Below are 57,671 nucleotides of genomic sequence, written 5' to 3'. Positions count from 1 at the left end.
GGTACCATGATTTGTGCTTTAACGTAAGGTTCTTCAATGTTGGCAATCTTGGTTGGGTCTGGGAACTCTGACGGGTTGGCCACATCAATCATTTCACCGTCTGTTATATTGACATGGTAAACTACCGACGGAGCTGTCATGATAAGGTCAATGTTAAATTCACGCTCAATTCGTTCTTGGATAACATCCATGTGCAAAAGTCCCAAGAATCCACAACGGAAACCAAATCCGAGTGCCTGTGATGTTTCAGGTTCAAACTGCAAGCTGGCATCGTTTAGCTGGAGTTTTTCTAAAGCTTCACGCAAGTCATTATACTTATTGGAATCAATCGGATAGATACCGGCAAAGACCATTGGGTTCATCTGCTTGTAGCCCGCTAGTGGCTCACTGGCAGGATTTTCAGCCAAGGTCACCGTATCACCGACACGAGTATCTGCAACCGTCTTGATAGAAGCAGCGATATAACCAACGTCACCAGTCGCTAGGTAATCACGACCGATTGCTTTTGGTGTGAAGATACCGACTTCCGTCACATCGAAGGTCTTGCCATTGCTCATCATCTGAATAGTATCGCCAGGTTTTACCACACCGTTGACGATACGAACTTGCAAGATAACGCCACGATAGGGATCGTAAACCGAATCAAAAATCAAGGCTTGCAATGGAGCTTCGACATCACCAGTCGGTGCTGGAACCTTCTCGACAATCTGCTCCAAGATTTCCTCGATACCAATACCTGCCTTGGCTGATGTTGGCACTGCTTCTGAGGCATCCAAACCAATCACATCTTCGATTTCCTGACGAACACGCTCAGGGTCTGCTGCTGGTAGGTCAATCTTGTTAATGATTGGCAAGATTTCCAAATCATTGTCCAAGGCTAGATAAACATTGGCCAAGGTTTGAGCTTCAATCCCTTGGGCTGCATCCACCACTAAGATTGCGCCCTCACAGGCAGCTAGGGAACGCGATACTTCATAGGTAAAGTCCACGTGTCCAGGCGTGTCAATCAAGTGGAAAATGTAGGTTTCCCCATCTTTAGCCTTGTAATTGAGCTGAACAGCGTTCAATTTGATGGTAATGCCACGCTCCCGCTCCAAGTCCATGCTGTCGAGCAACTGGGCCTGCATTTCACGGCTAGAAACTGTTTCTGTTTTTTCAAGAATACGGTCAGCCAGAGTTGATTTCCCATGGTCAATATGGGCAATAATGGAGAAATTACGAATTTTCTCCTGTCGTTTTTTCAAATCTTCTAAGTTCATGTTTCTTCCTCTACAAGGGTATTACTCCTCATTATATCAGATTTAGTGATAATTTTCCATAAGAAAAACACCTAGAAAACTAGGTGTCTGCTCTGCTATTTTCCCAGCCAAAGACCGATCTCGCGTTCGGCTGCTTCTGCACTATCTGAGCCATGAACGACATTTGCCACAATCCCCTCAACGGGCGCTGTCGCAAAATCTCCACGAATAGTCCCAGGTAGGGCGTTGACTGGATTGGTAGCTCCCATCATATCTCGCCAAGATTTGATAATTTCTGGCCCTTCTATAATGCCAGCTATCATCGGCCCGCTCGTCATATATTGTACTAATTGCGGGAAGAAAGGTTTATCTGTCAAATGTTCATAATGTTGACTGATTAGCTCTTCTGTCGCTGTAACCATTTTTAAATCTTGGATTTGAAATCCCCTGCGTTCGATACGTGAAAGAATTTGTCCTGCAAGTCCACGCTTAAGAGCATCTGGTTTGATGATGAAGAAAGTACGTTCCATGATTTTTCTCCTGAACTGTTTATTAGATGTTACTTAAGATAGCATCCCATGCCTGATCGTATCCGTGACGAGTTTCGGAAGAAAAGATAACGAATTGATCATTTTTATCAAAATCCAATCTCTTTTTAATCATCGATTCGTGCTTATTCCACTTTCCTCGTGGGATTTTATCAGCCTTCGTTGCCACAATAATAACAGGAATTTCATAATATTTCAAGAAATCATACATTTGAACATCATCTGCTGATGGCTCATGACGCATGTCTACTAAACTCACCACAACACGTAGATTTTCTCGTGTTGTCAAATACTCTTCAATCATTTTGCCCCACTTAGCGCGCTCTGTTTTGGACACTTTAGCATAGCCATAACCTGGAACATCTACAAATCGAATTTTATCATCTATATTATAAAAATTGAGTTGTTGAGTCTTTCCTGGTTTTCCTGACGTACGTGCAAGATTTTTTCTTCCTAGAAGAGTATTGATAAATGAGGACTTTCCAACGTTAGATCGCCCGGCAAGGGCAATTTCTGGAATGTCATCGCCCGGATACTGGGCTTTTGAAACAGCACTGAGCAAAATCTCAGCATTATGTGTGTTGATTTCCATTTTATACCTTTCATAAATAAGGGTAGAAAACAATCAGTTTCCACCCTTTATTTTTTTATGCAGTTTCTAGTAAAGGCTTTTCTTTACCGTCTACTGCTGCTTTTGTTACACGAACGCGTTTAACGTTATCTTGGCCTGGCACCTCAAACATGACATCCAACATCGTTTCTTCAATGATGGAGCGAAGTCCACGAGCACCAGTCTTACGTTCAATTGCCTTTTCTGCAATTGCTAACAAGGCGTCCTCATCAAAGTCAAGCTCCACGTCATCATAAGACAAGAGTGTCTGGTATTGTTTTACAAGAGCATTCTTCGGTTCCGTCAAAATGCGTACCAAATCCTCTGTTGTCAATTGGTCCAAAGCTGCAAATACAGGCAAGCGACCAATCAACTCTGGAATGATACCGAATTTTTGAATATCGTCTGCAATGATATGTTGCATGTATGATTCTTTTTCATCAATAGCACGATTATTATGACCAAAACCGATGATTTTTTCACCGAGACGCTGTTTGACGATTTCTTCGATACCATCAAATGCACCGCCAACGATAAACAGGATATTTTTGGTGTCCACGTGAATCATTTCTTGGTTTGGATGTTTGCGTCCGCCTTGTGGTGGTACGCTGGCCACAGTTCCCTCGATAATTTTTAGGAGAGCTTGCTGGACACCTTCACCAGATACATCGCGGGTAATGGACACATTTTCACCTTTTTTGGCAATCTTATCAATTTCATCCACATAGATAATTCCTCTTTCTGCACGGTCGATGTTAAAGTCTGCAGCCTGCAAAAGTTTGAGAAGGATATTTTCTACGTCTTCACCAACATAACCCGCCTCAGTAAGAGCGGTCGCATCAGCAATAGCAAACGGGACATTCAAACTTTTAGCCAAGGTCTGAGCTAGGAAGGTTTTTCCTGAACCAGTCGGGCCAATCATGAGGATATTTGATTTTTGCAAATCAACATCGTTCTCATCACGGCTATCTTGGAAATTGATACGTTTGTAGTGGTTGTAAACGGCTACTGCTAAAGCACGTTTTGCACGATCCTGTCCGATGACGTAGTTGTTCAGGATATTGAGTAATTCTTGTGGCTTTGGCGTATCGGCCAAGTCTGTCAAAACTTCTTCTGCCAGTTCCTCACGAATGATTTCCTGTGCTAGTTCCACGCATTCATTACAAATGAAGACATTGTTCCCAGCGATAATTTTTTTAACTTCTTCTTGATTTTTTCCGCAAAATGAGCAATAGATTAGCTCATGTGTATGCTTAACAGCCATGTGTTTCCTCTTTCATATCTCTTATCTAAATAAAAATCCATAAATAGCATGAATACTATTGACCAGATTGGTAAAAGCATTCAGTAAAAATAAAATTGCTAAACCAAAACGTTTCTTCCGAAAGGCTTGAATCGCACAAAGAACACAAATCCCACAGAGAAATGCTGTAAATAAACCGAATAAACTTCTCTCCATGCCTAACCATCTCTTCTTTCATAGGTTTTTATTGTAAAATCATACGGGTTTTTCTCGTCTTTTGGACGTAAATTGGCGCTTTGTAGCTGAAATTTCTCCATAGGAAATGCTTTCGGAAAATACACATCGCCATTAAATTGACCGTGAATATCTGTCACTATTAATGTTTCAATGTAAGGTGCAAAGGCAGTAAAAATTTGTCCCCCACCAATCACAAATAGTGTCTGCTCCTGTTTGTTATACCAATCTAGGACATCTTCCACACTGTGTAAAATGGTAACACGTTCACTCTCTAGTTGATAGGTTTTATCCGTTGTCAAAACGATGGTGTGACGATTGGGAAGAGCACGTTTACCCATGCCGTCGAAGGTTATACGTCCCATCACCATCGTGTGACCTGTTGTCGTTTCTTTGAAATGAGCAAAGTCAGCTGGTAATGACCAAGGAAGTCTATCACCTTTTCCAATCAATCCATTTTCATCTTGAGCCCAAATGGCAACAATCTTTTTAGTCATTTTCTCTCACTTTCCGTCCTATCATTCTATCAAAAAAACATGAAAAATGCACTTACCAAGTAGGTCTAGTGCAAATTTTTATCATGCTGAAACTATCACCGACTCCTCAGAGATAGGGGAGATTCCGAGATTCGTAGAATGTGAATCTCACTGGTGCTGGAAAGCCCCCTCATCTTAAATCGCCAAGTCAAATTTGAGTTGCGGTTTAACTGGCTCATAGTCCACCAACTCAAAATCTTCTGCTTTAATATCAAAAAAGTTTGTTCCGTCTGGGACGTTCAAGACCAAACGAGGCTCTACTTCAGATGGTGTACGACGGAGCAATTCTTCAGCTTGTTCAAACTGATTATCATAGATGTGAAGATTGTTGATGAAATAGAAAAACTTCCCAACCTTCCAGCCAAAATGTTTAGCAACCATCATCTGAAGGGCTACATACTGCATCGCGTTGATATGATGGGCTACTAGCATATCATTTGACCGCTGAGTTAGAGTTGCATCCAGGTAAATCTCCCCATCCACTCGTCGAACGTCAAACATAGTCTGAAAGGCACACGGTAAGAGACCTGCAGATTGGTCAAACGCTTCATAATCCCACAATGAAATCACATTGCGGCGATTCCATGGATTTTCCTCCAATTGCTTGAGGATTTTTGAAATAATGTCATGTTTTTTCACAATAGCACCGTAACGTTCACCGATTGTACCAGTTCCCTCAACTTCCCAGTCATTCCAATACTGGACACCGTATTTTTCCTGTAAAACCGACAAATCATTGGTCTGGTCTTGGTAAATCCAGAGAATTTCTTTGATGGCCGACTTAATTGGAATAGGTCTAAGTGTTGTAATAGGAAACTCGCCCTTAGACAAATCATATTCAGCAAAGGCGCCTGTAACGTACTTGGAATTAGCTACATTTCCATCCTTGTAACGAGGGCGAGCATTTTCCGAAAAAACGCCCTCTTCCATAATCTTACGAATGTTTTCTTTAAAAATACTATCTGCTTTTGTCATAATTTTAGTATAGCAAATTCTAGCAAAAAACTCCAGTTTTGAACTGGAGTTGTCATTTATAGAGCAGGGGGTAGAGGTTGAGCTGGAACAAACCAGCGAGGGTAGTTACTAGACTGAACAATATAAAATACAAGGCTAGCAAGAGAACACTCAACAATATCTGACGAACATTCTTCGTATAAATAGCCGTTGGTAAGCTAGCTAGACCGAAAAAGGGAATGATGAAAAATGCTAGTTTGAAATTCACGTTTACAATATCAAACCATTGGCCTATTGGTAAAAATAGCATGACGATGAGAAAAATTGCGATACCATACAAAACTAGATTTAATCTTTTTAGTAAAGTCAGGTTCATAACCACTCCTTCTAGGGGCCAAATATAAAGTAGCCAATACCGAATATCAGAGGAAATGAGATCATTAAGAAGATACTAATCAAACCAGTCCACAATTTTTTATAGTAGATAGATAGTATGAGAATTAGAGTCCCCAGTAGAGGGAGTATCAACATAGTTGCTACGTTTCCCCAGCTAGACGGGAAAAACCAGTCACGAATCCAGTTATCAAGGAAAAAGGCAGATAACAAAATCAATAAACCAAGAATGGTCAGATAGTTGATTATTTTAGACATGTTTACCTGTTTCATAAGGTGACACTCCTTTCTCTTTACACTTTCATTGTACGCTTAAATACTACATTTTTCAATATATGTATATAAAGAAATTGTGACGGCGGATTTAAAAAAGCAGAGTTCCCTCTGCTTTTAACGATTATTTCAAGACGAGTGATGCTGCGCCCAATACACCTGCATCATTACCACGTGTTGCCAAGACAATTTGTGTACTTTCCTTGATTTGTGGGAAGCTATTTTCAGCAAAGACCTTGCGAACACCATCCAATAAGAACTCTCCTGCAGCTGATACACCGCCACCTAGAACGATGTAGGCAGGATTGAGGACTGCAGCAATGTTGGCACAAGCAACACCTAGGTATTCTGAGAAGTGACGGTAGACAATCAAAGCCAAATCATCGCCTTCTTTTGCCAAATCAAAGACATCCTTAGCCGTTACATCTTGGCCATCGTCAATCATTTGTTTCAGTTTTGCATCGCCAGCGTATTGATCAGCATAGCGACGGCTGAGATTGACAATACCTGTTGCTGAAGCAACTGTTTCTAGACAACCTTTCTTACCACAAGTACATGCAAATGGCTCATCAAAGTCAACTGTGATATGGCCCAATTCACCACCAGCACCTTTGACCCCACGAATCAAGTTTCCAGCAGCGATGACACCACCGCCGACACCTGTACCAAGCGTCATAAAGACAACGTTTGGATTGTTGTTTCCAGCACCAACCCATTGCTCACCAAGGGCTGCAACGTTGGCATCATTGTCGATAAAGAATGGCAAACCAAGGGCAGATTCAAACTGCTCTTTAACCAATTGCAAGGTTTTCCAGTTGAGGTTATAGGCACCGATAACAGTACCAGCTTCGCTATCAACGACACCTGGAGACCCCATACCAACACCCAAGAAGTCATCCTTTGTCAAACCATGTGTTTTAAATCGATGCTTGATACTGTCAATAATATCAGGAACAATGTGACTTCCATCATCTAAAATATTTGTCTTGATAGACCATTTTTCTTGAATTTCTCCCTCAGTAGTCAAAATGGCCAATTTAACAGATGTACCACCCAAGTCAATACCGATAATTTTTTTAGACATAATCATCACCTCAAATGTATTTTCTTTATTATAACACAATGCAAAGGTTTGCGTAAAGCCTTTGCATGAATTTGTACGGATAAAAAATACCCTATCTGAAAAGATAGAGCAAAATTAAAAATTGAATATGTAAGATAAACCTTCCAATGGAAAAGAGCATAACTGTCGTAAAATTACTACCTTCTTTCGTTCCATTATAGAGAAAAAGAGTAGAAATAAAGGTAAATCCTAGAGCAAATCCAACCATCTGAAGATCATGATAAGACTGACTATAAAAATAAAGCGTGACAGCCAGCAAGAGCATGGATAAGACCGTTAACACCAAGCGCAATGTATTCATTTTTTTGGTCTTTAGATAGCTAAACAGAGCCGCTCCCAAGGTCACCAAGAGATAGATGACCATATATGACATGACAAGAATTTTCATCTAGCCCTCCAACTCGCTCAGATACTCATACCGCTCATATTTTTCCAAGAGCAGGTCGTTTTTCTCATCCAATTCCTTCTGCAAATCGGACAATTTTGTAAAATCACTACCACAGGTCAGCATTTCCGCCTCGATTTCCGCAATCCGCTCCTCCAAGCCAGCAATATCCTCTTCGATGGTTGCCCATTCCTGTTTCTCAAAATAGGACATCCGCTTCTTGTTCTCTTTGACCTTTTCGCTTTTCTCCTTTGGTTTTTCCAAGGAAATGGCAGAGCTGGAAGCCAGAAAGGCCTTCTCATCCAGATAGTCTGTGTAGTTGCCAAAGAAGGTCTCAATATCGCTATCTTCGAAAGCCAAGATTTTATTGGCTACCTTGTCTAGGAAATAGCGGTCGTGACTAACGGTAATGACTGGACCAGTAAAGCCCTGCAAGAAATGTTCCAAGACTGTCAGAGTCGCTATGTCCAAGTCGTTGGTCGGCTCATCTAGTAAGAGAACATTGGGCCGTTGCAAAAGAATCTTAAGCAAATAAAGTCGCTTCTTCTCCCCACCTGATAACTTTTCAATCAGGGTACCGTGGGTATTACGTGGGAAGAGGAATTGCTCCAAGAGTTCTGCGATAGAAACCATACCAGATGTCGTCTGAGCTTCTTCTGCCACTTCCTGCAAGAAATTGATGACCCGCTTGCTTTCGTCCAAGCCCTTGATGGTCTGAGAAAAATACCCGATACGGATGGTTTCTCCAATATCTACTTTACCGCTGTCTGCCTGCAAATCACCTGCGATTAGATTGAGTAATGTAGATTTTCCTTTGCCATTATCACCAACAATACCGATGCGGTCCTTGTTTTGAATGAGTAGGTTAAAGTCTTTTAAAATGGGCTTGTCAGAATAGGAAAAGCTGACATTTTCAAAGTTAATGACTTTTTTACCGATACGAGAGGTTTCAAAATTGATTTCCAGTTCGCTATCGTCTATCTTGTTGGCTAAATCGCCTTTGAGGTCATGGAAACGATTGATACGGGCCTGCTGCTTGGTAGCACGAGCTTGAGGTTGTCTGCGCATCCAAGCCAACTCCTGCTTGTAGAGTTGCTCTTTCTTATGGCGAAGGGCGGCATCTCGCTCGTCCTGTTCCGCTTTTAAGCGAACATAATCCTGGTAATTTCCCTGATATTCGGTCAAGCTGGCGCGGTCCAATTCAAAAATCCGTGTGGCTACATTGTCCAAGAAATAGCGATCGTGGGTAATAAAGAGAACAGACTTTTTAGTATTTTTCAAAAAAGTCGTCAACCACTCAATGGTATCAATGTCCAGGTGGTTGGTCGGTTCATCCAGCAAGAGCAAGTCAGCATTGCCAAGGAGGACTTGGGCCAATTGCACTCGTCTACGTAGACCACCTGATAACTCAGCAACAGTTTTGTTGAGGTCTGTTAGACCTAGTTTTGAAAGAACTGTTTTAACCTGGCTTTCAATCTCCCAAGCATTGAGAGAATCCATCTCTGCCATGACTTTCTCCAGTCTTGCTTGACTGGCTTCATCGTAATGAGATAAGAGCAGCTCGTATTCACGAATCAGCTGGGTTTCACGAAGGTCAGAAGAAAGAACGGTGTCTAAAACCGTCTTACTTTCATCAAAATCAGGTTCCTGGGTCAGATAGGCAATTTTATAGGCATTTTTAGTGCGAAAAGGCGACACGTCTCCATCAAAACCGATGCGACCTGACAGAACATCCAACAAAGTCGTCTTTCCTGTACCATTGACCCCGATAATCCCGATTCGGTCGCCCTGATGAATGATGAAAGACAGATCAGCAAAGACCGTTTTATCTCCGACAGATTTAGTCAGGTGTTCAACGATAAAATCACTCATTCTCTAAAATTCCTTTCACAAATGTCATAATCGCTTGCTCTTCGTTTTCCAGCTGTCCTTCCACAATCTGGAATTCCACCTCTTTGAGTAGTTCTCCTAATACTGGACCTGGTTTGAGGTCAAATGCCTTCATCAGATGACCACCATTGACAACAATTTCATGCTTGTCATGGATAGTCAAGGCTTGGTCAATCTTGTCAATTACTGCAAAATCTGTAACAAGACCTTGTGCTTGACGGAGTTCCTCTACCAAGTACAAGAATTCTTTGCTATATTTGAAACAGATTTGCTTGGTAACAGGTCCTGCTTGGCGAAGCTGATAAATCTCTACCAACTTGATTACGCTTCGTTGGAAATCATTGCTGGTTTTCCATTTTTTCAGGAAGGATTTGATGTTATCAATACCTAGGCAGACAAAGAGCATGGCCCAAGCTTGTTCAGAAGTCGAAAAGCGAAATTCCTCTGTCAGGCTTGTTAGCATGGTCTCTAATTCATCACTTTTTCTAGCTAAATCAGGCAAGAAATCATAAGCCTTGGAATCAATCATAGCGCGCAAGCCTTTTCGCCAAAAATCCGCCATCAAGAGTTTATCAAACTCGATAAAGCTACGCTCCACGGAGATTTTTTCCAAGAGCGGTGCGGTTGCAACCATAGCTGTAAAGGTCGTCGGCTCAATCTCAAAGTCCAAGGTCGCCGCAAAGCGAAATCCACGCATGATACGGAGGGCATCTTCATTGAAACGCTCAGCCGGGATGCCTACAGCTCGTAGGGTGCGGTTTTCTAAGTCAGTCATCCCATCAAAGAGGTCGACAATCTGTGCCTCCTCATCAAGGGCAAAGGCATTGACCGTGAAGTCGCGACGTTTGAGATCTTCTTCTAAGGAACGCACAAAAGAAACCTGGCTTGGTCTGCGGAAGTCGACATACTCCTCCTCTGTCCGAAAGGTGGTAATTTCATACTCTTTTTTGCCTTCTAAGACTAACACCGTACCGTGTTCAATTCCGACATCAATAGTCCGTGAAAAGATTTGTTTCGTTTCCTGAGGGTAGCTTGATGTCGCAATATCGACATCATGAATAGGTCTACCGAGAATGGCATCACGAACGGAACCGCCAACGAAATAAGCCTCGAAGCCAGCGGCTTTAATTTTCTCTAAAATCGGCAAAGCCTCCTGAAACTCAGAAGGCAGATTGTTTAATTTCATAATAAGTGTTCCAAACCATAAACGAGTTGTGAGCGTTTGACTACCTCTTTAATGCCGAGGTTGACACCGCCCATAAAGGAAATGCGATCGTAAGAGTCATGACGGATGGTCAAGCCTTCTCCCTGTGCCCCAAAAATCACTTCTTGGTGTGCAACAAGACCTGGCAAGCGTACTGAATGGATACGGAAGCCGTCAAATTCTGCCCCACGAGCTCCAGCAATCATTTCTTCTTCATCCGCTGCACCTTGACTCTGTGACTGACGGACTTGGGAAATGAGTTCAGCCGTTTTGACAGCTGTTCCGCTCGGTGCATCCTTCTTCTTGTCATGGTGTAGTTCGATGATTTCAAGATTTGGGAAATACTTGGCTGCCTGTGCTGCAAATTGCATGAGCAAGATAGCGCCAATAGCAAAGTTAGGAGCAATCAAGCCACCCAACCCCTTCTCAGCAGACAAGGCAGTTAATTCTTCAATTTCTTCTGGAGTAAATCCAGTCGTTCCAACCACAGGTGCGAATCCATTTTCCAAGGCAAAGCGGGTGTTTTCATAGGCAAATTTTGGCGTTGTAAAATCCACCCATACATCAGCTTCTAGGCTGGCAACTTCTTCTTTGGTCTTGAAAACAGGAACACCATCTACTTCTGTTTCTGTCGCAAAGGGATCCACCAAGGCAGCCAGACTAAGTTCTGCGTCACCTTTGACCATCTCAACAGCCGTTGAACCCATTTTTCCTTTAAATCCTGCGATAATTACCTTAATTGTCATGCAAACTCCTATTCAATAATGGGAGAAATACCAAAGGCTACAGCTCCTTCTCCCAAGTGCGTACCGATGACCGAACCAAATGACACGATTGGTAAATCGCTACCGACACCTGCTTCTTCCAACTGCTGTTTAAAGTTTTCAGCCTTCTGAGGTGCGTTGGCGTGAATAATAGCAATCTGATATTGTCCTTCTTTGGTTTGTTCTTGGAGGATTTCCAAGAGTCGCTTAATGGCTTTCTTCTCCGTCCGAACTTTTTCGTACACTTCAATCTTACCCTCACCTGTAAAATACAGAATCGGTTTGATGCTCAAAAGATTGCCAAGCAAGGCTGCACCATTGGACAAGCGACCACCTTTTACCAAATGATTGAGGTCATCAACCATGATGAAGGCTGTAGTCTTGCCAATTTCTTGGTCCAATTTCCCAGTAATCTCTTCAAAACTAAGTCCTGCATCAGCCCATTTAAGGACATTCTCCACCATCATTCCCAAAGGTGCTGAGGTGATTTTTGTATCAGGAAAGGCAACTGTCAGACCGTCAAATTCATCAGCCAAATATTGAATATTTTGATAAAAACCTGAAATACCTGATGACAAGAATAAGCCAAGTGCGTGTGTATAACCTTTCTCTGTTAATTTAGCCAGAATTTCTTCTAGTTCCATCAAACTCGGTTGACTTGTTTTAGGTAATTCTTTCGATGAAGCCATTTTTTGATAAAACTCTTCAACCGTCAAATTTTGCCCTTCGATATAATTTTCCCCATCGATGCTGACTGGAATGCTTAGGACAAACAGGTCATCCCGCTCAATACTTTGAACATTCAAAACAGCCGATGAGTCAGTTATAACTGCTAATTTCATATTAAAACTCCAAATTCACTCCTGGTGCATCAAAGGCGATTTCAGTAACCTCATAAGTCATTCGTTTTAAAATGTCCAAAAGAGGCTCTACCAAAACCCGTTTTTCTTCATCAGTAAATTCAGTTGGCTCTTCTACCAATCGATTTGGTAAGTGAACGGCCTGACTCATGGCACCTGAAATTACAAAATGATCTAGTACAATCATAAAGCGCAAAATGGTAATCATAGATGTTCGATTTTCCGCACGATTTTGCTCAATCAATTGAAAGTCAACTTTCAATTTTGTTTCCGGAATTCCGTTCTCTTTCTCCCACGCGTGATTGCGGGCATCAAAATGATACTGATTGACAAATTCTTTATCGCGAATGATTTCCATTTCAAGACTCCTCTAATAACAATAATACTCACATTATACCATAATCCTCGTGAAATAGCTAAAAAACCTTGCCAGAAGCAAGGTTTCAATCAAAATTATTTAGCTTTACGAAGTGCTCCGTAAAGGATACCTGATACAACCGCACCAATCAAAACATAGGCGATGTAAAGCAATGGATTAGATGTCAAAGCGATAACGAAGATACCACCGTGAGGAGCCATCAATTGGATGCCTGACAAACCGACCAAGGCACCTGCAAGGGCAGAACCAGCGATAAAGCTTGGGATTGCACGAGCTGGGTCAGCAGCACCAAACGGAATCGCACCTTCAGTGATGAATGAAAGACCCATAACGATGTTTGTCAAACCTGAGTTACGCTCTTCTTGTGTGAATTTGTCTTTGAAAAGAAGGGTTGCAACGAATACTGCCAACGGTGGAACCATACCACCTGCCATTACCGCTGCCATGGCAACAGAACCACCATCTGCAACAGTTGCTGCAAGTGTACCTGTACCGAAGACATAAGCTGCCTTGTTGACTGGACCACCCATATCGACTGCCATCATACCACCGAGGACAAGGCCGAGGAGAATAGCAGAGCTACCTTCAAGACCTGCAAGGAAGTTGTTCATACCTGTGTTGATAGCTGCCATTGGGATGTTGACGAAGAACATCAAGAAACCAGTGATTGCTGTTCCCAACAGTGGCAAGAGCAAGATAGCGTTCAAACCTTGGAGTGATTTTGGCATGTTACGCAATGCGTTACGAAGAACAAGCACGACACCACCAGCAAGGAAACCGCCGACAAGAGCACCCAAGAAACCAGATGATACACCTGCAAGAGCAAGCGTTTCTTCACCACCAGCTGCGTAAGGAATTTTACCGAACGCAAGACCGCTACTAGCGATTGCACCAGCTACGAAACCTGCAACCAAACCTGGTTTTTCAGCAATTGAGTAAGCAATGTAACCTGCAAGAAGTGGCAACATGAAGCCGAAGGCTGCTCCACCTATCTTCATGAACATAGCTGCGATTTCATGGTATGAACCAAGACTACCAAGGCTGTCTTGCGGCACACCTAGAGCTCCATCGAATAGGAAGGCAAGGGCAATCAAGATACCGCCACCGATAACGAATGGCAACATTTGAGAAACACCGCTCATCAAGTGTTTATAGAACGCTTTACCAAGACTGAGTTTTTCTGAAGATTCCACAGTAGCTACTCCTTCTGACGCTGTGTAAGCTGATGCTTTACCCTCCAAGATAAGGTTAATTAATTCTTCTGGTTGTTTGATTCCAGCTGCAACTGGACGAGATACCAAAGGTTTGCTATTGAAACGAGGCATATCGACAGCCTTATCTGCTGCAATGATAACACCAGCTGCATTCTTGATGTCTTCAGCAGTCAGTTTGTTTCCAACACCTGAAGCACCGTTGGTTTCAACCTTGATGTCAACACCCATTTCAGCAGCTTGCTTCTTAAGAGCTTCTTCTGCCATGTAAGTGTGGGCAATACCTGTTGTACAAGCTGTAACTGCAACGATAAATGGACGGTCACCACTTGGTGCTGGAACCACTTCTTCAGCTGCCTTGTCTGCCGCTTCCGCTGCGTCAAAGACTGCAAGCACTTCTTCTGGACTAGATACGCCACGAAGTTTGTCAGCAAATCCAGCCTTCATCAAGTATTTAGACAATTCAGCAAGGGCAGCCAAGTGAGTATCGTTAGCACCTTCTGGAGCTGCAATCATAAAGAACAAGTCAGTTGGTTGACCGTCAAGACTTGCGTAGTCAACGCCCTTGTTTGATTTAGCAAAGAGAACAGTTGCCTCTTTCACCGCAGCATTCTTAGCGTGTGGCATTGCGATACCATCACCAAGTCCTGTTGTCGTTTGTGCTTCACGGTTCATGATACCTGTTTTGAATACCTCAAAATCCGTTACATAACCTTTATCAACCAAACTGGCAATCATTTCATCGATAACTGCTTCCTTGTTTGTCGCTTGCAAATCAAGCAACATGACATCTTTTCTCAAAACGTCTTGAATTTTCATAGTCTTTCTACCTCAACTTTTTCATAAGTTTCCTTAATAAATTCGATACTTGCCAAATCGTCTGAAAAGGCTGTTGCCGTACCGCAAGCAACTCCCCATTTTAGGGCTTCGATTGGGTCTTGTGAGCGAACGTATTCGCCAGTAAATCCTGCCACCATGGAATCTCCAGCTCCGACAGAATTTTTCACTGTTCCCTTGATTGGTTTGGCAAAGTAAGTAGCTGCTGGAGTGACCAACAAAGCCCCATCCCCTGCCATGGAAATGATAACATTCTGAGCTCCCATATCTAAGATTTTCTTAGCGTAGGTCTCGATGTCTGCAATGCCATTCAACTCGACGTTGAAGATTGCTTCAAGTTCATGGTTGTTTGGCTTGACCAAGAGTGGCTGGTGTGCTAATGAGTCTAGAAGTGTTTGGCCTTCAAAGTCACAGACAACTTGCGCTCCTGCTTTTTTCGCCACGGGAATCAGCCTATTGTAGACTTCATTTCCAAGACTAGCTGGAGCAGACCCCGCAAAGACAACGGTGTCTCCCTTGGTCAATCCTGCTAAGACCATTTCTAATTCGGCCAACTGTGTATCTGTCACAATCGGACCCAAACCGTTGATTTCTGTTTCTTGGTCAGCTTTGATTTTCACGTTAATACGTGTATCTTGATCAACCTGAACAAAATCAGTATCAATTCCTTCGGCAATCAATCCATCTTTGATGAACTGACCTGTGAATCCCCCAAGGAAACCCGTTGCTGTATTCGGATAGCCCAAGCGCTTCAAAACACGGCTAACGTTAATTCCCTTACCGCCGGCATACTTATCGTCGCTCTCCATACGATTGACACTGCCCGTCTCGACATGTTCTAAACGAACGATATAGTCAATCGCTGGATTGAGCGTAACTGTATAAATCATACCTCGATTACCCTCGTTTTCTCTTTTATGATGTCCAACAAACTGCTTTCTGAAGATTGGCAGATAATGTTGGATTTTTCGATTGCCGCAACTTTAACAAAGGAGAATTGACCAATTTTAGAAGCATCTGCCAAAACATAGCTTTCTTTGGCATTGTCTATGATAGTGCGTTTGATGGTCGCTTCTTCAATATCTGGCGTTGTAAAATAGTTTTTATCAATACCATTCATCCCCAGAAATGCCTTATCAAAATTGAGCTGTCGAATTTGTTCCAAAGCCATAGCACCTACTGAAGCATCGGTTGATTGCTTGACATAACCACCTATAATAATGGTCTTTATCTTGCGTTCAACCAACTTGACAGCATGGTGAATGGAATTGGTCACGACTGTTAGATTATCCTGTTGGAGATAGTCAATCAAGACACCGGTTGTCGTCCCTGCATCTACAAAAATCACATCGCCGTCCATGATTAACTGTGCTGCTCTTTCAGCAATCATCCGTTTTTCTTGAACGTTTTTGACAGATTTTTCCAGAATGGATTCTTCCAGTTGCAAATTAGCAGGTGCTTCAGCACCACCGTGTACACGACGAAGCTTACCTTCGTTTTCCAACTCGTCCAAATCCCTACGTACAGTAGACTCAGATGTATCAAGAACTTCAATTAATTCCTCTAGCCGAACAAACTGTTGAGAGTGTATTCGCTCCAATATAATCTGTTTTCGTTCTGATTTGAGAATGTCCAACACCTCCTGCAATCGTTTACAAAAATCATTATACACGATTTTCTGCCATTGTCAATCATTTTCTATCATTTTCTTTCAAAAAAACAAAAAAACTAGCAGAATCTACGCTTCCACTAGCTTCTCAATCATTTTTTTCATCATGTCCATTTCTTCTGGACGGCCAATAGATAGGCGGATATGCCCCTCTAATTTACCTGTTGGATAATATTTGAAATTCCAATCCTGTGCCAAGGCTTGCTGATAAAATTCTTCTGCCCACGGTGCTTTAAACGTTACAAAACTAGCCTGACTAGGAAGAACTTGACAGTTATCTAACCCTTGCAAGAATAAAATCATTTCTTCTCGCAAATTCTGAATTACTCCCACTATTTCTAAAACTTTGTCTGTATAATTCAATGCAACGGCTGCCATTTTTGCAGTCAAGTTTGACAAGCTGAACGGGGGAATGACCTTGTCCAATTCATAAATTAACTCTTCGCTTCCTACCGCAAAGCCAACTCGTAAACCTGCAAGTCCAAAAGCCTTTGATAAGGTCCGTAAAACTAAAACATTGTCAAATTGTTGCAGACGACTGATGAAACTTTCGACATTTGCAAATTCAATGTAAGCCTCATCTACAACGAGTAGTCCTTTAAAAGAAATAGCCAATTTCTCCAAATCTTCTAGCGAATAAGCTACTGAAGAGGGATTGTTAGGATTGGAAAGCATGATTATCTTTGCCTTCACCTCCTCCGCACGCGCCAACAAATTCTCAACTGGCAAAACCAAGGTCTCATCTTTCTCTTCCAAGTCAATGGCTTCAAAACGGCTACCATGCATGTGATTATAGTTTTCATACATGAAGAAGTCTGGATTGACAGTCAAAAAAGTATCATCCTTTTCCATAAAGGTGGAAACAATCATGTGAATAAGGTGATCAGAGCCCGCACCTACTGTTACTTGTTTGGGATTCACTCCAAGATAGGCTGCATATTTCTCAATCAACTCTGAGTAAGTATTGTCACCGTAAAAGCTCAATTGACCAACTTCTAAGCTCTCTAAGGTCTTTTGCGGTAAAAAGGACCAGTCAATAATACGATTTTCATTATTGCCCAAGTCGTATTTGGCAATTTTTCCTAACTTATAGGGTTGGTAATGTTCAAATACCTTGCGTTTCATCATTTCTCCTTCTAGCAAGAAAAACACAGTCTAATCAACTGTGTCTTCTGCTTTGATTTTTTCAAAAATAGTTAACTCTTCAGCTGTAAAGTTGTAATTTTCCAACAAGTCTGGACGACGTTGATAGGTTTTGCGTAGACTCTCTTCCAAACGCCATTTACGAATATTTTCATGGTGACCGCTCATTAATACATCTGGAACTACCATTCCACGATACTCGTATGGTCGGGTGTATTGAGGATATTCCAATAGCCCTGATGAAAAACTATCATCCGTATGACTGACTTCCTTGCCAATAACCTCTGGAATCAGGCGAACGGTAGCATCAATCATGGTCATAGCTGCCAACTCTCCACCTGTCAGGACATAATCTCCGAGAGAAATTTCATCTGTTACTAAGGTCTTAATCCGCTCATCATATCCTTCATAGTGACCGCAAATGAAAATCAGCTGCTCTTCCTGTGCCAATTCTTCGGCATAGGCCTGATTGAAAGTACGCCCAGCGGGATCCAATAGGATAACACGTGGCTTGGTTTGTTCAATGCTATCCATAGTATCAAAAATTGGCTGGGCACGGAGCAACATGCCTTGTCCTCCACCATAGGGTTCATCGTCCACATGGCGAGCCTTTTCAGCATTCTCTCGGAAATTGTGGTAGTTGATTTCTAGCAAACCCTTGTCACGCGCCTTACCCACAATAGAGTGTTCTAGAGGTGCAAACATCTCAGGGAAGAGGGTCAAAATATCAATTCTCATCGTCTAGGCCCTCGAGCAATTCCACATCGACACGGTTATTTGGAATATCAATGTTCAAGACAACAGGCGGAATATAGGGTAAAAGCAGGTCCTTCTTCCCTTTTCGTTTCACCACCCAGACATCATTGGCACCTGGCTGCAAGATTTCCTTGATTTGTCCGATCAGAGTATCATTCTCATAGACATCCAAGCCGATAATTTCATGGTAATAAAACTCACCATCTTCAAGGTCAGTCAAGTTTTCCTCGGCAATTTTCAAACTAAAGCCCTTGTACTTTTCAATATCGTTGATATGGTACATGCCCTTAAACTTGACAATATCAACGTTCTTAGCCTTACGGTGACTAGCAATTTCCACTTCCATGACAAACTGATCCTTGTCATCAAAAAGTGCCAGCTTTGCCCCTTTTTTAAAACGTTCTTCAGCAAAATCGGTCACAGACAAAACACGCATTTCCCCTTGTAGGCCTTGCGTGTTAACAATCTTTCCTACGTTAAAATAATTCATAATTTCTCCATTTGATTTTCTATCCTTTTATTTTAACATGAGCAAGATATTTTCACAAGAGAGAAAAAGCCGGATGCCTCCGACTTTCATAGTTAATTTATTTCACGGACAAATGAGAATGAGCTATTTTGATCAAGCGCAAATTAAGAGCTATTCCACAGACAAAAATCCCTAAAATAAGACCAATCCAATAGGCTTCTGGACCCATTTGGAAAAATCTTTCAAGCAAGAAAGCGACTGGGAAAGTCATGGACCAATAGGCAACCAAACCAAGTACAAATGGAACAGTCGTATCCTTGTAACCACGTAATATCCCCTGAATAGGTGCGGTAAAGGCATCTGCTAACTGAAACATGAGGGCAAAGCTTAGAAAATGCGAGGTCAGACGGATAAAATCTGCGTCATTGCCGTAGAGGAAAGCGACTTTGGAACGGAAAAAATAGAGAAAAGTAAGTGTCAATCCTGCAAAACCAAGTGCAACCAGGCGTCCTAGACGGCTGTAGGCTTTCACATCCTGTGGTCGTTTAGCCCCTACTTCATAGGCAATGACAATAGCTAGGGCTGAAGAAACCGAGGCAGGAAAGGCATATAATAATGTCGCAAAGTTCATAGCTGACTGGTGGGCAGCGATAATCTGGGCTGAAAATTTTGCCATGTAGAGCCCTACTACTGCAAAAATTGCAACTTCTGCAAAGACTTGTAAACCGATGGGAAGCCCGATTTTCAGTCCTTCTTTCAGTAAAGTCCCATCAATCGGACTCCACTGCCAAATCTGATAAGATGCAATGGTCTTATTTTTGCACATGACAATGACGATTACTAGCAGTACCGCCCAGTAAGCTAAAGCAGTACCCAATCCAGCTCCAGCTCCGCCTAGGGCCGGTAGGCCCATTTTCCCATAAATTAAGAGATAGTTAAATAGACTGTTAAATGGGACAAGGAGCAACATGAGGTACATGGAGAGTCGGGTTAAGCCGAGGGCGTCGAAAAAAGAGCGACAGACACTAAAGAGTAAGAGAGGCAGGATGCCAATGGAAATAAAATAGAGGTACTGCCTACCAACTTGAAAAACAGATTCATCAAGTCCAAACTGAGCCAAGGCGGGCACAGCGATAAATAGGACCGAGCACAAGAGTAAAATGGTTAATCCGATGGCTAGATAGACAAACTGATGAAATTCCTGTCGGATTTTTGTCTTCTCTCCTTGTCCTAGATATTGAGCAATGATTGGAACAAGTGCAGATACGATACCTGTTAGAAATGAAAAAAGCGGATTCCAAAGACTGGTTGCCATGGACACACCTGCCAAATCCATAGTACTAAACTGACCAGTCATCATGGTATCGATAAAGGATGCGGAATAATTAGCAAATTGATAAATTAAAATGGGTAAAAATATTTTGATAAAAAGCCAGAGCTTTTCTTTGTTATTTCTTGTTTGGTACATACTTATTCTCTTTCAATTTTATATAAATATTGTAACAAGAAAAGGACCTGCATTGCAAGTCCTCTTTGACTAGATTGAGTCACCATTCCAGATAGAGTTTTTCACAATAACATAGTCCACATGCTTCAAGCTGGTAATGTCACGTCCACCTGCATAAGAAATAGATGACTGCAAATCTTGCTCCATTTCAACCAGAGTATCTTTCAAATGTCCTTTGGCAGGGAGTAAGATTTTCTTACCTTCAACATTTTTGTAAGCCCCTTTTTGGTATTCAGAGGCAGAACCGTAGTACTCTTTGAATTTCTCACCATCAACTTCAATTGTTTTACCTGGGCTTTCAATGTGACCGGCAAAGAGCGAACCAATCATGACCATGCTTGCGCCGAAGCGGATGGATTTGGCAATGTCTCCGTGGGTACGAATACCACCGTCCGCAATAATTGGTTTACGGGCAGCTTTTGCACACCAACGAAGGGCTGCCAGCTGCCAACCACCTGTACCAAAACCAGTCTTAACCTTTGTAATACATACTTTACCTGGACCAATTCCAACTTTTGTCGCATCCGCACCAGCATTTTCTAGTTCACGAACTGCTTCTGGAGTACCGACATTACCTGCAATGACAAAGGTATCAGGTAATTCTTTCTTGATATGCTTGATCATTTTAATCACGCTATCAGCATGACCATGCGCAATATCAATGGTGATAAACTCAGGGGCATCAGCTTTCAAGCTAGTCACAAACTCATATTCATATTCTTTTACGCCAACAGAGATAGAAGCAATCAAACCTTGCTCGTGCATGCGTTTGATAAATGGAATGCGACCAGCTTCATCGAAACGATGCATGATGTAGAAATACCCTTCTTTGGCAAGCATTTCTGCTACATCTTCATCAATAATAGTCTGCATATTAGCTGGAACAACTGGTAATTTAAAGCTATATTTCCCAAGAGTCACTGTTGTATCTGCCTCGGAACGGCTATTGATGATACATTTATTTGGAATGAGCTGAATATCTTCGTAGTCAAAAACTGGAGTTTCGTTGAACATGCTTCTACCTCTTTTTCTTAACATTGGAACAAAAAAACGATTTGTTTTTCGTATTTTTTCCTTATTACAAGATATAGTATAGCTTATTGTTTGTGTTTTGTCAATGAAAAAGAAACCTATCTAGACAATATTCGGATATATCACTTTTGGGGCTTGTTTATAAAATATAACATTCGTATAATTCTTGTCTGAGTTACTATTCTTATAAAATTTAAAAAAATGTTCAGAATTTACTCAAACAATTTTACATAAAAACTAAAAAAATCTTCAAAAACAGAAGATTTTTTAGTCAAATTCATATAATTGTGGGAATTTTTCGCATTCAGGGTTCTTAGGATGGCAAACCTCACGACCAAAATAAATCATAGCTTGATGAGCAGGGAGCCAGAGTTCAGGAGGTAAGACTTCCATGACTCGTTTTTCTGTTTCCAGGGGTGTAGCCAATTTTTTGACAATATCGTGGTGTTTACAAATCCGTCCCACGTGGGTATCAACTGCGAAGGCGGGAATTCCGAAACCGACACTTAAAACAACATTGGCCGTTTTTCTTCCCACTCCTGCCAAGGCTTCTAATTCCTCACGAGTTTGAGGAACAATGCCATTATGCCGTTCCATCAACTGCTGGGCACAGTCTTTTAAAAACTTTGCCTTGTTTCGGTACAAACCCAAACGAGAAATATAAGGCTCAATATCCTTCACTTCTGCTGCCGCCATGGCTTGGGGCGTAGGGAAAGCTGCGAACAAACCAGGTGTTGCCTTATTCACCGCAGCATCTGTAGTTTGAGCAGATAAGAGCACTGCACATACCAACTCAAAGTGATTTCGAAAGTCCAAGCTAGGCTTAGCATCAGGATATAGAGCGATGATTTCTTCAATAACTTTTCTTGCACGTTTTTTTGATAATACCATGAATTCATTATAGCATGAAAACTTGAATTTATCTAAAATCTGGATTGTCATAAACCTCATTCCTCATGGTATAATAAAAAGAAAAGGGGGGAATATGTATGGACTTACAAGAACTCTGTAGAAAGGTTATTCAAGCAAGGTCACGCAACAGCCATAAGGGAAGCTATGGTCGAGTCTTGCTGATTGGTGGACTGTATCCCTATGGTGGAGCGATTATCATGGCCACACTAGCAACCGTCAACAGTGGAGCAGGCTTGGTAACTGTTGCTACTGAAAAAGATAACATACCAGCCTTACATAGTCATCTGCCTGAAGCCATGGCATTTTCATTTGACGATCAAGCCTTGCTGATAAACAGCTTAGAAAATGCTGACTTGGTATTGATTGGTCCAGGTTTTGGGGAAAATAGCAGAGCTGAACAGTTATTGGACTTTGTTTTTGAACATTTATCTGACCAGCAGATTTTAGTTCTTGATGGCTCAGCCCTTACCTTAGTCGCAAAGCAAAACAGAAAGAACTTCCCGTGTAAACAAGTCATCCTGACACCCCATCAGAAAGAATGGGAACGGTTATCAGCCATTCCGGTTGCTGACCAAACAAGCCAAAGAAATCTTGAAGCCTTGCAATCTTTTCAAGAAAATACAATCCTTGTAGCTAAAAGTTCTGCTACTCAAATCCTAAAAACCCAGCCAAACCAAGTCACCCCAATAGGAGCTGGTGGTCCCTACCAAGCAACAGGAGGTATGGGAGATACTCTTGCAGGTATGATTGCAGGATTTGCTGTACAATTTCCCCATGTTCAACTATATGAAAGAATCCTTGTAGCAACCTACCTCCACTCCTATATTGCCGACCAACTGGCTCAAGATTATTATCTTGTAAAGCCAACTGATATCTCAAGAAACATCCAAAAGACAATGCTTCAATTTCAAACACAAACAACCGCTTAATCAATGATTAAGCGGTCTTTATATAACAAACTCGTGATTAAAGCCTGATAAATGGTAGAAAATGATACTCAATGCAAATCAAAAGTTGCCTAGGAAACGAAGCCGAAGATAGAACTCTGTTACTATCTTATTTCAAGGTAACAGGCTGAAAACCTCCACTGGAGCTTTTCACTCATCAAGGCAAGTTGACAACGGATAATTTTGATTTTCGAAGAGTATGACTATATTTTCTTAGACTTCTTCTTTATGACGTCGTTTGCTTACCAACAGAGTCCCTAGCCCAATAATGACACCAAGAACAAGATAGTATCTCGTATCATTGTCTCCAGTATTTGGTAGTTGAGTCACCTGTTTTTCTTGATTAGGGCTAGATAGACTAGCTTGCAAAGTGACTGGACGAGGTAAAGTTGATTGAGGGTTTGGCCTCTGACCTATCGGTACATGCCCTGAATTCCCAGTATCTTTTACAGGAGGTGCCTGTACATCAACTTTTTCTGAGTCTATAGGTGGAGGCGTTACAGTGCCTTCATCTTTTTTGTCAGTGGCAGTATTTGCTGGCTCTTTGGCATCATTTGTTGAAGTAGCAACACCATCCAGTTCTGCCTGAGCGCTTGTCAGAACGGCTAGAGCTTGATCGACACTTGCTTGGCTTGCAAATTCGTCAGCTAGAATCGTTTTCGCTGCTTCAACTGCCTGGTCATAAGCTTGTTTCACGTTTTCAGATGCATTGATATACTTAGCATCTGTCGCTTTTAATACGGAAGAAACGGATACTGCGCTACGAAGGGCTGAAATATCAGTCTTTTGACCATCTAAGCCGGCTTTCGCTGCTAACAAGTCCGCCAACGCTTGGTCGACAACTGCCTGTGTTACATTCTCTTGGTTCAATACAAGTTGTGCTGAACGAACAGCTGTATCATAGGCAATTTGTTTGGTATTTTCAGCATTATAATAAATAAAGTTTGCCTGAGTCGGTGTGTAGTTTGATACTTCAGCAATTAGTTTTTCCGTATCGGTAGCCTGACCGTTTAGCTGCTCTCTCGCTGCCACAAGACTGGCAACTGCTGAATCTACTTGTGCCTGATTGTGTTTGTTGGCATATACTGCATTGGCATCTTCTAATGCTTTAGCATAGGCAGTTTGAAGTTCTGGACTAGCATTGTAATAACGCGCTGTTTCTTCAAGTCTCGCAAGTTCAGCAATCAGTTCTTTCAAAGCAACTTTATTAATCAAGGTTAATTTCTTAACATTTGACTGTTTTGCAAGTACTGCTACGTCTAATTCTTCCAAAAATTCATAGCCTTCTGGGAGGGTTGGAAGGATAGTGTAGGTACCAACTGGTACAAATTTACCATAATCGGTCTTAGAATATTTAGCATTTGGTAGCTGAATAGTCTGGCCATCAGCAGTTACCAGTTGGATGGTTGAACCAGAAGGTAGTAATGCATCAATATCTACCAGCAAGTTGGCCTTATCTTTCAAAGTCACATAGAAATTCACCTCGGCAGTGCTATTTTCTTCCGAAATCGTCACGACTGCTTTTGTTTCACCTGCTAGGCTTGACCATTCTGTATCATATAAGAATAAATCAAAGGTGTAAGTACCAAATGGTAGCTTAAGAACGCTAGTATCGCCGGCATATCGTGGTAATTCTGCAACAATCTTGCCTGTTTCATCGGTGACTGAGTAAGAGAAAAGTATTGGTGCAGGACTATTTGTATCTTTATCAAGAATATTGACAGTTACCAACCCTTTTTCATTGCCAATACTGATCAGATTCTCTACTTTTTCATAGCTGATGTTACCAGCATAATCCTCTACTGTGTAGTAGAATTTTGAAATATCTGCAAGGTCAAGAGGCAATGTAAAGGAGCCATCGTCGTTTTGTGCCACAAATACCTTGTTATCAGAAACGGTTACATCACCATTTTCTAATAAGGAAGGAATAGTTGTCACACCGCTTGCATCCGCTACAAGGTAGAATACTTGCTCGCGATATAGACCGGATTCTCCTTTTTCAATGGCTGGACGAGGGTTAAATGTAAAGTTTGTTTCATCATAGGTAGCTGTGGTGATAACTGGTGATTCTCTATCGATGATAACATCGAAAATCATAGTTTGTACTGCTGCACCTGGAACTTCAGATGAGTAGGTCAAAACGTATTGATACTTACCATCTGCTAAAGCATTTCCCTCGCTGTCTGTCCCATTCCATTCAGTAGGGTAAATAATGCTTGATTTTGGATTTTTAGGATCACCACTATAGAAGTTCTTATTGCCTGACTGTGGTTGACTTTCCCAAAGTGGATTTGTTCGCTCAGTATCATCTGCAGCATAGACGCTTGCGACTAAATCCGTATAATTTCTCAAGAAGACACCTTTGAAAGCGAGCGAATCTTGGTTGTCATCCCCATTTGGCGAGATAGCTAAATGAGGCTTACCAGACTCATCAAGCTCTAAAACAAAGTATCCTGCTTCATTTTTAAATGTACCAAGTGTCTTGATCGCAAAGTCAGATCGTTTGTCTGTAGAATAGATTAACTCCGTACTTCCTGTAACAAGACCTGTGTAGTGATGGCTGATATCAACAGTATCTGGTTGTGCTGTAACAGGTTCAAAGTAGAAGCCCCCCTTACCATCGGCAATAAGATTGTAAATCGGCTCTTCTAGAACGGCTAGATTTTGGAATTCCCCACGGAAACCAACGTATGGAATGCTGACAATATCACCGCCATCGGCTACATCTGTAAATCGAACAAAACCTTCAAGATAGTAACCATTTTTCATTAAACCTGTCAATTCTTCTGCAAAGCTTGATGCATCGACATTAATTGTAACAGTTGTACTTGAATTGGCTTTCACAGTCACCTTACCGCCAGAAATCTCTGCTAATAGACGCGGAGCCAAGGTGATTAATCCATTTTGGACAGTATCAGTTGTTAATTGCGTTGAGTAGTTTAAAGTCTTATCTTCGTTTGTAATGTTATGAAGTGTGACCGTAAAGCTGAATGTATCCTCAACATTGCCCAAGGTAATGCTGCCATAACCGTCTTCGCCAGTCAAATATAAACCTGTAGAAATAGCTGCCGCAGTATCGATGATACCTGCACCTTGTTGGCGAGGGGAAGTGTAGGCTGTTGTTTCTTTGTTCACATGTGCTTTAGCAGTAGACATAAGCAAGTGTTTTACTAAGGCTTCGATTTCTTGAGGGGACTTAGTAGGGTAAGTTGCCTGTAAATACTGTTTTACTAGTACGGCTGCTCCTGCCACGTGTGGTGAAGCCATACTTGTTCCCTGCATGTTGGCATAGTCATTATCATTGATAGCTGCATAAATAGCACCACCTGGAGCAGCTAAGTCTGGTTTTAGCTCGCCATCCGCTGATAGACCCCAACTTGAAAAATCTGAAAGAAGACCTGCTTCTGGGTTAGGGCGAATATCTGTTTCGTTATTGAACGCAATCTTATATGAGTTAGCTGCCAAAGCTTCACCAAATTCCAATGGAATGAAGACAGATGGAATTGCAATAGCTGTATCATCAAGTTGCATGCTTACGTTGGCTTCACCTGGACGGCTATTGAAAATGACCACCCCTACTGCACCTGCAGCTGTTGCATTGGCTATTTTTTCTGAGAAAGTAATCGTTCCACGTTTGATGAGTGCAAGTTTTCCAGTCAAATCTAGACCATCAAAATCCGAAGCTTGACCGATTCCCGCATAAACATATTCATATTCTTTCCCGATTTCAAATGGTACGGGACTTTTCTCTGGATTATCAAACGAACTCTTACCGTAATTCAAGTCAGCATTGTTTTCTAAGCCAATGATATTGATTACTTTACTACCAACCGTTGTGTTATTGTAAGAAGCGACAGAAATTGCATCGCGAGCTGTTGAAGGTGCACCGACCAAGCCATAATCTGGATAATCGGCTGACGGATTAGAATGACCTGAACCAAATGTTCCATCATTACCAGCAGCAATAACAACAGAAACCCCTGCACGACGAGCAGCCTCGATTGCTGCAGTCACATTTTCATTCATGTTAACAACAGAGCCGTTAGCTCCTCCCAGGCTGAGGTTAATGCTATCTGCACCTAATTTTACAGCATCTTCAATCGCTTTTACGTACAATGCTGCGCCTGTTGTAGCTTTGAGGTCTGAGAATACACGCATAAACATGACTTGCGCTTCAGGAGCTACACCATACATTAATTGTCCAGCGACTGGTTGTGTCGGATTTCCTGTGGCAATACTCGTTACGTGCATACCGTGCGAGCGTTTGTCTTCTTCTTTCAAGACAGTATTCACATCAACATAGTTATAACCAAATACAACCTTATCGTTAAACCATTCACCGTAGGTAATTCCTGCTGCTTCTTTAGCTGCTTCTATCTCTTTTTCTGATTTATATTTTGCGGTTGAGAGATCTGAAATATGCAATACATCGTGATCAACGTCAAGACCGGAATCAATGATTGCAACTACTGTTCCTTCGCCCTTGTAACCACTATCCCAAACTTTAGGTACTGTAATGATTGTATTACTATCAATGTTTTGTGGTTTCGCTTCTTCCTGATTAGTAATAGCAGTAGTCTCATCTGCTACGGAAAGCTTCTCCTCTTCTTCTACTTTTTTCTCTGAAATAGCTGGAGTTTCTACAGCTGGTTGAGTCGCTTCTACTTCCGTATTTGTGATGTTTTCAAGAGCTTCTGAGCCAAGTGTTTCCTCTACAGTATCTGTAGTGGTTACATCAGTTGGGGTAGCCTCCACAGAATTGTCAACTAACTCCTCGACAACGGGACTTTCTGAGGTTGATTCGCTGACGATTGCGTCAGGAACAGTTGTTTCCACCTTAGTCTCTACTAGGCTTGTCAATTCATCTGCAGCTACCGATGGTGCACCTGCAAACAAAAAAACTGCACCCAAAAGAACAGACACAGTTCCAATTTTATACTTCCGAAGTGAGAAAGTTTCTTTCTTTTTCATAACTTTTCCTCCTAGTTTTTCTCCTTCATTATTGGCAAAACCAATAAATATATTAAAACACAAAATTATCAGTATTGCAAGTATATTCTGAAAATTCAGTTATTTATTCAAACTATAACTAGCTATCAATAATATCTATAACCATAGATACAGATAATGCACACTATAGTCGAATGAATTAGCTTTCAGACAAGGAACTGAGGTGTAGGTTGCTAGCACAGCCTAGTGGCTGTGCTAGGTTGGAGATATAACTTGCAAAGCAAGTCACTTCTGCAGAGTACGGCAAGCCGAAAGCGACGATGTATCAAAGATAATTCAAATGACTATAACAAGGGAGTGAGCAAGACATTCATGGTAGCTCCGTCCTTACCCACAGAATAATGAGAATGAGCATAAAGCCCTCACTAAGATTATATACCTAGTGAGGGCCTTGCGGTTGGTGCATTATTGATGTTAATTATGGTGACAAAACTGCTCCAGCCTACTGATAAGAACCACAATATACACTCAAGAATATGACTAATACTCAATGAAAATCAAAAACAGACTAGGCGACGCAGATGCAGATAGAACTGAAGTTCATCAAATCAAGTCAACAACGTCTGATTTTGATTTTCGAAGAGTATAAAATTCAGTAGATAGGCTCTCTAACTTACAAGAAGGAAGGAATTGTCATAGATAATCATGTGTAGATCAAGTCGATATTGTCGTTTGTATTCCCCTCAACTTGTCCAAAGTGTTACTTAGCTACATTGGATATAACGACTAAAGGTCTACGTGCTTACCACGATTTTCTCAGTCAATTTCATGTGGAAGCTGTTGGTATGGAAAACACAGGTGTCTATTGGCGACCTGTCTGGCATGCACTATGTGATGACTTCGAGCTAATACTTGCTCAACCAGCCCACATGAAGACCATTACAGGTCAGAAAACTGACAAGAAAGACGCTTACTGGATTGCCAAATGAATACGGATTGGTCTGCTTCCTCGGAGTTTCGTTCCCGATGAAATCATTCCTGAATTGAGAGAGTTGACCAGACAACAGAAACATTATAATATTGGGACTTTTCTCATCTCTTTGTTAAGACAATCTAAAAAAATGCTAATCTCCCTCAAATATCCTACGAACGGTATGAATTTGAGAGATTGGAACTGCAACGAGCAAGGAATCACCCATAGAAAGTTGGCTATTTCCTTTCACAATCCTTGACTTACCATGATGAATTTGACTGGTGATCAAGCATGAATCCGGCAAACGTAACTCGCTAACAAATCTTCTGTCCAATGTTTCGTTGACAACAACCTCTATTAAGGTCATGTGTTCTTGCTGTTCTACTTCTTCTGGCAGAATTTTTTCCAACATTGCTTCATAGACTGGCGCGCCACCTAAGAGGTCCATCATCACATAGGAACTCAAAGCTACCAACCCGATGACCATCAATTGGTTCAAACTTCCAACCATTTCAGTTACTAAAATAATAGCAGTTAGAGGTGCTTTGGAAATCGCTGCGAAAAAGCCTGCCATTCCCAATACAATAAACAATAGCATCTGCTCCTGACTGATGAAACCAATATCAAGGAAGAACCGTGCGACAAAAAGCCCAAGGAGACTTCCTAAGGTTAATATGGGCAAAAAGATGCCCCCTGGTAGACCAGAACCATAGGAAATCATGCTCCATACAAATCGTATTAAAATCAAGATTGCCAATGTCAGTAGTCCTTGTTCCAAATATGGAAGCTCTAAAATCAAATGATGCCCGCCACCCAACAGATTAGGGAAAAAATAACCAATCGGTATAATAAACAAAAAGGCAAATGCACTGTAGTATGGAACTGGGAGAGGAATGATTTTTGAGAGAAGGGTGTAGAAACCTTGTATATTGAGGATAACAACTTCATACACATATCCAGCAAGTCCAAGGAAAACTCCAAGTAAGATATAGATCCAATATTGGTCAAGAGATAGTAACTGTAAGTCCTTCGGCATATGCAAAACAGGCATTAATCCAAAAAAATGTAAGGAAATAAAGTTCGCAGTGATACTGGCTGCCAGTGCTGAGACCCATACCAGACGTGAAAACTGATGATAGACTTCCTCCACAACAAATAAAAGGCCTGCTATTGGTGCGTTGAAAGCTGCTGCCAAACCTGCCGCAGCGCCACTAGCAATCAAACTCCTTCTTTCCATTTCACTGGATTTAAGAAGAACTGATATACCTTTAGCCGTTACAGCTCCTAATTGAATACTGGGACCTTCACGCCCCAGCATTAGACCAGATGCAATGGATAAAACACCGCCGATAAATTTTCTCCAAAGGACTGACCACCAGTTTAAATCCATAATTCCTTTTAGTTCTGCCTCCACCTGTGGTATACCAGAACCTTTTGCATTTGGCTCGTCTTTGATCAACTTGCCAACAAGTAAAGCTATGACCAGATAAAGCCCTCCAATAAGAAGTAAATAGATTGCATTGTCTGTTGCCAGAGAATAGAGGTGCGTAAAGACAGAAAATATTTTTTCAATGGCTAAGCGAAATGCAACGACCACTAAACCAGCGACAATGCCAACTAAACTACCACGCAGAACCGAGTAGAGGATTGATTGAGAAATAAAACTAACTTCTTTCCGGTGATTTTCCATTGGGATTTCCCTTCCTTTCTATAGTATGTATGACCAAAAAATAGGAGCAATAAGTACTTAGTAAAGAACCTCACTCCCATTCTTTTATTTATATTGCTACCTGTCCAATCAGACTATTTCCGATACATCTTGAATTGGAGATAGAGGTCATTATACATTCCAAGTATCTCTGGTCCAAGATTATCATAAACTTCCATCTTCTTCATCGTTTCTTCAGATGGATAGAAAGATTCATCGTTCTGAGTCTCCTCATCCAGCATAGCCTTGGCTGCAGGAATTGGTGTTGAATAACCAACATATTCTGCATTGCGAAGCGCATTTTCAGGACGAAGCATAAAACTCATAAAGGCGTAAGCTCCATCAATATTTTTTGCTGTTTTTGGAATGACCATGTTATCGAACCAAAGATTAGAACCTTTTGATGGTACAACATAGCGCAGATTTTCATTTCCATCTAACATTTCACTCGCCTCGCCTGAGAACGAAACAGCAATTGCTGCCGCATCTTGTATCATATAACCTTTTATCTCATCAGCAACAATTGCTTTGACATTTGGAGTTAGATTATAGAGATGTTCAGCTGCTTTTTCAATCTCTGCAGGATTTTTAGAGTTTAAGCTGTAACCCAAAGATTGCAGACCGAAGCCCATGACCTCACGAACACCGTCGATTAACATGATATTGTCACGGTATTCTTCTGACCACAAATCTTCCCATTCTTGAGGAGGATTTTCTACCATGGTTTCATTGTAAACAATCCCCAAGGTTCCCCAGAAATATGGAATAGAATAGTCATTGTTCTTATCAAAACTCAAGCGCATAAATCGTGGATCGATATTGTCTAAACCTTCAATTTTTGATTTATCTAGTTTCACGAGCATATCTTCTTCCGTCATTTTGGAAATCATATACTCAGAAGGAACGGCCAGGTCATAGGTAGTTCCTCCCTGCTTGATTTTAGTGTACATGGATTCGTTGGAATCAAAGGTCTGGTAATCCACCTGAATACCTGTTTCAGCCGTAAATTCTTCCAGCAATTCTGGGGCAATATAATCTCCCCAGTTATAGATGACAAGTTTATCAGTTGTCCCTTGGGTTGAATCTGCTTCTAATTTTGAACTAATTCCCCATAAAACAAGAATAATAGCTACAATACCTACAAAAAATGAATACAATCGTTTCATTAGTTGGCCTCCTTTTCACGCGAGATGAAATAATAACCTACTACCAATAAGATAGAGAAAAGGAAAACAAGGGTTGACAAGGCATTGATTTCCAAAGAAATCCCTTGACGTGCCCGAGAATAAATCTCAACAGATAGGTTTGAGTAACCATTTCCCGTTACAAAGAAGGTCACAGCAAAGTCATCCAAGGAATAGGTAAAGGCCATGAAGTAGCCTGCAATGATGGCTGGTGTTAGGTATGGCAACATGATTTCTTTCAGCATTTGTGGCTGAGTTGCCCCCAAATCATAAGCTGCTGAAATCATATCTGCGTTCATCTCTTTCAGCCGTGGCAAGACCATCAATACTACGATTGGAATAGAAAAAGCAATATGACTGAGCAATACTGAAACAAAGCCAAGCTGGAAACCAATCATGGTAAAGAGAATTAGGAAACTTGCCCCAATCATGACGTCTGGAGCGACCATCAAGATATTATTGACAGACAAGAGTGCATTTTGAAAACGAGGTTTTGCCTGATAGATATAGATGGCACCGAAAGTTCCGATAAGGGTCGCAATCAAAGAACTCAAAAAAGCTAATAGGAAGGTTTGAGCCAGAATCAGCATTAGTCGGCTATCGCCAAGCATAGATGAAAAATGCTCCAAGGTAAAACCTGTAAATCCGTTCATATCTCCACCTTCATTGAAAGCGTAGAAAATCAAATAGAAAATCGGCAAATAAAGAAGAAGAAAGGCAACCGTTAAGTAAATGTTTGCAAATTTTTTCATTATTTCTTCCTCTCTTTCGTCATCCACATAATCAAGAGCATGGCTAAAATCAAGACCACACCAATGGTTGAGCCCATTCCCCAGTTTTGTGTTGTGAGGAAATGTTGTTCGATAGCTGTACCAAGTGTGATCACTCGGTTACCGCCAATCAAACGGGTCAACATGAAAAGGCTCAAACTCGGAATAAAAACCGCTTGAACACCTGAACGAACGCCGTTCATGGAAAGAGGAAAAATAACTTTTGTGAAGGTCTGCCAAGGAGTTGCCCCCAAATCACGACTGGCATTGATTAGGTTTTTATCCAAATCATCCAAGGCGTTAAAGATCGGCAAAATCATAAACGGAATCTCGATATAGGCTGCAACAGCAATAAAGGAGAAATCTGTGAAAAGAATTTGCTGAGCTCCTAGACCAATAAATTCTAGGAACTGGTTGATAGAGCCGTGTTGTCCAAAAATACCGATAAAGGCATAGGCTTTCAGCAAAAGATTGACCCAGGTTGGTAAGATAATCAACATGAGCCAGAGCTGTCTATGCTTGAGTTTGGTCAAGAAATAGGCTGTTGGGTAGGAAACCAAAAGCGTGACCAGAGTAATAATACCTGCGTAAAAAATGGAGTTAAAACTCATTCGCAGATAGGTCATATTTGGCGAGTTAAAATAGGTCTGATAATTGGCCAAAGTGAAATTGCCATGAATATCAAAGAAAGATTTGAAGATAATCAAGGCAACTGGAGCAAGTACAAAGAGAAAGACCCATAGGGCATAGGGAATTGCAAAAAGCCTAGAGGTTTTCTTCATTGCGTTCCTCCTCAATGGCGTTAATCAAGCCATCTTCTACTTCTTCCACTTCCACATACTCTTCGATACGGGCATCAAATTCCTCTTCCGTTTCATTGAGGCGCATGATATGGATATCTTCTGGCTCAAAGTCCAGACCGATGACCTCTCCCACTATAGCCTTACGAGTAGAGTGAATCATCCACTCATTACCGAGGTCATCATAAGCAATGATTTCATAGTGAACCCCACGGAAGAGTTGGGTATCTACTTTTACCTGCAATTTGCCTTCTTCTGGTAGAGTAATCTGCAAGTCTTCTGGACGGATAACAACTTCAACTTCTTCATTTGGACGCATACCTCCGTCCACAGCCTCAAAACGTTTGCCATTAAACTCAACCAAGTAGTCTTCTATCATACGTCCAGATAGAATATTGGACTCACCGATAAATGTGGCAACAAAGTGGTTGATTGGCTCGTCATAAATGTCCACTGGCGTTCCAGATTGAACAACCTCGCCTTCGTTCATGACAAAAATCCAGTCACTCATGGCCAGAGCTTCTTCTTGGTCATGGGTAACGAAGACGAAGGTAATTCCAAGACGTTGTTGCAATTCACGCAGTTCGTACTGCATTTCTGTCCGCAGTTTCAAGTCCAGGGCAGAAAGTGGTTCATCTAGCAAGACAACGCGAGGCTGGTTGATAATCGCACGTGCAATAGCAACCCGCTGGCGTTGACCACCAGACAATTTCTGAATGGAACGATTTTCATAACCAGAAAGTCGGACCATTTGTAAGGCTTCTGTCACACGGCGTTCGATTTCAGCCTTGTCAACCTTGCGTAATTTAAGAGGAAAAGCCACATTTTCAAAGACAGTCATATGTGGGAAAAGGGCATAGGACTGGAAAACAGTATGGACATCCCGTTTATTGGTTGGAACATCATTAATCCGTTGACCGTCCAGATAAATATCACCTGAACTCGCATCCAATAAACCAGCAATAATGTTCAAAATCGTTGATTTACCTGAACCAGAAGCTCCTAAAAGGGTATAAAATTTCCCCTCTTCCAATTCAAAACTAATATCCTTCAATACAGTTGTTCCACTGTCTTCAAATACTTTTGAAACGTTCTTAAATTCAATAATTGGCTTTTTCAATTCTCATAAATTCCTTCTTTTTTGTAAGAGCCTAATGGCTAGAGTTTAGTCTTTCAGTTTGCTTTTAGTACTAGGCAACGAGCTGCAGACAGTACTGAAGTACGGCAAAGCGAGTTAACGACGTAATAAAAGATAAACTGAAAGACTATGTATCAGATGGGTCGCCGATAATACGCACCTCTCTCTCCAGCGTAATGCCTGAAGATTTTTCAACAACATCAATCACATGTGCAATCAGATTTTCATAATCCTTTGCTGTACCATTGTCGACATTGACCATAAAACCTGCGTGTTTTTCAGATACTTCAACACCACCAATACGGTAGCCTTTCAAACCAGCTTCCATAATCAACTGACCTGCGAAGTGACCAAGTGGACGTTTGAAGACTGAACCACAAGATGGATATTCCAAAGGTTGCTTGAGCTCGCGTAAATGTGTCAAACGAGCCATTTCTTGTTGAATAACCGTATGATTTCCTGGCTTGAGGGCAAATTTAGCAGACAAAACAATCGCACCGTTTTCCTGCAAAATAGAAGAACGGTAGCCAAATCGTAACACACGATTGTCCAATGTTTCAACATAACCTGCAGGAGTCAAAATCTGCGCTGAAACTAGAATGTGTGCCACTTCACCTCCGTAAGCACCTGCATTCATATAGACAGCACCACCAATACTTCCCGGAATACCACAAGCAAATTCAAATCCTGATAAAGAATGGAAAAGTGCGACTTTTGTCGTTTCAATCAGATTGGCACCTGCTTCTGCTTCAATGGTGTATCCTGATACAGTAACAGAGTTAAGTTTATCCATACGGATAACAAAACCACGAATACCGCCATCTCGGACAATGATATTACTTGAATTTCCTAATACTTGCCATGGAATACCTTCGCGTTTAGCAAATTCTACTATACGAACAATCTCGTAACGATTCCGCGGAAAAGCTAGATAATCAACAGCTCCTCCTACTTTTGTATAGGTATATTCTTTTAAAGGCTCATCGAATCGGATATCGATGCCTTCTAATTCAAGCCTAATTTTATCTTTCATAACCTTCTCATTTCAATTTAAGATATACAGGATTTATTATACCAAAAATTACAGGAGAAAACGAATAAAATTCAACAAAAATACTTTCACAAGCCAAATTAATTTGCCCCAATATTTTGAATTGGAGAATGGAATGCACAAAAAAAGGAGTTCCCTTCCTACCGCATATAGTAGCGATGGCGAACTCCAATAAAATAAACATGTTTAGTTTTGCAAATGATAGATTCTCACTATCTATACAATAGCAATCCCTTTGGTATCTACTTGAAGGCGGTGGACAGTTCCGTCTAGATTTAGTTCCTCTAATGCTAGAACAATAGCGTCCTCCCTATCTTTGGGCGCTAATACCATCACTGTTGGACCGGCACCTGATAAGTAGGTTGCATAGGCTCCCAACTCCTGTGCAGTTTGCTTGATTGGACAAAACTCCTTAACAAGTAGCTGACGAAACGGTTCATGGAACATGTCTGACTGAATTGCTTTCCCAGCTTTTTCAAGATCACCTGCCATCAAACTGGCAACAGCAACGTTTGCAATGGCACTAGCAGCCACTGCTTTCTTGTACCCCATCTGAGAAGGCAGTACACCTCGGCTTTCAACCGTACGCAGTGGGTAGTTTGGAATAAAGGCAACAAAACTTGCTTCTGGGAATTCTGTTACAACTGCCTGTACTCTCTTATTAACATAGCTAGAGATGACTAAATTACCAAAAATCGCTGGGGCTACATTATCAGGATGTCCTTCAATTTCTGTAGCTTTGAGCAATTTTTCATCCGCTGTCATATTCAAACCTGCTAATTGATTAGCCAATTCGATACCAGCTACGATAACGGAACTGGATGAACCCAAACCACGTGCCAAGGGAATGTCACTAATCATTCTGATACGATGAGGCTGCAATCCTTTTTCAATCTTTAAAGCTGTCTTGATCAAAAGATTGTTCTTGTCTGATGGAACATGTTCAAGATTGTGCTCAATCACCCATTCATCAGTCTCTTCAAATACTTCAATCGTTAGATATTTCGAAAGGGCAACACCTACTGAATCAAATCCTGGACCGATATTAGCTGAAGTTGCTGGAATAATAATTTTCATTGCTTATTCTCCCAGTACTTTAAAGGTATTTAAGACAGTAAAGTCTGTTTCTTTACTCAATTTGTCTGTTACATTTTCCAACTGAGTCTTACTCATTTCATGGGTCACAATCACTAGGCGAGCTGTTTCTCCATCTGCAGCTTGTTGCAGAATTTGCTTGAAGGAAATTTCTTCAGAATTGAAGATTTCTGCTAAACGAAGCATTTTTCCATTTTTATCAGGCGCATCAATTGAGAAATAATATTCGCTTTTCACATCGCTTGGGGCTGCCAATTGAAGTGGGCGACTATATTCATTGAAGGCTTTGCCGATAGTATTGTCTTTCAAGCGACGAACGATACGAATAATGTCAGCCATAACACTTGTTGCAGTCGGTTTTTGCCCAGCGCCCGGTCCATAGTACATAGACTGGCCGATGCCGATAGATTCGACAAATACAGCATTCATCACACCATTCACGCTTGCAAGTGGATGATTTTTCGGTAGGAAGGTTGGAGATACTTCGGCAGCAATACCAGAGGTAGTCTCTTGAATATCACCCACAAGTTTGATGACATAGCCCAACTCTTGTGCCACTGCTACATCTTCTGGCGTGATATTTGAAATCCCCTTGTGTGCTACGTGTTCAAAATCAACTGTCATCCCGAAAGCAAATTGACTGAGGATAACAGCCTTGTAAGCCGCATCAATCCCCTCAACGTCATTTGTTGGGTCAGATTCTGCATAACCAAGTTCCTGTGCTGTTTGAAGAGCTTTTTCGTAAGTCCAGCCTTCATCAACCATCTTAGTCAACATGAAGTTTGAAGTACCATTCAATACACCGAGGATACGAGTCACCTTATCAGCAGCCAATGAGTTAACCAAGGTACGCAAGATTGGAATACCACCTGCAACTGCAGCTTCATAATAAAGAGCAAGACCTTTCTCTTCAGCCAAGGCACGCAATTCGCCACCATGAACAGCAAGTAAATCCTTATTGGCTGTTACAATATGCTTGCCTGCTTCCAAGGCACGTGTAATAAATGTTTTTGCTGGCTCAATACGTCCCATCAGCTCAACGACGATGGCAATTTCCTCATCAGCTAAAATCTCGTCAATATTTGTCACAAAATGATAGTCATGACCTGCAGCCAAGAGACGGTCTTTTTCTGCTTCATCCTTGACCAAAACCTTAGCAACTTCAATACTATCATGCGCGGCTTTCTCTATTTTTTCCTGATTTTCTTCTAACAAAAATGGCACACCACTCGCAACGGTTCCAAATCCTAATAATCCTATCTTAACTACCATGTGCTCTCCTTTAAAATGTATTTCTCCCATTATAACAAATATTCTGACTATTTGGCAAAAAATTTGTTATAATTGTTTTAATATATGATTACGGAGATAAGATAATGAAACATTCAAGAAGAGCTCGTCGAAGCCGCACACAAAAGAAACAACTTGTGCCAATGCTACTTGGTATCGCATTATTAGTAGTGACTCTACTATCTATTTTTCTAATCTTTCTAAAACAGCCTTCTAAGCAGCAAAATGATTCCAAAGCTTCAACGGTAGAGACAACAACCAGTTCGAGTGTTATGACTTCAGAAAGTAGTGAAGTACAAACTGAAATCATTTGGGAACAACAAACTGAACCTATCAGACTTCCAATCCTCATGTATCATGCCATTCACGTAATGGCTCCTGAGGAAGAAGCTAATGCGAATCTTATCGTAGATCCAACGACTTTCGAAAGTCATCTGAAAGCATTGCAAGATGCAGGTTACTATACTTTATCACCTGAAGAGGCTTATAAAGTATTGACAGAAAATGTCCTTCCTGCTGGCAAAAAGGTTGTCTGGCTAACCTTTGACGATAGCCTCTGGGATTTTTATAGTTATGCCTACCCATTGCTTAAGCAATATCAAATGAAGGCAACCAACAATGTCATTACAGGATTTACTGAATATGGACAAGCAGGGCACCTTACTCTTGAACAAATCAAGGAAATGCAGACCGCAGGGCTCTCCTTCCAAGGGCATACCGTCAACCACCCTGATTTAGAGTATAGTTCTATCGAGGATCAAACAAATGAACTTACTTCCTCTAAAGCCTATCTTGACAGCCAATTAAATCAGGAAACCATCGCTATCGCCTACCCTGGTGGACGATACTCAGCAGATACAGTAGCCTTAACTGAACAAGCTGGCTACAAACTTGGTGTGACTACTAACAACGGCTTGGCCTCTGCTAGTGACGGATTACTGACTCTCAATCGTGTCCGCATCCTCCCAACCACTACCGCTGAGGGACTATTATCCGAAATTTCCTATTAATTTTCACAAACATGCATATGAGAAAACTCCCTGTCACTGACAAGGGAGTTCGTTTTATGTATACTCAATGAAAATCAAAATCAGGCTAGCTCCAAAGGTTTGGGGAGCCTTTGGAGGTTGGAAATAGAGCGAACAAAGTTCGCTTCTCCAAGAGCAGATAGTCCCCCTACTGCTTTCGCGTCTTCAGGTAGTAGGCTGAAAAAATCCACAGGATCTTTTCACTCATCAAATCAAGGCAACAACGTCTGCTTTTGATTTTCGAAGAGTATTAGATTGACTAAACTGACTTTGATAAAGATTATAATAGAAACCTTTGTCTGCCAAAAGACTTTCATGGTTACCTTGTTCGATAATCTGTCCATCTTTCAAGACCAAAATCTTATCAGCTTCCTGAATAGTTGATAAGCGGTGTGCGATGACGAAACTTGTCCGCCCTTTCATCAACCGTTTCATGGCCTTTTGAATCAAGAGTTCCAAACGGGTATCAACTGAGGAAGTCGCTTCGTCAAGAATCAGAATAGCAGGATCCGCCAACAAGGCACGCGCAATAGTCAAAAGCTGTTTCTGACCTTGGGAAATATTGCTGGATTCCTGGTTCATTTCCATATTATAACCGCCAGGCAGGGTACGGATAAAGTGGTCAACGTTGGCAGCTTTAGCAGCCTCCACAATTTCCTCATCTGTCGCATCCAGACGTCCAAAACGCAGGTTTTCCTTGATGGTCCCTTCATAGAGCCAAGCATCCTGCAAGACCATACCAAATTGACTACGGTAGGATTGACGTGAAAGATTTCGAATATCCTGCCCATCTACCTTGATAGCACCTGATGTGACATCATAGAAACGCATGAGAAGGTTGATGAGGGTAGTCTTACCAGCCCCCGTTGGTCCAACGATGGCCACCATCTCACCGGGTTGAACATCCAGATTAAAGTTACGGATAAGCGGCTTATCTTCTGAATAGCCAAATTCAACCTGTTCAAAGCTGACTTGTCCTGTCAGACTTTCTGTCAACTCTAGTGCATTGGCGTCTTCTTCATCAAGCTCATCTAAGACTGAAAAGATGCGTTCAAGGGAGGATTTGGCAGACTGCAACTGTGGTGCCAACTGGGTCAAGGTTTGGACTGGCTGAGAAATCTGCCAGACGTATTGGACGAAGGCCTGCATATTACCGACCGTCAATGTACCTGCAAGAACTTTCAATCCAGATAGCAGTGCAACGACTACATAGGCGATGTTTGAGAAGCCGTGTACCAGGGGCATGAGCAAACCAGACATGAAACTAGCCTTGAAACCAACTTTCTGCAAATCTGCGGTAATCTGGCGAAACTCTTCTGTAGAAATTTCTTCACGGCCGTAAAGTTTGAGAACGTTAAAACCAGTCAGATTTTCTTGGACAAAGCCGTTCAAACGACCTAGGGCATCAGCTTGCTGCTTGAAATATGGCTGGGATTTACCCATGACAAACTTAGAACCAAAATAGGTCACTGGAACCAAGGTTACGACTACAAGTGCTAGGGATACATCCAACCAGAAACACATGAAAATGGCTAGAGAGAGGGTCAGAACGGCATTGACTAACTGGAGAAAACTTTGTTGCAGGGCGTTTGAAACAGTCTCCACATCGCTTGTAAAACGCCCGAGTAAATCACCATACTGGTGCTTGTCAAAATAAGACACTGGAATCTTGTTAATTTTGTGGCTCAAATCCTGACGTAGTTCCTTAGTTGCTCCCTGCACTGCCTTGGTCATAAAATAGTTAGAACCGTAGGTACCGATTTCATATAGAAGGGCGCGAAGGGCATAGATGGCAAGCATGATGGCAATGTAGGAATAGTTAATCTGCGCTCCTTCTACTCCATTTGCCATGTCCAACAGATTCTTGGTCAATTCTGTAATGATTAGTCCCAGTACAAAGGGTTCTAAGGCATTCATAACTGCGCTAATGGTCTTTAGAAAAACGGCTAAAAATACAGAAGATTTGTAACGACGCAAATAGTCCCAAACACGGGTAAATACTGATCTATTCTTCATAATTCCTCCTATTCTTCTGTTAACGATTGACGGTTAAGCTGAGAATTGGCGATTTCTCGATAAATCTCATTGCTTTCCATCAATTCATTGTGGGTGCCGCGGCCAACGATTTCACCTTCGTTCAGCACGATGATCTGGTCGGCATCCATAATGGTTCCGACACGTTGTGCCACAATTAGCACCGTCGCATTTTCCGTCACTTCCTTCAAACGACTCCGCAAAATTGCATCCGTCTTATAATCCAAGGCTGAGAAAGAATCATCAAAAATGTAAATATTCGGCTGCTTCACAATAGCACGTGCAATGGACAAACGTTGCTTTTGCCCGCCTGACAGGTTGCTTCCGCCCTCAGCTAGATGGGTGTCGAATTTTTCTTCCTTACTCTCGATAAACTCCTTAGCCTGAGCCACATCCGTCGCATCATGAAGTTCTGCAAGACTAGCATCTATCTTACCGTACTTTAAGTTTTCCGCGATAGTTCCGGTAAATAGCAGAGCTTTCTGCGGAATAAAGCCAATCTTGCTGCGGAGTGCCTTTAGATTGTAGCGTCTGACATCCACACCGTCCACCAAGATACGACCAAGTGTCACATCATAGAAACGTGGAATCAAGTTGACCAAGGAAGACTTACCAGAACCAGTCGAACCGATAAAGGCAATGGTTTCACCAGGCTTGGCTTTGAAGGAAATATTGTGCAATACAGGCGACTCGGTCTCACCAGGGTAGGCAAAAGTCACATTTTCAAACTCCAAATAGCCACGAGTATCAGTTTCAGTAATACCTTCTTCATTCTTAGAAATGGAAATGGGCATATCTAGCACTTCCTGAATCCGTTGGCTCGATACCGACATACGTGGATACATGTTAAACAAGTTGGCAAAGAGCAAGAATGAGAAAAGCGCGTGGAAACTATATTCGATAAAGGCTACTAAATCACCGATTTGCAGACTGCCTGTTTTCAAGGGTTCCAAAGCAAACCAGACAATGGCCACAATCATAGCAATGATAATCTGGACAAAGAGAGGCTCTGTCAATCCAGTCAGATTAAAGAGCTTTTTGGAAATATCGGTATATTCCTCATTGACCGACTCAAAGCGCTCCTCTTGAAACTCCTCACGAGTAAAGGCACGAATGACACGTAAGCCCATGAGATTTTCACGAACATACTGGTTAATGGTGTCCAATCGTTTCTGTTGTTTTTCAGAAAGAGGACGAGTTTTAGTAGCTACATAAAAAATGACGAAAACCAAAAATGGCATGGCTACTGCTACTGTCCAGGCCAAGCTCGGACTGGTTACCAAGGTCATGATGACAGAAGCAATCATCATCAAGGGTGTAATAATACCTAGTTTCAACACCATTTCAGAGAATTGCATGAGAACAAAAGCATCATTTGTCATACGAGCAACTAGAGAAGAGACACCAATCTGCTCATATTCATGATGAGAATAGTCCTGAATTTTCTCATACAGATCATTTCGAATATCTTTGACGATATTTGTAGTCAATTTTCCAGCTGCATAGGCAAGTGTCACTCGGCCAACAATACCGAGCAGGACAATCAATCCCATCATTCCTGCCCAGTAGTAAAGCTGTCCAACATTGTTTTTTGTAATCCCTTGGTCAATCATTCTTGCCAAAAATGTCGGCAAGCCCAAGTTTACCACTACAAACAAGAAGGCCCCCAACAAGTCTAAGGCAATCCACTTAGGGTATTTTTTCAAATAGGTCCAAACTAATCGCATAAATCCACCTTTCTATTAGTCGTGTCACTAGACGAAATAAAACATATCAAACCTTACTTAAATATGCACAAATCTAGTAGGCCTGAAGTTTTCCTACTCTATCAAATATCAAAGTATTAAGAGGAAACTAAATGATGATAAAAAGGGGCTAGGCCCCTTTGTCAACGTTAAAAGCCACCAAATGGTGACTTTCTATTCTTTCTCGTCAATCACTAAACGAACTTTTTTATCACTTGTTGGAACAGAATAGACAATCGTTCTGATTGCAGAAATTGTGCGTCCTTTTCTACCAATGATACGTCCAATATCAGATTGATCCAAATCCAAATGATATTCCAAGAATTCAGGTGTATCAACAATTTTAATTGTCAAGCTATCAGGCTGTGAAATCAAAGGTTTCACAATCGCAATAATGAGATTTTCAATCATGTCCATAAGTGTACTCGCTTACTGTTCTTATTTAGAGAATTTTTGCTCGTGGAATTTCTTCAATACGCCAGCGTTTGAAAGAAGGCTACGAACTGTATCAGATGGTTGTGCACCTTTTGCCAACCATTCAAGTACACGCTCTTCTTTAAGAGTTACTGAGTTTTCAGCCAAAAGTGGATTGTAAGTACCAACTGTTTCGATGAAACGACCATCGCGTGGTGCGCGTGAATCTGCAACGTTGATACGGTAGAAAGGTTTCTTTTTAGAACCCATACGAGTCAAACGGATTTTTACTGCCATTTTTAAATGTTCTCTTTTCTTTGTATTTTTATTCGGTGAAATAGCAGAGCTATTTAGCACATGTTCTATTATACCACACTTTAACAGGGTGTCAAGAAAAAAACTTGACAGGTTTTAAAAAAATTTATTGTTCGAGCATATCTGCTAGTTCTCTCAGTTGACTTGCTAGATTTGTACGGTCAAACAGTAAATTATAGACTCCATCTTCACTCAATACTCCGCAAGGAATACCATTGAAATAACCCTTATTAGATAAATCAAGATCTTCCATATAGGTCTGGCTCTGGTAATAATCTAATAACTGTAAATAAGTCGATTGTTCCTGGTTGAGTTGTGCCAGACTATCGGAAAGGGACTGGTTCAGCTCTAGCTGTCTGTTAAATATTTTTTCCATTTCCTCTACACGTTTTCTTGCTTCCATAATATTTTTCATCAGTGTGTACTACCACCACCCTTTTTAATATCCTCTTTATCCCTATATTCAACAATCGCTCCTATAGCTACTTCAACTCCTCTTACAATATCGTTCAAAGACATGGAAGCCAGTCCTGGCTTGTCGACAACCTGCTCTGGCAAGAAGGGAATATGGAGAAAGCCTGCCTTAGTCTTTGGAAATTGCTTCTCCGCCAAGTAAAGAGCTTGATACATGAGATGGTTGCAGACAAAGGTGCCGGCGGTGTTTGAAACAGAAGCAGGAATGCCCACAGAACGAATGGCTTCGACCATAGCCTTGATAGGTAAGGTGGAGAAATAAGCAGGCTGACCATCTTCTCGAATCGTTCTATCAATCGGCTGTTGCCCTTCATTGTCTGGAATGCGTGCATCATCTTGGTTAATGGCTATACGCTCAGGTGTTAAATCAACTCGCCCACCAGCTTGCCCAATACATAGTACCGCATCAGGTAAATGTTCTGCCATTTTCTCCTCTAAAACATCCGCAGCCTTGTCAAAAACAGTCGGAATCTCTACAAGAATAATCTCTGCACCAGCAATGGTCTTAGGTAGAGATTTGATTGTTTCCAAGGCTGGGTTAATAGACTCGCCACCAAAGGGATCAAAGCCTGTTACGATGATTTTCATACTTCCTCCTCCAAAATAATTTCTCCGTAGTGAAATTTTTGATTGGGTCTGACATGACGTTTAAAGCCAAATTCTTCAAAGACCTGATCTCGAAAATGAGCCTTAATAATAATTTTTCTTCTAGCTACTCGTTTAGCCTCAGATACAATTTCCTCCGTTAAACGACTTCTGTCAGCCAAAATAGACAAGCCAGAAAGATTTTGTGATTCCTTGATTTCTTCTGAAAACATGGGATCAAAGTAAATGACATCAACAGACTTATCTATTTGCCCTTTCAAATAAGTCAAACTATCTGTCCAAATTGTCTGGATAGATTTCATGGCTCGATTGACCTCTTGCAGCCCACTATCAAAATCCTGTAAACCCCGACTCACAATAAAGTGCACTAGCTTAGAACTTTCCAAGGCTGTCACCCGATGACCAGCACTTGCTAACACAATGCTATCAGATCCCAAGCCCATAGTACAGTCTATTATTGATTGTTTTTCTTTTCCAAGTAATTCTAAAAGCGGATCTCTTCCAGACTTAATCCGCAACATGGCAGTATCTGGGTGGAAAAATAAAACCTGCCCACCCCTCTGCTCTAGTATCAATTTATCCTTATAAAGAACCAAGACAGCCTCGTAGGTACCTAACATTTTTCCAACCGACTGCTTCTTTCTTTCCTTGTATTCAATTCCCAGTTCACTGGCAATCCGTCTAGCCCTATAGACCAGCCCCTCATCCATCCCAAGACTAGTTGTTACAATCATTTTCATACTCTTCAGTATATCAAAAAATCAGGACGAACTCAAAGCTCATCCTGATAGTATCTTCTATATAGCCTGTGTCATGAAGCTACGGCTCTCCAGCACTTTGACCATAGCTTCTGCTGTATCGAGGGCCGTAAAGAGCGGAATTCCTCCTTCAATAGCAGAGCTTCGAATGACTTGACCGTCACCATCTGCCACCCGTTTTTTACCAACCGTATTGATAATAGCTTGAACCTTACCTGCACGAACAAGACTTGGAATATCTTGACAAGCTGCGTCGCCTAATTTGCCAACAGTTGTTACAGCAAGTCCATTTTCTGTTAGAAAGGCAGCTGTACCTGCCGTAGCCAGCAGGCCATAACCAAGTTCATGGAAACGTTGAGCCAGACCAAGTGCTTCTTCCTTGTCTTCATCCGCAATGGTAAAGACTACATTACCAAACTCAGACAGGTGTTGGTAGCTTGCTTCAAAAGCCTTATACAGTGCTTTCTCCAATGTCAAGTCTGACCCCATAATCTCACCCGTAGACTTCATCTCTGGACCCAACAAACTGTCAACTTTAGCTAATTTTGTGAATGAGAAGACAGGCGCTTTTACATGCACTTGGTTGCTCTCAGGATAAAGACCGTCTTGGTAACTCAGTTCTGCAAGGCTTTGTCCCAAAATCAATTTGGTTGCAACCTGAGCCATTGGAATGTCTGTGACTTTGGACAAGAATGGCACCGTACGACTGGCACGAGGATTGACCTCAATCACATAGACCGTTTCATCCTTGATGACAAACTGGATATTCATCATACCGATACAGTTGAGACCGATTGCCAAGCGTTTGGTGTAGTCTGCAATGGTCGCCTGCACTTCTTTGGACAAGGTTTGTGGCGGATAAACGGCCATCGAGTCACCTGAGTGAACCCCAGCGCGCTCGATATGCTCCATAATACCCGGAATCAAGACATCCTTACCATCTGAAATGGCATCGACTTCACACTCACGACCGACGATATAAGAATCCACCAAAACTGGGTGCTCTGGCGAAGCCTTGACCGCTGTTCTCATATAAGAACGCAAATCCGCTTCATTTTCGACAATCTCCATAGCACGACCACCCAAGACATAAGAGGGACGAACAAGTACCGGGAAACCAATTTTGCGGGCCGCCTCTAGAGCTTCCTCTTCGTTGGTTGCGGTTTGGCCTGGTGGCTGTGGAATCCCTAGGTCTTTCAGGGCTTTTTCAAATAAATCCCTGTCTTCTGCTCGGTCCAAGTCTTCCACTTGTGTCCCCAAGATTGGAATGCCTGCTTTGGCCAATGGCTCTGCCAAATTGATAGCCGTCTGGCCACCGAACTGAACGATAACCCCTTTTGGTTTCTCAAGGTCAATCACGTTCAATACATCTTCCAAGGTCAATGGCTCAAAGTAAAGCTTGTCCGAAACCGAGAAGTCTGTTGACACCGTTTCAGGGTTTGAGTTCATAATGATGGCTTCGTAGCCAGCGGCCTGAATAGCTTTTACAGAATGTACCGTCGCATAGTCAAACTCAACGCCCTGACCGATACGAATTGGGCCAGAACCCAGCACCAAAACAGATTCTTTTTCTGAACGAATTGACTCATTTTCCCACTCATAAGTTGAATAGAAATAAGGTGTAGCACTTTCAAACTCAGCCGCACAAGTGTCCACCATCTTGTAAACGGGTACAATCTTGTGGTCAGTTCTCAGTTGACGAATGTAGGATTCAGTTCTGCCCCAGAGCTCCGCAATCTTGCGGTCTGCAAAACCGTATTTCTTGGCTTTTTTCAATAGGTCAATGTTATCAAAATTCGTAGCCAATTCCTGCTCGATTTCTAAGATATGAAGCAGCTTATCAAGGAAGAAAAGATCAATCTTCGTCAACTGAGCCAGTTCTTCTACTGTATAGCCACGTCGAAGAGCTTCTGAAAGATAGAAGAGTCGGTCATCTTGAGCCTTGACAATCTTTTCAACCAATTGGTCATCTGTCACTTGGCTGAGTTCAGCCATTTCATTGTGATAGACTCCGATTTCCAAAGAACGGCAGGCCTTGAGCAAACTTTCTTCGATATTACGACCGATGGCCATGACCTCGCCAGTTGCCTTCATCTGCGTTCCAAGGCGGCGTTCCCCTTTTTCAAATTTATCAAATGGGAAACGTGGAATTTTTGCCACAACGTAGTCAAGAGCTGGTTCAAACATGGCATAGGTTGTTCCTGTAACAGGGTTCACCATTTCATCCAAGGTCAAGCCAACCGCAATTTTTGCTGCTAATTTGGCAATAGGATAACCTGTCGCTTTCGATGCCAAGGCAGATGAACGGGACACACGAGGATTGACTTCGATGACATAGTATTTGAAACTATGCGGATCTAGTGCCAACTGCACATTACAGCCACCTTCGATTTTGAGGGCGCGAATAATGCTGAGACTGGCATCACGCAACATCTGGTTTTCAATATCCGAAAGCGTCTGCGTTGGGGCAAATACGATAGAATCTCCTGTATGAATTCCCACAGGGTCAAAGTTTTCCATGTTACATACGACCAAGGCATTGTCAGCCGCATCGCGCATCACTTCGTATTCAATTTCCTTGAAACCAGCAATCGAACGCTCAATCAAACACTGGGTCACCGGTGATAATTTCAGACCATTTTCAGCAATCTCACGCAACTCTTCTTCATTGGCACACATACCGCCGCCAGTACCACCAAGCGTGAAGGCTGGTCGAACAATGACAGGATAACCAATTTCAGCAGCAAATTCCAAAGCCTCATCAACTGTTGTCACAATCGTTGACTCAGGAATAGGCTGATTGAGGTCTTCCATGAGTTGTTTGAAGAGGTCGCGGTCCTCTGCCTGATCAATTGCAGACAGTTTAGTTCCCAACAACTCAACTCCAAGCTCATCTAAAATACCAGCCTTAGACAATTCCATGGCCATGTTGAGACCAGTCTGACCACCAAGAGTTGGCAAGAGAGCATCTGGACGCTCCTTCCGTAAAATCCGTGTGATAAATTCAAGCGTGATCGGTTCAATATAAACCTTGTCCGCAATTTCTTTGTCTGTCATGATAGTTGCAGGGTTTGAATTGACCAAGACAACACTATAGCCTTCTTCCTTCAAAGCCAAACAAGCCTGAGTCCCAGCATAATCAAACTCCGCAGCCTGTCCGATAATAATCGGACCAGACCCAATCACCATAATTTTCTTAATATCCGTACGTTTTGGCATAATGTATGATACAAAGCCCGTTAAGAGGACAAAGCGAAAATAGGAAACGCGACGCTGATGCTTCAAGCATCAAGACGACGTTTATCTTTTTCGCACAGTCCTTAGGGCGTGTTCGAATAGGAAACTCGAACCTGTATCTTCTCCTTTCTATTCGTCGCCTCTCTGAGCGACATTAAATAAGATAAGTCCGACGTTTAGAATCTCAATTCGATAATAATTGAAATTCTAAACTAGTGTCAGAGTTAGCAAAGGTCCCATAGGACTTTGCGTAGGAGGACACATGCGTTAGCATGAAGTCCGACTTGCTCTGACCGACGCAGTAAGGTTTAACTCGATATTAGTTAAACCTTACTGCCCTTTTTTAAACGAATCCATCAATTCCATAAATTCGTCAAACAAATAGCTGGCATCATGTGGACCAGGTGCAGCATCCGGATGGAATTGCACAGAAAATCCTGGATAATACTTATGACGTACCCCTTCGACTGATAAGTCATTGATTTCTTCATGCGTAATCATAAGGCTATCCGGTAAATCTTCTCTAGACACAGCATAGCCATGGTTTTGACTAGTAAAATCAACACGTCCTGTCGCAATCTCTCGTACAGCATGGTTAAAGCCACGGTGTCCAAATTTCATTTTATAGGTCTGGGCACCATTTGCTTTAGCAAATAATTGGTGTCCCATACAGATACCAAAAATCGGAATCTTCCCTAGAATTCCACGAATCATATCCAAAGCTTCTGGAACATCATCTGGATTTCCTGGGCCGTTTGATAGCATAACACCATCAGGATGGAGAGCAAGAATTTCTTCAGTAGTAGTATCATAAGGGACAACTGTCACATTGCAATCACGCTTGGCTAACTCTCTAAGAATAGAATGTTTCAATCCAAAATCAACCAAAACAACACTACGTCCAACTCCAGGTGCAGGATAGGCTGTTTTTGTCGATACTTGCTGGATGTTGTTGGTTGGCAAAACAGTCGCTCTCAACTGGTCTGTCAAATGCTCAACAGAATCACCAACATTTGCCAATGTCGCCTTCATGGTCCCGTGCTGACGAATAATTTTTGTCAAGGCGCGTGTGTCAATTCCAGAAATAGCTGGAATTTTCTTAGCCTTTAAAAATTCATCCAAAGTCATCTGGTTACGCCAGTTACTTGCTCGACGAGCCCACTCGCTAACAACCACTCCCTTACAAGTCGGTTTGATCGACTCGTAATCATCGCGGTTAATCCCGTAATTTCCTACCAAGGGATAGGTAAAGGTTAAAATCTGACCATTATAAGACTGGTCCGTGATGGATTCCTGATAACCTGTCATCCCAGTTGAGAAAACCAACTCACCAGTCACATCAATATCAGCACCGAAGGCCTCCCCTTCAAAAATAGTGCCATCTTCCAAAATTAAACGTCTTTTTGACATAATCTATGATACAAAGCCCGTTAAAAGGACAAAGTGAAAATAGGAAATTCGGCGCCGACGCTATAGGCGTCAAGTCGATATTTATCTTTTTCACACAGTCCTTAGGGCGTGTTCGAATATAAAAATCAAATCTTACTCGAACCTGTACCTTCTCCTTTCTATTCGTCGCCTCTCTGAGCGACATTAAATAAGATAAGTCCGACGCCGTAAGGTTTAGCTCGATATTAGGTAAACCTTACGGCTAGTGTCAGAGTTAGCAAAGGTCCCATAGGACTTTGCGTAGGAGGACACATGCCTTCCATGTAGTCCTACTTACTCTGACCGACGTGAGAAAATGGATTCGATAATAATCCATTTTCGAGCTAGTGCAAGGAATAGCCTGACCTCCATAGAGGCAGGCGTAGGGAAATGAGTTGCTCGCAACCATTGACCTGTTCCTTGCCTTTCTATTCGTCGCCTCTCTGAGCGACATTAAATAAGATAAGTCTAACAAATTTCTAACTGCTCAGTTCTAAGGTACCTGAACAGCTTACTTTTAAGCCTTGCCATTGACAATTGCTTCCAAAATCGCCATACGGACAAATACACCATTCTGCATTTGGCGGACAATACGTGATTTGGGTGCTTCAACTAGAGAATCATCAATCTCAACATCGCGATTGACAGGGGCCGGATGCATAACAATTGCAGTATCTTTCAAGCGTTTGTAGCGCTCCTCTGTTAAACCATGCAAACGGTTATAAGTTTCTTTAGAAAAGCCACCATCACCATCATGACGCTCGTGTTGCACACGAAGCAACATCAAGACATCTACTTTCTCAACAATATCATCAATATTCAAATGCTGACCATAGACATCAAATTCCTCTGCGTACCATTCCTCCGGTCCAGCAAAGAAAATCTCAGCTCCCAGACGCTTCAAAATTTGCATATTGGACTTAGCAACCCGTGAGTGTGTAATATCACCTGCAATGGCAATTTTCAAGCCTTCAAAAGTTCCAAATTCTTCATAAATAGTCATCAAATCAAGTAGGGATTGGCTTGGGTGTTGACCTGAACCATCACCACCATTGACAATTGAAGTCTGAATGGTAGGACTATCGATCAATTGCTTGTAATAATCCACTTCCGAGTGACGAATCACGCAGATGTCTACCCCAAGTGCCGACATGGTCAAAATGGTATCATACAAGGTTTCACCCTTATTGACTGAGCTGGTACGAGCATCAAAGTCAATCATTCCCATATCCAAACGAAGCTCTGCCATTTCAAAAGACTTATGCGTCCGAGTTGAATCCTCAAAGAAAAGGTTAGAAGCATAGTACTTCCGATCCAACTCTACCTTTTCACCGCGTTTAAAAGCAATTCCTCTCTGAATAAGCCCGAGTACTTCTTCGTTTGAAAGAGTTTCCATTGTAACCAAGTGTTTGAGTGATACTTTACCATTTGTAATTGTCATGACGATACCTGCCTTTAGGATATAAGATGTAGAATACTGAGTTGAAAAATAAACGACTAAGCTCCCTCGACTAGGAGGACAGAATCCTGACCATCGATTTCAGCCATGTGAACGATGATTTCTTCCGAACGGCTGGTAGGAATATTCTTTCCAACATAGTCCGCTCGAATTGGTAACTCTCTGTGCCCTCTGTCGACCAACACTGCCAAACTGACACGTGCTGGACGCCCAAGAGATACAACATTATCTATCGCTGCACGAATGGTTCGGCCTGTATAGAGCACATCATCTACCAAAATAACATCACGGTCATTGACATCAGCAGTCATGCTTGTCGTATCTTCTTCGACTTTTACATCATCACGGAAAGGCTTGGTATCCAGTTCACCCAGTGGAACATCAATCCCCTCTAACTGTTTCAGCCTTTCCTGAATACGTTTAGCAATGAACACCCCACGGGTTTTAATACCTGCCAGAACAATATTTTCCAAATTCTTGTTCCGCTCGATAATTTCATAAGTGATACGGGTGATCGCCCGTTTCATGGTCATATCGTCAACGATTTCTTTTGTCTTCATAAAGACCTCCAAAAAATATAGAAAAAAGTCCCCTTTACACAAGGAGACTATGAAAATATAGGCTAGCATTTATAGACTAACCTGCTTAACACGTTGCTCCTTGTCTGCCTCTCTGGACAGGTTTTAAAGGATTTATTAAGCAGAGTATAGCATAAAATCTCAGCCTTGACAATTTTTTTCTGAAAAAATATAGAAATTATCGGATTTTACTGAGAATTTTTTCCAAAAGACAATGAAGTCTTAAGGTTTATGGATTTTAGTCCCGCCAATAGAAAACCGCAGACTAGATAGGCGACAAAGATGACTCCAGCATAAGTCAAAACATAGGTCCAACCATACTTAGGGACATTGAGAAAGAAATAAGCAAAAGGACTGTCCTTAGCATCTGGGATTGGAATTTTTATGAAAAGACCATTCACTAGACCAAAAATCATGTAGAGAACAGGCAAAAGCGTCCACCAAATCGGGTCAAACCACTTGTACTGTTGCTGACGATCGACTATTAGGGTATCTAACAAAAAATATAAGGGAACAATATAATGGCAGAGTAGATTTTCAAGTCGCCAGAAATCGTCTGCCAAAGGTGCCAACATAAAGTGATAGACTACACAGGTAATCATGATAGACATGGTTACAGCAGCCTTTATCCGAAGAAAACGTGACGTCTGTAAATCCACACTTTTACTCATGGCATAGACCATATAGACAGCAAACAGAGATACCAATAAATTAGATTGTACCGTATAATACATGAGCATCCCGATACCGTATTTAATGATTTCTAAGGCGGTACCTGTGATGGCTAAAATGGCTAACAGGCATCTACTGTAAAACAAAATACTTTGATTATTCATACTATCCTTTCAAAAACAGGAAAAGACTGGTTAACCAGTCCTCTCTCTTAGATTTTCTTAACAAATTCAGATTTCAGCTTCATGGCACCAAAACCATCGATTTTACAATCAATATTGTGATCGCCTTCAACGATACGGATGCCTTTAACACGTGTACCTTGTTTAAGGTCCTTAGGCGCACCTTTCACTTTCAAATCTTTGATAAGCGTCACAGTATCGCCGTCCGCCAAACGATTACCGTTAGCATCAATTGCAACAGGTCCACTTTCTTCCTCAGCTACATCTGCTGGGTTCCATTCGTATGCACACTCAGGGCAAACCAAGAGGGCACCGTCTTCATAGACATATTCAGAATTACATTTTGGACAATTTGGTAAAGTTTCCATTCTTACTCTCCTTAACATTTTTCATGTTCTAGTATAGCATTTGTTGAAAAAATGGGCAAGATGATAAGGTTTTCATACTATTATTCAGCCTTGCGCAGTTTTTCAAGTGCCTCCTGAAAAATAGCTGGCGCTTCTGCCGTAAATTCAACAACCTCGCCAGTTCTCGGATGGGTAAATCCAAGCGTTCTGGCATGAAGAAACTGACCATGACCCTTCAGTGTCTTTTTAGGGCCGTAGGCCTCATCCCCTGCTACTGGATGACCGATATATGCCATGTGGACACGAATTTGATGTGTCCGACCGGTTTCCAAGGTCAATTCTAGCAAGGTATAATCTCCGAAACGTTCCAAAACCTGAAAACGTGTCACAGCTTCTTTCCCTTTGGCAGTCACCGCTTGTTTCTTGCGGTCTTTTTCAGAACGACCAATCGGCGCCTCAATTACTCCGCGATCGTTTAGTAGATTGCCGTGTACAATGGCCCAATACTTACGAAGGGATTTCTTATCTTTCAATTCAGCAGCAAGCTTTGTATGGGCATCATCGTTTTTAGCAATCATGAGCAAGCCAGATGTGTCCTTGTCAATCCGATGCACAATTCCTGGTCGCAAGACACCATTGATGCCTGACAAATCTTTTACGTGATAAAGGAGAGCATTAACTAGCGTTCCAGACGTGTGACCAGCCGACGGATGAACGACCATCCCTTGAGGTTTATTTACAACAGCAACATCCTCGTCCTGAAAGACAATCTCTAAAGGAATATCCTCAGCAACATAGTCAATTTCTTCTACTTCTGGAATTTGATAGGTTAGGACATCCCCAACCTGCACACTATATTTAGCTTTTTTAGGCTGTCCATTGACCAAAACCTGACCAGCCTTAATCTGCTCATTTGCAACCGAACGAGACAAATCCGTCAAATCCGACAATGCCTTATCCAAACGAATGCCACCAACTTCAACTCTTACTTCCATTACTCTCTTCTTTCATAATACAAATAAATAAAATACCTACACCAACCGTCAGACAAACATCTGCTACATTAAATACAGGGAAACTAATAAAATCCAAGTGAAACATGTCCACCACATATCCCAATCTAAGACGATCAATAAAATTCCCAAGAGCACCAGCAATCATCAAAGACAGACTGAATAAAGTCCAGATATTGCCCTTGATCTGTTTGATATAGTACCACACTAAGCCTGTCACAGCAACAATTGTCATTATCGTGAAAAACCACTGCTGATTTTGTAAAATCGACCAGGCAGCACCATAATTTCTTAGATAAGCCAAGCTCATCAATCCTGGTATAAATTCCGTTACCGTATCTAATTCAATATTGGCAACTGTCCAAGCTTTTACAAACTGGTCCAAACCAATTAATACTACCATCAAAAATGGAAATCCAATTTTACGCATTTTCATCCTTCTTCTTATCAAAATATGCCTGCATGGTTTCAATAAAGTCTTTGGCACAAGAACTAAGTTCATCATTAGATCGTTTAACGTAGACCATGCGATTGTCTACCTTTCCTTTGAGAGGAATTACGGTAATGCCATTGACACTCTCGTCATCAAGATAACCCGAACCAGTTGCATAGGCATCCGTACGCTCCAAAATTCCATTCAGAGTAGCACGGTCTGTCACATCAAACACAACCGAGGAATCCGACGTATCAATCAAGTTCTCGGAATAATAAAGATAAGCCTCTTTTTCTTGAGTGAACCGTACGGTAGGTAGACCTACCAAATCTGCTGGATCAACCTCAGCTTTCTTTGTCAAAGGATGATCTTCACGAAGGTAGATATGAGTCTGAAATGCAGACAAATCTACAGCTTGCAAGTGAAGTTTATCCAATTTCTGCATGATTCCTTTTGTATTTCTCTCGTTCAAATAAATAATACCAAGCTCGCTATAACCTTGAGCAACCTCATCTAAAATCTGTACTGTAGTCGATTCAAAAATGCGAAAATGAGGGTACTGCGGGTGGCTACGAGAGAACTCCGTAATCAATGGGGGAAGAAAATCATAATGCTGACTTGAAATTGAGAAAGTCTTCTCACCTTCCTCAGGTTGCAAATAGAGATGCTCAAACTGATCAAATCCCTTAACTAAAGCCTGAGCTTTCTCATAGAATTCCATCCCTTTTTGTGTCAAAAAAGTTCCTGAACTAGTTCGGCTAAAAATTTGAAAACCTAACTCTTTTTCCAAATCACGAATGGAAATGGATAAACTAGGCTGGGAAACATACATTTTCTCTGCTGCTTCCCGAAAAGTACCACTGTTGGCAATGGCTACAACGTAGCGTAATTGTTGAATATTCATACCTGATACCTCTTAAAACTGCTCCTACCATTATATCAAAAAAAGCAAGAATTTGCTGAACTCTTGCGTTTTCGCAAATAGACTAGCCCGTCCGGTTCTTCAAAACTAATTTCTTGTATAACTTCCAGGTTCCCAATTTCTCTTCTTCAACTGCAATTTGAAAGGCTTTGGAATTTCTGTTCGCCAAATCATCGATGACTAATTTTACTAAGGTGGAACCCATACCGCTTCCTCTGAACATTTCATCTACTACTGAATGTAGAACTTATAGGCAGTGCAACAGTGCAGAAAGCAAAATATTTTTATCCTATAGAGAAGATATTGCCGTCTTGAATCACTTCTATCGTACACTTTTAAAAATTGCAAAATCAAATTACAAAAAAGACTCTCCGAAATCTCGGAAAGCCTATTGTTAAGCCGTTTTCAGACTTATTTTGCGATCGGGTAAACAGATACTTGTTTCTTATCGCGACCTTTACGTTCGAAGCGTACAACGCCTTCTACTTTAGCGTAAAGAGTGTCATCTCCACCACGACCTACGTTAGCTCCTGGGTAGATTTTTGTACCACGTTGGCGGTAAAGGATTGAACCACCTGATACAGTTTGGCCGTCAGCAGCTTTCGCACCAAGGCGTTTCGCTTGTGAGTCACGACCGTTTGACGTTGAACCTCCACCTTTTTTGTGGGCCATAAATTGCAAGTTAGCAAGATTCAAGTTTAACATATGTTATTCCTCCGAATTTCTGTAATGATTGCTTCAAGCTACGCCTTAAGCGTTGATAGCGTTGATAACAACTTTTGTGTAAGGTTGACGGTGACCTTGTTTGCGGTGGCTACCTTTTTTAGGTTTGTACTTGAAGGTAACAACTTTTTTCTGTTTACCTTGTTTTTCAACAGTACCAACAACAGTAGCGCCTGCTACAAGTGGAGTACCCACAACAGTTTTCTCACCACCAACAAGAACTACTTCTTCGAAAGTAACTTCTTGACCTGCTTCAACGTTCAATTTTTCAACGTAGATAGCTTGACCGACTTCAACTTTAACTTGTTTGCCGCCAGTTTTAATGATTGCATATGTGCTCATTATGCACCTCCTATGATTTTTGGGTCTTGCCCGAATTTGATGTGAAGACTCGCCTAGTACCGTGGGACGAACCACTTTATCTTGCTCAATAAAAATTAAGTTCAGACTAGGCGACGCAGACACAGGTAGAACTTAGGTTCACCAAGTTAAGTCAACGACATTTGAGCTTAATTTTTGCAGAACAACGGCATTCGTGCGGTTGCACAGGATGTGTGCATAGTCAACAGTCCTATTATAACAAAAACACCTGCAAATGCAAGTGTTTTGAATCATTTTTTTAAATTTCAAAAACTGCGCTAAATTCCCAAAGTAAGTTCTAGTCTGTCTTAAAAACTGGAAATTAGACTGAGACAAAGAAATAAGGTAGAACTTACTATGGGACAAGTTGGTAACTGACAATGAAAAACAAACACTTAACCCTCTCTGATCGCAATGATATTCAAATAGGAATTGAACAACTTAAGCCCTTCTCAGCTATCGCTGTTAAGCTAGGAAAAGACCCGTCCACAATCTCAAAAGAAGTTCGGAGAAATAGGGTGATAAAAGAGAACTCTAGTACCTCCAATTGTGAGGCCTGCCCTTTACTCAAAAAGTCCCATATGACCTATAATGAAAAGCAACCACACTCACATTAGAAAGACTCATATGGAGTCATAACCACCCGTGAAAACGGGTGGCTTGTACACCGGCTATAAGCCGTTTCTCTCCAGCGACGTCTAAAGACGTTCGCTGAACTTCGTTCAGGTTAGTGCTATAATTACTTGACTAATGCCCGTAACAACGGGCTTTTATCTTGTTCTAAAACTGCCATCTGAAAATGGATCTTCATACTCTTTGACACTCAATTTATCAAGTGCAATGTCATTTTTCTCCTGCTCGCGAATA

54 protein-coding genes, 3 pseudogenes and 1 other annotated feature (1 of these 58 running past the window's edge) are annotated in these 57,671 nt (G+C 41.6%); of the genes and pseudogenes, 4 read left to right on the top strand and 53 right to left on the bottom strand.

Going from position 1 to position 57,671, the window contains the following annotated elements:
- From lepA to nth, 24 genes are all read right to left on the bottom strand, one after another.
- Positions 1-1,259: the 5' portion of a translation elongation factor 4 gene (gene lepA, locus F9856_RS03225; RefSeq protein WP_202105712.1), read on the bottom strand. The gene continues 574 nt to the left of window position 1, outside the view; the window shows 1,259 of its 1,833 coding nt (coding positions 1-1,259); its start codon is at positions 1,257-1,259; the stop codon falls past the left edge of the window.
- 95 nt (positions 1,260-1,354) lie between these two features.
- Positions 1,355-1,768 carry a nucleoside-diphosphate kinase gene (gene ndk, locus F9856_RS03220; RefSeq protein ID WP_024380696.1) on the bottom strand — a complete coding sequence of 138 codons (414 nt, stop codon included), beginning with the start codon at positions 1,766-1,768 and terminating at the stop codon, positions 1,355-1,357.
- A 22-nt stretch (positions 1,769-1,790) separates the two neighbouring features.
- Positions 1,791-2,378 (bottom strand): ribosome biogenesis GTP-binding protein YihA/YsxC, encoded by a 588-nt coding sequence (gene yihA / locus F9856_RS03215; protein ID WP_024406326.1) that lies wholly within the window; start codon positions 2,376-2,378, stop codon positions 1,791-1,793.
- Positions 2,379-2,433: 55 nt separating this feature from the next.
- Positions 2,434-3,660 (bottom strand): ATP-dependent Clp protease ATP-binding subunit ClpX, encoded by a 1,227-nt coding sequence (gene clpX, locus F9856_RS03210; RefSeq protein WP_002934974.1) that lies wholly within the window; start codon positions 3,658-3,660, stop codon positions 2,434-2,436.
- Positions 3,661-3,857: 197 nt separating this feature from the next.
- A complete protein-coding gene (locus F9856_RS03205; RefSeq protein WP_202105711.1) occupies positions 3,858-4,370 on the bottom strand; it encodes a dihydrofolate reductase in 513 nt (170 codons plus the stop codon).
- A 174-nt stretch (positions 4,371-4,544) separates the two neighbouring features.
- The gene (locus F9856_RS03200; RefSeq protein ID WP_202105710.1) at positions 4,545-5,384 is read right to left on the bottom strand and encodes a thymidylate synthase; all 840 of its coding nucleotides are present in this window, start codon (positions 5,382-5,384) and stop codon (positions 4,545-4,547) included.
- 52 nt (positions 5,385-5,436) lie between these two features.
- Positions 5,437-5,739 carry a hypothetical protein gene (locus F9856_RS03195; RefSeq protein ID WP_109371446.1) on the bottom strand — a complete coding sequence of 101 codons (303 nt, stop codon included), beginning with the start codon at positions 5,737-5,739 and terminating at the stop codon, positions 5,437-5,439.
- An 11-nt stretch (positions 5,740-5,750) separates the two neighbouring features.
- Positions 5,751-6,029 (bottom strand): hypothetical protein, encoded by a 279-nt coding sequence (locus F9856_RS03190; RefSeq protein ID WP_002934968.1) that lies wholly within the window; start codon positions 6,027-6,029, stop codon positions 5,751-5,753.
- Between the two features lie 124 nt (positions 6,030-6,153).
- Positions 6,154-7,113: an ROK family glucokinase gene (locus tag F9856_RS03185; RefSeq protein ID WP_202105709.1), complete on the bottom strand. Its 960-nt coding sequence runs from the start codon at positions 7,111-7,113 to the stop codon at positions 6,154-6,156.
- A 91-nt stretch (positions 7,114-7,204) separates the two neighbouring features.
- A complete protein-coding gene (locus F9856_RS03180; protein ID WP_024384244.1) occupies positions 7,205-7,540 on the bottom strand; it encodes a hypothetical protein in 336 nt (111 codons plus the stop codon).
- Positions 7,541-9,409 (bottom strand): ABC-F family ATP-binding cassette domain-containing protein, encoded by a 1,869-nt coding sequence (locus F9856_RS03175; protein ID WP_202105708.1) that lies wholly within the window; start codon positions 9,407-9,409, stop codon positions 7,541-7,543.
- A complete protein-coding gene (locus F9856_RS03170; protein ID WP_202105707.1) occupies positions 9,402-10,613 on the bottom strand; it encodes a CCA tRNA nucleotidyltransferase in 1,212 nt (403 codons plus the stop codon). The genes F9856_RS03175 and F9856_RS03170 overlap by 8 nt, the downstream gene beginning before the upstream one ends.
- On the bottom strand, positions 10,610-11,377 hold the full coding sequence (gene dapB, locus F9856_RS03165; protein WP_202105706.1) for a 4-hydroxy-tetrahydrodipicolinate reductase: 768 nt from the start codon (positions 11,375-11,377) through the stop codon (positions 10,610-10,612). The genes F9856_RS03170 and dapB overlap by 4 nt, the downstream gene beginning before the upstream one ends.
- A gap of 8 nt (positions 11,378-11,385) precedes the next feature.
- Positions 11,386-12,237 carry a DegV family protein gene (locus F9856_RS03160; protein ID WP_105211786.1) on the bottom strand — a complete coding sequence of 284 codons (852 nt, stop codon included), beginning with the start codon at positions 12,235-12,237 and terminating at the stop codon, positions 11,386-11,388.
- A gap of 1 nt (position 12,238) precedes the next feature.
- Entirely contained in the window at positions 12,239-12,613 is a 375-nt protein-coding gene (locus F9856_RS03155; RefSeq protein WP_002934959.1) for a DUF1149 family protein, read from the bottom strand.
- 95 nt (positions 12,614-12,708) lie between these two features.
- Entirely contained in the window at positions 12,709-14,664 is a 1,956-nt protein-coding gene (locus tag F9856_RS03150; protein WP_202105705.1) for a PTS fructose transporter subunit IIABC, read from the bottom strand.
- Positions 14,661-15,572 carry a 1-phosphofructokinase gene (gene pfkB, locus F9856_RS03145; RefSeq protein WP_202105704.1) on the bottom strand — a complete coding sequence of 304 codons (912 nt, stop codon included), beginning with the start codon at positions 15,570-15,572 and terminating at the stop codon, positions 14,661-14,663. Before pfkB ends, F9856_RS03150 begins: the two co-directional genes overlap by 4 nt.
- Positions 15,569-16,318, bottom strand: coding sequence for a DeoR/GlpR family DNA-binding transcription regulator (locus tag F9856_RS03140; RefSeq protein ID WP_044764650.1), 750 nt, complete (start codon positions 16,316-16,318; stop codon positions 15,569-15,571). The genes pfkB and F9856_RS03140 overlap by 4 nt, the downstream gene beginning before the upstream one ends.
- A 102-nt stretch (positions 16,319-16,420) precedes the next feature.
- A complete protein-coding gene (locus tag F9856_RS03135) occupies positions 16,421-17,476 on the bottom strand; it encodes a pyridoxal phosphate-dependent aminotransferase (protein WP_202105703.1) in 1,056 nt (351 codons plus the stop codon).
- Between the two features lie 30 nt (positions 17,477-17,506).
- Positions 17,507-18,232 (bottom strand): tRNA (guanosine(37)-N1)-methyltransferase TrmD, encoded by a 726-nt coding sequence (gene trmD / locus F9856_RS03130; RefSeq protein ID WP_002941457.1) that lies wholly within the window; start codon positions 18,230-18,232, stop codon positions 17,507-17,509.
- Positions 18,222-18,740 carry a ribosome maturation factor RimM gene (rimM, locus tag F9856_RS03125; protein ID WP_202105702.1) on the bottom strand — a complete coding sequence of 173 codons (519 nt, stop codon included), beginning with the start codon at positions 18,738-18,740 and terminating at the stop codon, positions 18,222-18,224. Before rimM ends, trmD begins: the two co-directional genes overlap by 11 nt.
- A 97-nt stretch (positions 18,741-18,837) precedes the next feature.
- Positions 18,838-20,187 (bottom strand): MATE family efflux transporter, encoded by a 1,350-nt coding sequence (locus tag F9856_RS03120; protein ID WP_202105701.1) that lies wholly within the window; start codon positions 20,185-20,187, stop codon positions 18,838-18,840.
- A 69-nt stretch (positions 20,188-20,256) separates the two neighbouring features.
- Positions 20,257-21,240: a GMP reductase gene (gene guaC, locus F9856_RS03115; RefSeq protein ID WP_202105700.1), complete on the bottom strand. Its 984-nt coding sequence runs from the start codon at positions 21,238-21,240 to the stop codon at positions 20,257-20,259.
- A gap of 285 nt (positions 21,241-21,525) precedes the next feature.
- The gene (gene nth / locus F9856_RS03110; RefSeq protein WP_202105699.1) at positions 21,526-22,149 is read right to left on the bottom strand and encodes an endonuclease III; all 624 of its coding nucleotides are present in this window, start codon (positions 22,147-22,149) and stop codon (positions 21,526-21,528) included.
- 98 nt (positions 22,150-22,247) lie between these two features.
- Here nth and F9856_RS03105 point away from each other — a divergent pair, with 98 nt between their 5' ends.
- A complete protein-coding gene (locus F9856_RS03105) occupies positions 22,248-23,099 on the top strand; it encodes an NAD(P)H-hydrate dehydratase (protein WP_202105698.1) in 852 nt (283 codons plus the stop codon).
- A gap of 231 nt (positions 23,100-23,330) precedes the next feature.
- On the opposite strand, the gene F9856_RS03100 is transcribed toward F9856_RS03105, so the two are convergent.
- Positions 23,331-28,088, bottom strand: coding sequence for a S8 family serine peptidase (locus F9856_RS03100; RefSeq protein WP_202105697.1), 4,758 nt, complete (start codon positions 28,086-28,088; stop codon positions 23,331-23,333).
- Positions 28,089-28,810: 722 nt separating this feature from the next.
- Between F9856_RS03100 and F9856_RS03095 the strand changes: the two are divergent.
- Positions 28,811-29,143, top strand: a pseudogene (locus tag F9856_RS03095) (IS110 family transposase); the annotation flags it as partial.
- A 48-nt stretch (positions 29,144-29,191) separates the two neighbouring features.
- On the opposite strand, the gene F9856_RS03090 reads toward F9856_RS03095, so the two are convergent.
- From F9856_RS03090 to F9856_RS03055, 8 genes are all read right to left on the bottom strand, one after another.
- Complete coding sequence (locus tag F9856_RS03090) at positions 29,192-30,730, bottom strand: ClC family H(+)/Cl(-) exchange transporter (RefSeq protein WP_202105696.1); 1,539 nt, start codon at positions 30,728-30,730, stop codon at positions 29,192-29,194.
- A gap of 113 nt (positions 30,731-30,843) precedes the next feature.
- Positions 30,844-31,914: an ABC transporter substrate-binding protein gene (locus tag F9856_RS03085; RefSeq protein ID WP_202105695.1), complete on the bottom strand. Its 1,071-nt coding sequence runs from the start codon at positions 31,912-31,914 to the stop codon at positions 30,844-30,846.
- Positions 31,914-32,684 carry an ABC transporter permease gene (locus F9856_RS03080; protein WP_015646880.1) on the bottom strand — a complete coding sequence of 257 codons (771 nt, stop codon included), beginning with the start codon at positions 32,682-32,684 and terminating at the stop codon, positions 31,914-31,916. Before F9856_RS03080 ends, F9856_RS03085 begins: the two co-directional genes overlap by 1 nt.
- Positions 32,684-33,484: an ABC transporter permease gene (locus F9856_RS03075; protein ID WP_002938659.1), complete on the bottom strand. Its 801-nt coding sequence runs from the start codon at positions 33,482-33,484 to the stop codon at positions 32,684-32,686. Before F9856_RS03075 ends, F9856_RS03080 begins: the two co-directional genes overlap by 1 nt.
- On the bottom strand, positions 33,468-34,622 hold the full coding sequence (locus F9856_RS03070; protein ID WP_202105694.1) for an ABC transporter ATP-binding protein: 1,155 nt from the start codon (positions 34,620-34,622) through the stop codon (positions 33,468-33,470). Before F9856_RS03070 ends, F9856_RS03075 begins: the two co-directional genes overlap by 17 nt.
- Positions 34,623-34,767: 145 nt before the next feature.
- Positions 34,768-35,673 carry a UDP-N-acetylmuramate dehydrogenase gene (murB, locus tag F9856_RS03065; RefSeq protein ID WP_202105693.1) on the bottom strand — a complete coding sequence of 302 codons (906 nt, stop codon included), beginning with the start codon at positions 35,671-35,673 and terminating at the stop codon, positions 34,768-34,770.
- A gap of 234 nt (positions 35,674-35,907) precedes the next feature.
- Complete coding sequence (thrB, locus tag F9856_RS03060; RefSeq protein ID WP_011922331.1) at positions 35,908-36,768, bottom strand: homoserine kinase; 861 nt, start codon at positions 36,766-36,768, stop codon at positions 35,908-35,910.
- A gap of 3 nt (positions 36,769-36,771) precedes the next feature.
- Positions 36,772-38,058: a homoserine dehydrogenase gene (locus F9856_RS03055; RefSeq protein ID WP_202105692.1), complete on the bottom strand. Its 1,287-nt coding sequence runs from the start codon at positions 38,056-38,058 to the stop codon at positions 36,772-36,774.
- Positions 38,059-38,162: 104 nt separating this feature from the next.
- Here F9856_RS03055 and F9856_RS03050 point away from each other — a divergent pair, with 104 nt between their 5' ends.
- Positions 38,163-39,086 (top strand): polysaccharide deacetylase family protein, encoded by a 924-nt coding sequence (locus F9856_RS03050; RefSeq protein ID WP_002940677.1) that lies wholly within the window; start codon positions 38,163-38,165, stop codon positions 39,084-39,086.
- Between the two features lie 225 nt (positions 39,087-39,311).
- Here the strand turns inward: F9856_RS03050 and F9856_RS03045 are convergent, their stop codons facing one another.
- From F9856_RS03045 to rplU, 19 genes are all read right to left on the bottom strand, one after another.
- Positions 39,312-41,120, bottom strand: a complete 1,809-nt coding sequence (locus F9856_RS03045) for an ABC transporter ATP-binding protein (RefSeq protein ID WP_202105691.1) — start codon at positions 41,118-41,120, stop codon at positions 39,312-39,314.
- A gap of 8 nt (positions 41,121-41,128) precedes the next feature.
- Positions 41,129-42,865 (bottom strand): ABC transporter ATP-binding protein, encoded by a 1,737-nt coding sequence (locus F9856_RS03040; protein ID WP_202105690.1) that lies wholly within the window; start codon positions 42,863-42,865, stop codon positions 41,129-41,131.
- Between the two features lie 192 nt (positions 42,866-43,057).
- Positions 43,058-43,300, bottom strand: a complete 243-nt coding sequence (locus tag F9856_RS03035) for a KH domain-containing protein (RefSeq protein ID WP_012028079.1) — start codon at positions 43,298-43,300, stop codon at positions 43,058-43,060.
- A 21-nt stretch (positions 43,301-43,321) separates the two neighbouring features.
- Positions 43,322-43,594, bottom strand: coding sequence for a 30S ribosomal protein S16 (gene rpsP / locus F9856_RS03030; protein WP_002940682.1), 273 nt, complete (start codon positions 43,592-43,594; stop codon positions 43,322-43,324).
- A gap of 124 nt (positions 43,595-43,718) precedes the next feature.
- Positions 43,719-44,027, bottom strand: coding sequence for a DUF4298 domain-containing protein (locus tag F9856_RS03025; RefSeq protein ID WP_024383553.1), 309 nt, complete (start codon positions 44,025-44,027; stop codon positions 43,719-43,721).
- Positions 44,027-44,674, bottom strand: coding sequence for a pyroglutamyl-peptidase I (gene pcp, locus F9856_RS03020; protein ID WP_202105689.1), 648 nt, complete (start codon positions 44,672-44,674; stop codon positions 44,027-44,029). The genes F9856_RS03025 and pcp overlap by 1 nt, the downstream gene beginning before the upstream one ends.
- Positions 44,671-45,426 carry a class I SAM-dependent methyltransferase gene (locus tag F9856_RS03015; RefSeq protein WP_202105726.1) on the bottom strand — a complete coding sequence of 252 codons (756 nt, stop codon included), beginning with the start codon at positions 45,424-45,426 and terminating at the stop codon, positions 44,671-44,673. Before F9856_RS03015 ends, pcp begins: the two co-directional genes overlap by 4 nt.
- A gap of 63 nt (positions 45,427-45,489) precedes the next feature.
- Positions 45,490-48,669 (bottom strand): carbamoyl-phosphate synthase large subunit, encoded by a 3,180-nt coding sequence (carB, locus tag F9856_RS03010; protein ID WP_202105688.1) that lies wholly within the window; start codon positions 48,667-48,669, stop codon positions 45,490-45,492.
- A gap of 348 nt (positions 48,670-49,017) precedes the next feature.
- Complete coding sequence (locus tag F9856_RS03005) at positions 49,018-50,097, bottom strand: carbamoyl phosphate synthase small subunit (protein ID WP_202105687.1); 1,080 nt, start codon at positions 50,095-50,097, stop codon at positions 49,018-49,020.
- A 535-nt stretch (positions 50,098-50,632) separates the two neighbouring features.
- The gene (locus F9856_RS03000) at positions 50,633-51,556 is read right to left on the bottom strand and encodes an aspartate carbamoyltransferase catalytic subunit (protein WP_202105686.1); all 924 of its coding nucleotides are present in this window, start codon (positions 51,554-51,556) and stop codon (positions 50,633-50,635) included.
- 56 nt (positions 51,557-51,612) lie between these two features.
- Complete coding sequence (pyrR, locus tag F9856_RS02995) at positions 51,613-52,134, bottom strand: bifunctional pyr operon transcriptional regulator/uracil phosphoribosyltransferase PyrR (RefSeq protein WP_029176545.1); 522 nt, start codon at positions 52,132-52,134, stop codon at positions 51,613-51,615.
- A 206-nt stretch (positions 52,135-52,340) separates the two neighbouring features.
- Entirely contained in the window at positions 52,341-52,988 is a 648-nt protein-coding gene (locus tag F9856_RS02990) for a Pr6Pr family membrane protein (RefSeq protein ID WP_202105685.1), read from the bottom strand.
- A gap of 47 nt (positions 52,989-53,035) precedes the next feature.
- On the bottom strand, positions 53,036-53,374 hold the full coding sequence (locus tag F9856_RS02985; protein WP_012775074.1) for a zinc ribbon domain-containing protein YjdM: 339 nt from the start codon (positions 53,372-53,374) through the stop codon (positions 53,036-53,038).
- Positions 53,375-53,454: 80 nt separating this feature from the next.
- Complete coding sequence (locus F9856_RS02980) at positions 53,455-54,348, bottom strand: RluA family pseudouridine synthase (protein ID WP_202105684.1); 894 nt, start codon at positions 54,346-54,348, stop codon at positions 53,455-53,457.
- A complete protein-coding gene (lspA, locus tag F9856_RS02975; RefSeq protein WP_012775073.1) occupies positions 54,332-54,796 on the bottom strand; it encodes a signal peptidase II in 465 nt (154 codons plus the stop codon). Before lspA ends, F9856_RS02980 begins: the two co-directional genes overlap by 17 nt.
- A complete protein-coding gene (locus F9856_RS02970; protein WP_202105683.1) occupies positions 54,789-55,703 on the bottom strand; it encodes a LysR family transcriptional regulator in 915 nt (304 codons plus the stop codon). Before F9856_RS02970 ends, lspA begins: the two co-directional genes overlap by 8 nt.
- 82 nt (positions 55,704-55,785) lie before the next feature.
- On the bottom strand, positions 55,786-55,944 hold the full coding sequence (locus F9856_RS02965; protein WP_202105682.1) for a GNAT family N-acetyltransferase: 159 nt from the start codon (positions 55,942-55,944) through the stop codon (positions 55,786-55,788).
- Between the two features lie 188 nt (positions 55,945-56,132).
- Positions 56,133-56,426 carry a 50S ribosomal protein L27 gene (rpmA, locus tag F9856_RS02960; protein ID WP_009909754.1) on the bottom strand — a complete coding sequence of 98 codons (294 nt, stop codon included), beginning with the start codon at positions 56,424-56,426 and terminating at the stop codon, positions 56,133-56,135.
- 45 nt (positions 56,427-56,471) lie between these two features.
- Positions 56,472-56,786: a 50S ribosomal protein L21 gene (gene rplU / locus F9856_RS02955; protein WP_002941330.1), complete on the bottom strand. Its 315-nt coding sequence runs from the start codon at positions 56,784-56,786 to the stop codon at positions 56,472-56,474.
- Between the two features lie 35 nt (positions 56,787-56,821).
- Positions 56,822-56,997: a sequence feature (ribosomal protein L21 leader region), on the bottom strand.
- Between the two features lie 187 nt (positions 56,998-57,184).
- Between rplU and F9856_RS02950 the strand changes: the two are divergent.
- A pseudogene (locus tag F9856_RS02950) lies at positions 57,185-57,397 on the top strand (helix-turn-helix domain-containing protein); the annotation flags it as partial.
- 177 nt (positions 57,398-57,574) lie between these two features.
- Here the strand turns inward: F9856_RS02950 and F9856_RS02945 are convergent.
- Positions 57,575-57,671, bottom strand: a pseudogene (locus tag F9856_RS02945) (IS200/IS605 family transposase); the annotation flags it as partial.

The organism is Streptococcus suis (assembly GCF_016743335.1).
In the GTDB taxonomy this organism is placed as follows: Bacteria; Bacillota; Bacilli; order Lactobacillales; family Streptococcaceae; genus Streptococcus; species Streptococcus suis_Y.
The sequence above is the reverse complement of the archived record's forward strand: the minus strand, read 5'-3'. Positions and strand labels throughout refer to the sequence as shown.

Coding starts and splice junctions, on each gene's coding strand:
- ndk (WP_024380696.1), bottom strand. CDS start 1,768: ATGGAACGTACTTTCTTCATCATCAAACCAGATGCTCTTAAGCGTGGA.
- yihA (WP_024406326.1), bottom strand. CDS start 2,378: ATGGAAATCAACACACATAATGCTGAGATTTTGCTCAGTGCTGTTTCA.
- clpX (WP_002934974.1), bottom strand. CDS start 3,660: ATGGCTGTTAAGCATACACATGAGCTAATCTATTGCTCATTTTGCGGA.
- F9856_RS03205 (WP_202105711.1), bottom strand. CDS start 4,370: ATGACTAAAAAGATTGTTGCCATTTGGGCTCAAGATGAAAATGGATTG.
- F9856_RS03200 (WP_202105710.1), bottom strand. CDS start 5,384: ATGACAAAAGCAGATAGTATTTTTAAAGAAAACATTCGTAAGATTATG.
- F9856_RS03195 (WP_109371446.1), bottom strand. CDS start 5,739: ATGAACCTGACTTTACTAAAAAGATTAAATCTAGTTTTGTATGGTATC.
- F9856_RS03190 (WP_002934968.1), bottom strand. CDS start 6,029: ATGAAACAGGTAAACATGTCTAAAATAATCAACTATCTGACCATTCTT.
- F9856_RS03185 (WP_202105709.1), bottom strand. CDS start 7,113: ATGTCTAAAAAAATTATCGGTATTGACTTGGGTGGTACATCTGTTAAA.
- F9856_RS03180 (WP_024384244.1), bottom strand. CDS start 7,540: ATGAAAATTCTTGTCATGTCATATATGGTCATCTATCTCTTGGTGACC.
- F9856_RS03175 (WP_202105708.1), bottom strand. CDS start 9,409: ATGAGTGATTTTATCGTTGAACACCTGACTAAATCTGTCGGAGATAAA.
- F9856_RS03170 (WP_202105707.1), bottom strand. CDS start 10,613: ATGAAATTAAACAATCTGCCTTCTGAGTTTCAGGAGGCTTTGCCGATT.
- dapB (WP_202105706.1), bottom strand. CDS start 11,377: ATGACAATTAAGGTAATTATCGCAGGATTTAAAGGAAAAATGGGTTCA.
- F9856_RS03160 (WP_105211786.1), bottom strand. CDS start 12,237: ATGAAATTAGCAGTTATAACTGACTCATCGGCTGTTTTGAATGTTCAA.
- F9856_RS03155 (WP_002934959.1), bottom strand. CDS start 12,613: ATGGAAATCATTCGCGATAAAGAATTTGTCAATCAGTATCATTTTGAT.
- F9856_RS03150 (WP_202105705.1), bottom strand. CDS start 14,664: ATGAAAATTCAAGACGTTTTGAGAAAAGATGTCATGTTGCTTGATTTG.
- pfkB (WP_202105704.1), bottom strand. CDS start 15,572: ATGATTTATACAGTTACGCTCAATCCAGCGATTGACTATATCGTTCGT.
- F9856_RS03135 (WP_202105703.1), bottom strand. CDS start 17,476: ATGAAACGCAAGGTATTTGAACATTACCAACCCTATAAGTTAGGAAAA.
- trmD (WP_002941457.1), bottom strand. CDS start 18,232: ATGAGAATTGATATTTTGACCCTCTTCCCTGAGATGTTTGCACCTCTA.
- rimM (WP_202105702.1), bottom strand. CDS start 18,740: ATGAATTATTTTAACGTAGGAAAGATTGTTAACACGCAAGGCCTACAA.
- F9856_RS03120 (WP_202105701.1), bottom strand. CDS start 20,187: ATGTACCAAACAAGAAATAACAAAGAAAAGCTCTGGCTTTTTATCAAA.
- guaC (WP_202105700.1), bottom strand. CDS start 21,240: ATGTTCAACGAAACTCCAGTTTTTGACTACGAAGATATTCAGCTCATT.
- nth (WP_202105699.1), bottom strand. CDS start 22,149: ATGGTATTATCAAAAAAACGTGCAAGAAAAGTTATTGAAGAAATCATC.
- F9856_RS03105 (WP_202105698.1), top strand. CDS start 22,248: ATGGACTTACAAGAACTCTGTAGAAAGGTTATTCAAGCAAGGTCACGC.
- F9856_RS03100 (WP_202105697.1), bottom strand. CDS start 28,088: ATGAAAAAGAAAGAAACTTTCTCACTTCGGAAGTATAAAATTGGAACT.
- F9856_RS03090 (WP_202105696.1), bottom strand. CDS start 30,730: ATGGAAAATCACCGGAAAGAAGTTAGTTTTATTTCTCAATCAATCCTC.
- F9856_RS03085 (WP_202105695.1), bottom strand. CDS start 31,914: ATGAAACGATTGTATTCATTTTTTGTAGGTATTGTAGCTATTATTCTT.
- F9856_RS03080 (WP_015646880.1), bottom strand. CDS start 32,684: ATGAAAAAATTTGCAAACATTTACTTAACGGTTGCCTTTCTTCTTCTT.
- F9856_RS03075 (WP_002938659.1), bottom strand. CDS start 33,484: ATGAAGAAAACCTCTAGGCTTTTTGCAATTCCCTATGCCCTATGGGTC.
- murB (WP_202105693.1), bottom strand. CDS start 35,673: ATGAAAGATAAAATTAGGCTTGAATTAGAAGGCATCGATATCCGATTC.
- thrB (WP_011922331.1), bottom strand. CDS start 36,768: ATGAAAATTATTATTCCAGCAACTTCAGCTAATATCGGTCCAGGATTT.
- F9856_RS03055 (WP_202105692.1), bottom strand. CDS start 38,058: ATGGTAGTTAAGATAGGATTATTAGGATTTGGAACCGTTGCGAGTGGT.
- F9856_RS03050 (WP_002940677.1), top strand. CDS start 38,163: ATGAAACATTCAAGAAGAGCTCGTCGAAGCCGCACACAAAAGAAACAA.
- F9856_RS03045 (WP_202105691.1), bottom strand. CDS start 41,120: ATGAAGAATAGATCAGTATTTACCCGTGTTTGGGACTATTTGCGTCGT.
- F9856_RS03040 (WP_202105690.1), bottom strand. CDS start 42,865: ATGCGATTAGTTTGGACCTATTTGAAAAAATACCCTAAGTGGATTGCC.
- F9856_RS03035 (WP_012028079.1), bottom strand. CDS start 43,300: ATGGACATGATTGAAAATCTCATTATTGCGATTGTGAAACCTTTGATT.
- rpsP (WP_002940682.1), bottom strand. CDS start 43,594: ATGGCAGTAAAAATCCGTTTGACTCGTATGGGTTCTAAAAAGAAACCT.
- F9856_RS03025 (WP_024383553.1), bottom strand. CDS start 44,027: ATGAAAAATATTATGGAAGCAAGAAAACGTGTAGAGGAAATGGAAAAA.
- pcp (WP_202105689.1), bottom strand. CDS start 44,674: ATGAAAATCATCGTAACAGGCTTTGATCCCTTTGGTGGCGAGTCTATT.
- F9856_RS03015 (WP_202105726.1), bottom strand. CDS start 45,426: ATGATTGTAACAACTAGTCTTGGGATGGATGAGGGGCTGGTCTATAGG.
- carB (WP_202105688.1), bottom strand. CDS start 48,669: ATGCCAAAACGTACGGATATTAAGAAAATTATGGTGATTGGGTCTGGT.
- F9856_RS03005 (WP_202105687.1), bottom strand. CDS start 50,097: ATGTCAAAAAGACGTTTAATTTTGGAAGATGGCACTATTTTTGAAGGG.
- F9856_RS03000 (WP_202105686.1), bottom strand. CDS start 51,556: ATGACAATTACAAATGGTAAAGTATCACTCAAACACTTGGTTACAATG.
- pyrR (WP_029176545.1), bottom strand. CDS start 52,134: ATGAAGACAAAAGAAATCGTTGACGATATGACCATGAAACGGGCGATC.
- F9856_RS02990 (WP_202105685.1), bottom strand. CDS start 52,988: ATGAATAATCAAAGTATTTTGTTTTACAGTAGATGCCTGTTAGCCATT.
- F9856_RS02985 (WP_012775074.1), bottom strand. CDS start 53,374: ATGGAAACTTTACCAAATTGTCCAAAATGTAATTCTGAATATGTCTAT.
- F9856_RS02980 (WP_202105684.1), bottom strand. CDS start 54,348: ATGGAAGTAAGAGTTGAAGTTGGTGGCATTCGTTTGGATAAGGCATTG.
- lspA (WP_012775073.1), bottom strand. CDS start 54,796: ATGCGTAAAATTGGATTTCCATTTTTGATGGTAGTATTAATTGGTTTG.
- F9856_RS02970 (WP_202105683.1), bottom strand. CDS start 55,703: ATGAATATTCAACAATTACGCTACGTTGTAGCCATTGCCAACAGTGGT.
- F9856_RS02965 (WP_202105682.1), bottom strand. CDS start 55,944: ATGTTCAGAGGAAGCGGTATGGGTTCCACCTTAGTAAAATTAGTCATC.
- rpmA (WP_009909754.1), bottom strand. CDS start 56,426: ATGTTAAACTTGAATCTTGCTAACTTGCAATTTATGGCCCACAAAAAA.
- rplU (WP_002941330.1), bottom strand. CDS start 56,786: ATGAGCACATATGCAATCATTAAAACTGGCGGCAAACAAGTTAAAGTT.